Genomic DNA, 57671 nt, shown 5'->3' on the forward strand with positions numbered 1-57671 from the left:
ATATATCTCTACCTCTGCACCTACCATCAATACAAGGGCGGGGCTCAGTGTAAGGGTAAGTTTGGCACCTTAACTTTTGACTGTAATGCTTAGGCTCGAAGCATCTAAAACAAATAATTATATCAACCAATATTATTCGAAAGCTTTTAGATTAAATGACGTGGTATAAAATAAGGTTAGTTGACTATACTTCATTGAACAAATCTTACTTAGAGATTTCTTCGGTATTCTATATCGTTTCAAGAACGTGTTTTGTTAATTCATTTTCAGTATTGCCTGTATTTAAGGTTGATGAAGGTTCAAATAGCATAACAGAAACTTCCTTTTCTGCAACAGGCCGATGTTCAGTTCCTTTTGGAACAATTAGGAATTCATTTTTATTGATAAGAATTGTCTTGTCTCTAAGTTCCATTTTTAAAACGCCTTCAATTACTAAAAACATTTCATCTTCGTTATCATGCTTGTGCCAAACAAATTCGCCATGAAACTTTGCAAGTTTTATATGCTGGCCGTTGAGTTCACCAACAATTTTTGGACTCCAATATTCAGAAAATAAATGTAGTTTTTCGGCAATACTTACTTTTTCCATTTTTCAAAATTATAATTGATCACTAACCGCAATATACATACTTGCTTTCATGGCAATAGCCTTCTACAACTTTGTTTCTCATTTGGAACTAAGTCTGCAAGCTTGTTAATGTCTGAAATTAGTTGCGAACTAACTGTCTATTCTATTACATATCACGTAACAATTTTTTCATTTTGGGTATAAGTTTTACATATAAATAGGTATTGTTTAAAAATATCGGGCTTAATTTGCAAAAATTTTGTGCAACCTAAAGTTTGTTGGCTTTAGCGATAATCAAACAATCATCAAAATCAGAAATCATCAATTAAAAATCATAAATAATTAATGGCTACTACACAACAACCTGCAATTTTAGTTCTGGCCGACGGGCACGTTTTTCATGGTAAAGCTTTTGGCTTCATAGATACTACCACAGGCGAAATTTGTTTTAACACTGGCATGACGGGCTATCAAGAAGTATTTACAGACCCAAGTTATGCTGGTCAGGTATTGATTATGAACAATGTACACGTGGGGAATTATGGTGTAAAGCCTATTGATGTAGAAAGTGATTCTGTGAAAATAAGCGGCTTAATAGCTAGAAATTTAGAAGAATTATTTAGCCGTTTTCAAGCGAGTGGCTCATTAGAAAAATACTTGGTTGAGAATAAAATAGTGGCCATTGAAGATATTGATACTAGGGCTTTAGTAGCGCATGTGCGTGAAAAAGGTGCGATGAACTGCATTATTTCATCAGATATTTTAGATGTAGAGCAGTTGAAAGCACAATTAGCAAGTTGCCCAGATATGGATGGTTTAGAACTTGCTAGTACTGTAAGCACAAAAGAAGAATATGAACTTGGCGATGTAAATGCTGCCATCAAAGTATCAGTACTAGATTTTGGTATAAAAAAGCACATTTTAAATTGCTTAGTTGATCGCGGCGCTCATGTACGTGTGCATCCTGCTAAAACGCCTTTTGCTCGTTTAAAGGAATTTAATCCTAACGGTTATTTCTTCTCAAACGGCCCAGGCGATCCTGCAGCTATGCCTTATGCCGTAGCTACTATTAAGGATATTTTGCAAGAAGATAAACCTGTGTTTGGTATTTGCTTAGGTCATCAATTATTGGCTTTGGCAAATGGTATACCTACTTTTAAAATGCACCACGGTCATAGAGGCTTAAATCATCCTGTAAAAAATATTATTACGGGCAAATGTGAAATTACTACTCAAAATCATGGTTTTGGTGTAGATCCCGAAGCAGTTAAAAACCACGATAATATTGAGGTGACGCACTTAAACCTTAATGATAACAGCATAGAAGGTATTCGTTTAAAAAATAAGCCTGCATTTAGCGTACAATATCACCCAGAAGCCACACCTGGCCCACACGATAGCCGTTATTTATTTGATGATTTTGTTGCCATGATGACCCATAAGACCAATTAATTATTAATAAAATGAGATGAAAGCCGCTTCAGTACATGAGGCGGCTTTTAAGTTTATGCTGAAAATTCGCGTAAAGGTTTATCTACGAATATTGTCATGTTAATAGGCGTTTGGATAACAGGAATTAAGCAAATAATAAGTAAAAAAGCATATGTAATAAGCCCGTTTATTAATTTAGAGCCATGAAAACCCTTATTCTTTATTTTAGACTTTTGAAAATTGCATTGAATGCTCAATAAAATTATAATTTCAGTTTGCTATGGTTTAGGAATAATGGTGCTGGTATTATTAACTAGTAATTGGTTTTTTTTACGAGCAATGAGCTATGAGACATTAATTTCTATAGCACTACACGAAATTCAAAGAGAAGATTTGCGTACTACTTTAATTAGTAAATATTTCCCTGTATCTAAATTTTTAGTATTACAAAAGTTGAGTTTTTTAATAACTATTCTATCTGGTGTAGCATTAATACTTTGTATTTGGTACAAAGCGCATATTATGCGGGTACTAACAAAAATTTCTACAAAATTTCATGGTCACTTTAAATTTTGGATTGAAGAACTGACTTCGAGTTCTAAAAAAAGTAGCATTATATTGCTCTGCCTACTATGTATCATTTTTGTAAGAAGTGTTCTAATATCTGATATATTCGCTTTGCAATACGATGAGGTTTGGAATTACAATTACTTCTTAAGTAAAAATGTGTTGTATTCCTTTGTTGCATACAACAATTATCCTTTGCATAATATTATTACAAGTGTATTGCTCAAGTTTTTACCCATTAATGCATTCACAATACGTTTAAGCGTCATATTATTTGGGCAATTTACCTGTGTATTGGTTTTTATTATCGTAAAAAAGATGTTTAGAGAGGATTGGCTTGCACTTTGTGGTGTAGTCATATTTTCCTGTTTACCTGTTTCAGTCTATTATATGCTGTATGCACGGGGTGTAATGGTTAATATGTTCTTTCTAGTATGTATTTATTATAGCGTAACAAGATTGGTTGAAAAACGATTAACATTTTTTCAAGTGCTTGGTATTTCATCGCTAAATGCCTTAGCTACTTACTCAATTTTGAGTCATATTTATTTCATTGTATTTAGTAGCATTGCTATGGTGCTATACCTTGTATTGCATAAGAAATATGCTTTACTACTGCAAGTTTTTTGCTACAGTTTTTTGTCTATTTTGTTAAGTGGAATTTTAATTTCTCCTTTTTTGTTAGGTACAGGCATTGGTTTCGGCCTAGATGCAAGCATAGCAAATACATCATATTTGGCGCTACATGATTTACCTTTTCATTGTTATTCTGAATTTTATGGAGGATGGTGGTATACTTTTTATATCCTGTTTTTACTTAATATAATATTACTATTCGTTGCTAGTGCCAAAAAATATCAATTCTTGATAATCATTAATTTAGTATTTATGGCTTCCATTTTTTTAATTAAATGGTTGACGCATATTTTCCCGCCCGAACGGGCTTTAACCTATTTAGTTCTCGTGCCTTTTTCTACAATAATTTTATTATGTAATATTTTGAGGACAAAAAAAATAATTACTATCTCGCTTGCTGTATGCTTTTCGGTTGCAAGTTTTTATCAAGCTTATACGGGCTCGTTTATGAATTGGAGTAAAGTTTTAGATAAAAGGGTAAAGCAACTATCTGACGTTTTAATGAAAAATAATATTGAAAGTGTATATAATTATTCCCCTACCTTTTATTATTTTGTGCCTGGCTTGGTTTATTATTATTCATTAAATCACAAACGGTTTAACTATTATACTTCTATAAAAGAAAGTACTAGATATAAGCCAATTTCTGAAGTAGATAAGGTAGATTGTATCGTTGTTTCAGGTACTACTTTGCCTTATCCTGCTATTTTTAAAGAAGGTGAGGATATTGTTTACAGCTTAAGTAAGTAAATTTTATGTTGGTGTATCATAATTACATACCATAAATAATATAAATAAGCGTAACATTTATTTTAATCTTTGCTTTCTTTAAAATCATCGTTTACATTTACAACTTATTAAATCCGCATGAACTTGAAGTCTTTGTTGGCAAAACCATTTGCCAGCTATATCCATAAAAAGATTATTAAAGAATCGCACACGGCTTTGCAAGACCAAGAAGCGATTTTCAAAAACCTGCTAAAAGTTGGCGGTAATACCGTGTTTGGTAAAGACCACCATTTTGAAAATATTCACTCTCACAGCGATTTCACTAAAGCTGTACCCATCAGAGATTATGAGCAAATCAAAGATTACATCGCTCTCATCAAAGAAGGTAAACACAACGTACTGTGGAAGGGCAAGCCTATTTATTTGGCCAAAACAAGCGGTACAACAAGCGGCGTAAAATATATACCCATTACCAAAGATTCTATACCCAACCACATTGATACTGCCCGTAATGCTTTACTGTGCTACATGGCAGAAACTGGTAACCATGCTTTTGTAAAAGGGAAAATGATTTTTTTAAGCGGCTCTCCCGAATTAGAACGTATTGCAGATATTCCAACGGGTCGCTTGAGCGGTATTGTTAATCATCATATACCAAAATATTTACGTACCAACCAATTACCTAGTTATACTACCAATTGTATTGACGATTGGGAAACAAAACTGGACGCTATTGTAGGCGAAACCATCAATCAAGATATGACACTGATAAGTGGCATACCACCATGGATGCAAATGTATTTTGACCGATTGGTAGAACGAAGCGGTAAAAAAATTAGCGAACTGTTTCCTAATTTTAGTGTGATGGTGCAAGGTGGGGTGAATTTTGAGCCTTACAAAGCCAAGCTGTTCGAAAGCATAGGTAAGCAATTAGATGTTATAGAATTGTATCCTGCTAGCGAAGGTTTCTTGGCATTTCAAGATACACAAAAAGCGCCAGGATTATTGTTAAATACCAACAGTGGTATCTTTTTTGAATTTGTGCCTGCGGCTGAAATTTTCAACGAGCAACCTACAAGGTTAACCTTAAAAGATGTACAACTAGGCGAAAATTATGCTTTAATCATCAATAGCAATGCTGGCTTGTGGGGCTATAACATTGGCGATACGGTAAAATTTGTAAGCCTAAACCCTTACAGAATTGTAGTAAGTGGTCGTATCAAGCATTTTATCTCTGCTTTTGGTGAGCATGTCATTGGCGAAGAAGTTGAATCTGCTTTGCTAAGCGCCTCAAAACAATTTGGTGTAAGTGTAACTGAATTTACTGTGGCACCACTGATACAACAAGGTAATGGCAAAAGCTACCATGAGTGGTTGATAGAATTTGAAACGCCACCTACCGATATGCAAGCTTTTTCATTGGCAGTTGATACCAATTTAAGAGCTAAAAACGTGTATTACGATGATTTGATTGGTGGTAATATTTTACAAACCCTTCAAATAGTACCTATTCGTAAGCAAGGTTTTATTGACTATATGAAGCATATTGGGAAGCTAGGCGGACAAAACAAAGTGCCGCGTTTAAGTAACGACAGGCAATTGGCAGATGATTTGAAAACATTCTTAACAGCTTCTTTACCTTAACGTTAATTTTATTGTATTTATATTGCACTCTAATGGTAAAACGCATCGCAATATTTGGTTCTACAGGCTCTATTGGTACACAAGCTTTAGACGTGATTTCTGCACATGCAGATAAGTTTTCGGCTGAAGTACTAACGGCTCAAAGCAACCACGAACTACTCATTCAGCAGGCTTTAAAATTTAATCCCAATTGCGTAGTTATTGGTGACGATAAAAAATACCACCTTGTTAAAGAGGCGCTAGCTAGTACAGATGTAAAAGTATTTGCTGGCGAAAAAGCCTTGGAAGAAGTAGCAGCCATGGATTGCTACGATATGATGCTAGCGGCAATTGTGGGCTTTGCAGGCTTAAAACCTACATTACAAGCCATAGAAAATGGGAAAGCCATTGCCTTGGCCAACAAAGAAACTTTAGTAGTGGCTGGCGATATTGTAATGCAAAAAGCACTCGAAAAACGTGTGGCTGTTATTCCTGTTGATAGCGAACACTCTGCTATTTTTCAATGCTTGGTGGGCGAGGGGCGCAATAAAATTGAGCAAATTATTTTAACCGCTAGTGGAGGTCCATTTTTAGGTCGTAAGCCCAACTATTTGGTCAATGTAAAACGTGACCACGCCTTACAACATCCTAATTGGGCCATGGGTGCAAAAATATCCATAGACTCTGCAACCCTTATGAACAAAGGGCTTGAGATGATTGAAGCCAAATGGTTGTTTAACTTAAAGCCAGACCAAATAAAAGTAATGGTGCATCCACAAAGCATCATTCACAGCATGGTGCAGTTTGAAGATGGTAGCGTAAAAGCACAAATGGGCTTGCCAGATATGAAGCTGCCTATTCAATATGCGATTGCTTTTCCACAACGTATACCAAGCGACTTCCCACGATATGATTTTAAAAAGCCAAACACGTTAACCTTTGAAGAGCCAGATTTACGTACTTTTAGAAACTTGGTACTCGCTACAGAAGCCTTGCACAAAGGCGGTAATATGCCATGTATTTTAAATGCAGCTAACGAAGTGGCAGTATATGCTTTTTTAAGAAATCGTATTGGCTTTTTAGATATGACAGAAGTGGTAGAGCAAGCTTTAAACAAGGTAGCATTTATAGAAAAACCTAGTTTGCAGCAGTATTACGAAAGCGACGGTGAAGCAAGAACATTTGCCGCTTCGCTGATTCAAATGTAGTGGTTGAGGGTATTCAGCATTTATATTTCAATGTTGCTTTACTTGCAAGTTTATACTGAGTTTGCGAAGTATCTACTGCAACGTTTCGTTCTTTTTTCAGCTTTTATCGAAGCAAAACAAATATTTAATAACAATAATTTTTGCTTTGCAAAAATTTTAAAATTTCCCCTTTCGGGGCTTGGGGTATGACATTATTAGCGATTGATTGGAGTAGCGTAATGGTACAGACGGGACAATTTATTTTGTCGTTCTCAATTTTGGTAGTACTACACGAATTAGGCCATTTTGTACCAGCTAGATTTTTTAAATGCCGTGTAGAAAAGTTTTACTTGTTCTTTAATCCTTATTTCAGCTTGTTTAAAATAAAGCGTGGCGAAACCGAATATGGTATTGGTTGGATACCTTTTGGCGGATTTGTAAAAATCTCAGGTATGGTAGATGAAAGTATGGATAAAGAACAGATGAAACTACCACCTAAAGACTATGAATTTAGAAGCAAACCAGCTTGGCAGCGCTTAATTATAATGGTGGGCGGTGTAATAGTAAATGTGGTGCTAGCTATTGTGATTTTTATTGGAATTACTGCTTATTGGGGCGATAAAATGCTGCCCATTAAAAGTATGCAATATGGTATTGCTACCAACGATTTGGCTAAAAAAGTAGGCTTAAAAGATGGTGATAATATTATTGCCATAGATAATCGTCCAGTAACCTATTTTGGCGATGAAACATCGGATGTGGTATTTAAAAATGCCAAAACGTTTACCGTAAAAAGAGATAGCCAAACTGTTACTATTGAATTGCCAAATGACTTAACTAAGCAGCTAACCAAAGATGGGGGTAATGCCGATTTTATTGGCGTACGCTTTCCTGCGGTGGTAGATTCTGTAGGTGCTTCAGCTAAGATAGTAGCTGGAACGATGCAAAAGGGTGACCGATTTATTAGTATTAATGGACAGTCTACTGTTTATTACAACGAAGTGGTAGCAATTGCAAAAAAATTGAAAAACGAAACCATTACCATTCGCTTTTTAAGAGGCAAGGATACAGTAACCACTAAGCTGACATTGAAGGATGGTAAACTTGGCTATTATACCAAATCGCCTGATCAATTTTTTTCATACGAAACGGTAAAATACACATTTGCCCAATCAATACCAGTTGGTATAAAACGCTGTAAGGAAACTTTAACTAAATATATCATAGGTATTAAGAAAATATTCACTGGCGAAGTAAATGCCAATGACAGCTTAGGTAGTGTTATTAGTATTGGCAAAACATTCCCTAAAATATGGATTTGGGAGCGTTTTTGGGAGCTTACAGCTATTTTTTCAATCATTCTAGCTTTTATGAACATCTTGCCAATTCCAGGTTTAGATGGTGGTCATGCGCTATTTTGTATTGTAGAAATGATTACGGGTCGTAAGCCAAGTGATAAGTTTATGGAATACGCCCAAATAGGTGGCATGGCACTGTTATTAAGCCTCATGGTGTACGCACTTGGTCTAGATGTTTGGCGCAACTTTATTAAGTAAAAGCCCCGTTTTATTGGCATAGATTATATACCCCTCATTTGAGGGGTTTTTTATTGCCCTAAAACGGAACATTTTTACATCGTTAAATATTCAGAAAGCCAACGCCTAAGCAGCGAAACAAATCCAATATTCTCAAAGCCCGTTTTTAAAAAGTACCCTATGAAAACAAGCTTTTTAAATGCAGAATTATAAAAAGATTCTATCCAATATCCTATATAAAAACCATTATTCAATAACCCTTAAAATCCAACGACGTATCCAATATCCTTGAACAAAACCAAAGGACACTTTTATTAGAAAATCCAAATTGTAGAAGAACTAAATGAACCAATTGATGAATTACGAAAGTTTAATATCCTAGAAAAGCTTAAACGTATTTTCCAATACCTAAAAAGCTCAAATTAAAAAAGTCCTTTGTCCAATATCCATTGAAAAACCATTTTTTTGAAAAACCAAATTCCAAAAAAGAAACGCATAACAAAGTCTCGTTTTAAAGTCCAACATCCTATTTGAAACTACTTAATTTTAAACCATGATTACAGTAGGTATAATAGAAGACGACCGCTCGCTGAGAAGAAACTTAGAGGCGTTTATTGAGCTCGAAAAAGATTTACTGATTACTTTTTCATGCAATAGCATGGAAGATTTTTTAGAAAAAAGAGCAACGCTCGATGAGCCATTTGTAGTATTCATAGACCTAGGCTTGCCTGGGATTTCTGGATTAGAAGGTATTACGTTTATCAGAGAAAAATGGGCCGATGTACATTTGGTAGTGATTACAGGTAATGATGAGGATGCAGTGATATTCGATTGCATTCAACGTGGTGCCAATGGCTATTTACTAAAGCCATTTAAAATAGATGAATTGCGCAAAAACATAGATATTATAAGAAGTGGTGGTGCGTTAATTACACCCGATGTGGCGATGAAATTATTTAGAAAAATTCACAAGCCACAAGAAAGATATGAAGACCATTTAACCAACCTTACCCCTAGAGAAACGGGCGTAGTAAACGAGTTGCTAAAAGGGCTTACTTACAAAGAGATTGCTATAGCATTAGGCATATCTGCCACTACGGTAAACGACCATTTAAAAAATGTGTATTTTAAAATGGGCGTGCGTACCAAATCTGAGTTGATAGCTAAAGTGTTGCGGAAATAATTACAGAAACTGAATGGATGTATCCAATACATATCAATATTTATTGCATAAACAAAAGCAGCAGCTCATATTTAATAGCCTAGCTGATGCCGTGTTAATAGAAACTGCTGATAGGCATATAGAGTTTGTGAATAATAGCTTTTGCCAATTATTTAAGCTAGCAATGTCTCCAGAAGAACTAGTAGGCAAGCCAAGTTCAAACAGCAGTTTTGCGCCTAGTTTTTTGTTTAAAAATCCTTCAAAATTTATTTACCGAGTTGAAGAAATTGTTGAAGAAGCCAAGCCTGTATCGCAGGAAAAAGTGGTGTTGTATGATGGTACTACTTACTTAAGAGATTATTTCCCATTAATTATTAATGAAGCCATTGTTGGTCATTTATGGCTTTACAAGCCGCTCACCATTTCACATTTAGCCAAAGCTGGTAACGTGCATTTGCTACCTGTGTTCGAAAAGGTGTTAGAAACAATTTCGGTACCTATTGCAATTTTTGATGCCGAAAAACGTTATCTTTTTATCAATAAAATAAGTTTGCCAAACGCAGATAAACGTAAACTAATTATTGGTAAAACATCGCTCGAGTATTGTAATTTTTACAATTTACCTGCCAATATCGCTTTGCAAGAAGCCGAATGCTTTAACCAAGCAATAAACCAACAAACTGCCGTACGTTTTGAAGAAGAGCGACTGGCAAAAAATGGTGATAGCACTTGGTGGCAGCATATTTTATATCCAATATCTATCGATGAAGATACCGTTACCTATGTCGTAAAATATAGTATCGATATTACTGCTACAAAACAAAGTGCGATAGTATTGCAGCAAACCATTGCAAGTTATACGCACGTATTGAACAATTTGACGGAAGTGGTAGTACTAGCTGATGACCAATTACGCATAGATTTTTTAAACAAAGTATGGGCAGATTTTGGTAACAATCCTGAATATGACAATTTATTTGGCTTAATAGGTATTAAAAACTATGAGTTTTATAAGCAAGCATTTGCAGTACTTGGTAACACTGCTAGCAATGCAAAAGGCAGATTACAACTTGCTCAAAAAGATGGCAGTAAAAAATGGTTCCAGTATCATGTAACAGAAGGCATAAAAAGCCCTACAAACGATAAAGGCATAGTGGCAATTTTAAACGATATTACCAACGAAGTACACCTCGAGGAAAACCTGCTTGAGGTGGTAAAGCGTGAAAAAGAGTTGAACGATTTAAAGTCGGCCTTTGTAAATATGGTATCGCACGAATTGCGAACACCATTAGCGGTAATATCTTCTGGTGCAGAAATTATACAAATGATGCTTGAAGTGGGTAAGCCCGCAAGCGACATTACACCATTTACCACACAAATTATTACTGAAGTAGAACGCATGACGGCTTTTACGAACGACTTACTTATGGTAAGTAAAATAGAAGCAGGCAAAATTGACTTTCATGCTGAACTTACCAACTTATTAAGTTTTATCAGCAAAATTGCTAGCAATGCTTATCAGCCTTGGAAAGATGGCAGACATTTATCCATTGCTACCAAAGGCCAAGCGCAACCACTACCTGTAGATACTAAAATGTTGCGCCACATTTTGCAAAATTTACTAGACAATGCTTTCAAATATTCTATCAACCAACCTGCGCCTACGTTGCGTGTACGCTACAGCAATAGTTATGTTACTATTTCAGTGGTAGATACTGGTATTGGTATTCACCAAGAAGATATTGTAAAACTCTTTGCGTCTTTTTCTCGTGGTAGAAATGTAGCCAACATTGCAGGCACAGGTATGGGCTTAGTTGTGGTAAAATATTTTGTGCAGCAACATGGTGGTAGCATTACCATAAAAAGTAAGTTAGATGCAGGTACCATTTTCTCTGTAAAATTGCCTTATAACAAAATATAATTTGCTCGCAGAATTTACAGAATATACTAAAAATATCTGCGTTTTCGGCGATTTCTGCGAGAGATATTTTCTAAACAGTAAGAAACATGAGTATACCCACCACTGTTTTAGTGATTGAAGACGAGGAAAACTTATTGCAAAATATCAGCTCAATACTTGGCTTATATGGCTTTAGAGTGCTACAAGCTAGTAATGGCGAGCAAGGCATTGCATTAGCTAATGAACTACCCAATATCATCATTTGTGACGTAATGATGGAAGGTTTAAATGGTTTTGATGTGATTACACAAGTGCGTAGCAACCCTGCTACTCAGCATATCCCTTTTATATTTTTGACTGCCTGGGCCGATGTAAATGACAAAGAAAAAGGTCTAGCCCTAGGCGCACAAGCCTATCTCACTAAACCCTTTGTAGCGAAAGATTTGGTAAAAGCCATCAATGAATTTGCGAGGTAAGGGTTTCCAACAATGAAACAAAGCAGACCAAGAATGCAGAGGTTCTATGCTGAGCATGAACCATTTGATGAGACATTGTACAAGGTACAAAGTTGTTGGTATCCAACGCTGCAGCAATCTACTCGACATTTGAACAAGGGAAAAAAGAAGCTAATTCTGTCAATTTCATTTTGAGAATTATCGTTTTTACTGTCTTTATTGCTGTCAAAAAACAATTCTGAAATACACGCTGAAATTTCCTATGCAGCAAATTTATTTTTCACAGTAGGAAATTATAATTTCCACGGCAGGAAATTATTCTCCCTTGCTTATAAAAAATAGGTTCTTTGTTTTTTGAGTTTAAAATACCTACTCTATAAGAAAAAACACAGCGCACAGAACGTAGAAGTACAATTAAATGAAGCTAAATTATAATGCATATGCCCTCCAGGCAAATCTACTATTAGCATAATCTACAGTACCAGTAATCTGCGATCAACTACAACAAAGTGCCGCTTAAAAACAACAAGGCCACACTAAAATAGATGACTAAACCTGTCACGTCAACCAACGTAGCTACAAATGGGGCAGAAGATACAGCCGGGTCAGCACCGAGTTTTTTAAGTACAATGGGTAGCATCGAGCCACTAAGCGTACCCCAAAGTACCACACCTAGCAAGCTGCAGCCTACGGTATTAGCAATCATTAACCAATGCGGCCCATACATCGCTGGAGAGATGCTGTGCCAAGCTACTACACGAACAAAACCTATCAGACCAAGTACCCCACCTAGCATCACGCCACTTAGTAATTCGCGTTTAAGTACCCGCCACCAATCTGCTAGACTGATGTCGCCCACAGCCATGGCTTGTATAATTAAGGTACTAGCTTGGCTACCGCTATTACCCCCGCTACTAATAATTAGTGGTACAAAAAGAGCAAGTACCACAGCTTTTTCTATCTCACCTTGAAAATAACCCATAGCAGTAGCAGTGAGCATTTCGCCTAAAAATAACACAACCAACCAGCCTATACGTTTGCGGAATAATTTGTGCATGGCAATGTCGAGATATGGCTCGTCTAAGGCTTCAGTACCACCAATCATTTGTATGTCTTCGCTAAACTCTTCGTTAGCCACCCAAAGCATATCATCTATGGTTACAATGCCAAGTAAAATGTTATTGTCGTCGGTTACGGGCAATGCGACACGGTTGTTCATTTTAAACACTTGGCTAGCATGTTCTTGGTCATCGTTTACGTTTAAGGCTACCACTCGTTCGTCCATCACTTCGCTCACCAACTTATCTGGCAAAGCCAAAATAACATCTCTAATTCTAATATCATCTATTAATTCGCCCGCCTCGTTAATCACGTAAATAACATCGATGGTTTCGCTGCTTTTCGCATTTTTACGAATGGTAACAAATACTTCTTCAATCGTGTTGTGTTCGTACACATACACATAGTCAGGCGTCATCAAGCGACCCACACTATCTTCGGGATAACCTAGGTGCGTAAGGGTAATTTTACGTTCTTCCGGGTCTAACAGTTTTATTAAATCGCGAATCACATTTTTGGGCAATTCCTCTAAAAAGTCTGTTCTATCATCTGCCGGTAATTCGTTAAGTAGTTCTGCCGTTTTAAAAGAGGGTAGCTCTTTTACAATATCTTTCTGTTGAGAGATATCGAGAATTTTAAACACACTAGCCGCCCTATGAATAGACATATTGCCAATAATATGTGCTTCATATTCTGGGTATTCGTTTATCAATTCAGCTACATCACTAATGTTCTGATCGTTTAAAAAGTCAGCAATTTGTAGCTTATCATCGGTAGCAATTACATTTTCAAATTGCTCCATGATGTCTTCATTTTCAAATTCTAAACTCATGGGCGCAATTTAAGTTGATTCGGGCATTTTTCATGATTGTATATTGTTATCAATCTATCACTTATTTTTACAACCATGATTTTACCTGACTTAGTAATAGCACCATCAAAAAAAGGTGGTAAGGGTGGCAAGGGCGTATTTACTACCAAGGCATTTAAAGTAGGCACCATTGTAGAAATTTCGCCAGTATTAGTATTTACGGGCAAAGAATATTTACACCTAGCAGAAACCATGCTGTACAATTATGTATTTGAATGGGGGCCAACACGCAAGAAAGCCGCATTGGCATTGGGTTATATTAGTATGTACAACCACAGTTACAGTGCCAATTGCGAGTATGAAATGGATTTTGATAATAATTTGATGACCATAAAAGTGGTAAAACCTATTAAAAAAGGTGAGGAGTTATTTATTAACTACAATGCCGAAGCAGATAATAAAAATAAGGTTTGGTTTGATGCGAAATAATTATCCCTAGCACTTAAGTGGGATTAATAAAGCATTAAAGATATTGAAAGAAAGCAATTCGTGTCATTCGTAAACATTCGTTTTAATTCACTTTTCATCATGAACATGACAACAATTATAGGTTTAGTAGCTGCCTTTTGCACCACTATATCCTTTTTACCGCAAGCAATTAAAACCATTCAAACGAAAGACACGAGTGGTATTTCACTGTCTATGTACTCCTTGTTTACGTTTGGAACTATTTTATGGTTTACTTATGGCATTATGAGTAATAGCGTGCCAGTGTATTTAGCCAATGGTATTACGCTTATTTTGGCCTTAATTATTTTGATTTATAAAGTAAGGTATAAATAGTAAGTCTGTTTACTTTTTAGTTGGATTTTCTCTAGGTTGTAATAGTCTAGCCACCAAACCCGTCCAACCAGTTTGGTGCGATGCACCTACGCCACGCCCACTATCCCCATGGAAATACTCGTAAAATAAAATGTAGTTATTAAAATTCGGGTCTTTTTGCAATTGCTCGTAATTACCATATACTGGTCTATTGCCATGTTCGTCTTTTAAAAATAGTTTAGATAATCGTTTTGATAGTTCATCGGCTACCTCATTTAGCGATAATAAGTTACCGCTGCCCTTTGGGCATTCTACTTTAAAATCATCCCCATAATAAAAGTGAAAACGTTGGAGACTTTCAATAATTAAAAAGTTTACAGGCATCCATACTGGGCCACGCCAATTGCTATTACCGCCAAATAAATCACTGTCACTTTCGCCCGGTACATAATTTACAGCAAAGCGTTTACCTTCTACAAAAAATTCATAAGGATGCTTATCGTGATATTTGGATACCGCACGAATACCATAATCGCTTAAAAACTCACTTTCGTCTAGCATTTTTTCTAAAATCTTCTTCATGCGGTGTCCCCTTAGCAAGCTTAGTAGATGTTTTTCGTCGTTGTTTTGCACATTCCAACGCGATACAAGACTTGCTAATTCAGGTTTATTATTATACAACCACTGCAAGCGTTTGGTGAAATCGGGCATTGCAGCTAGCAAGTCGTGGTCTAACACTTCTACCGCAAATAGCGGAATTAAACCTACCATGCTGCGTACTTTTAGTGGGGCACTTTTGCCATTGGGTAGCTGCAACACATCGTAGAAAAAGCCATCTATATCATCCCATAACCCATGCGCATTTGTACCCATATTATCCATGGCTTGCGCAATGTATAAAAAATGCTCAAAAAATTTGGTAGCCATGTCCTGATAAACGGGATTGTATCTAGCCAATTCAAGCGAAATGCGTAACATATTTAAGCTATACATAGCCATCCAGCTAGTGCCGTCTGCTTGTTCTATATAGCCACCAGTAGGTAAAGGGGCGCTTCTATCAAATACCCCAATATTATCTAAACCTAAAAAGCCGCCTTCAAAAATATTATTGCCTTCTTTGTCTTTTCGGTTTACCCACCAAGTAAAATTGAGTAATAATTTATGAAAAACGCTTTCTAAAAAAGCCACATCTGGTTTGCCTTTTTGTGCTTCATCTATTTTAAAAACCCTAAAAGCGCTCCAGGCATGCACAGGCGGATTAACATCACTAAAATTCCATTCGTAGGCTGGTAATTGCCCATTTGGATGCATATACCATTCTCTCGTGAGTAGCTTTAATTGTTTCTTGGCAAATGTGGCGTCAATTATGGCAAATGGTATACAGTGAAATGCCAAATCCCAAGAGGCGTACCAAGGATACTCCCATTTATCGGGCATAGAAATAATATCTGCATTATTTAAATGTTGCCAACTCGCATTTCTACCCTTCAATCTTTCAGAAGGTGGTTTGGGTTCGTTACTATCGCCCTGAAGCCACTTATTTACGTTGTAGTAATAAAATTGCTTACTCCAAATCATGCCAGCAAAAGCTTGGCGTTGCACTAATTTTTCGTCCTCGCTTGTAATATGTTTTTGAATATCTGCATAAAATACATTGGCCTCGTTGAGTCGTTCAGCAAAAATAGTATCAAAATCTTGAAATGGCGTAATAGCATGATTGGTGCTCAATCTTAGCTTGATAGTTGTAGAAGCATTTGCTTTAATGTTGATGTCATAGTTGGCAGCCGCTTTTGTACCATTGGCATTAATATTTATTGCTTCGTGATTGCCATGAACGATATAATCGTTGATGCCATCTTTAAAAAATGTACCAGTATTGGCTGTATTAAATACCTTTTTGTAATTGGTTTCGTTGTTGCAAAATAAAATGGGAGGGTTGCCTTCTACAAACAAAGTGTAGTCTCCTAAATGTTGGTGACTTATGGAAATGTTGCCATTGTTGGTACTCATCATTTGTGGTTTTGCATTATCATCGCCCCAAGTCCAAGTATTTCTAAACCAAATGGTTGGCAATACCTGAAGGTCGGCATCTGCATTACTACGGTTGTGTACAGTTATTTTTATTAATATATCGGTGGCATCGACCTTCGCATATTCTACAAAAACATCATAATATTTATCATCTTTAAAAACACCTGTATCAATAAGTTCAAATTCGGGCTGCGATTTATTTCTGCGTTTGTTTTCATTAATAAGTTGCTCGTAAGGGAAAGCTGCCTGTGGATATTTGTACAACATCTTCATATAACTATGCGATGGTGTTGCATCCAAGTAATAGTATAATTCTTTTACATCTTCGCCATGATTGCCCTCTGTGCCAGTTAAACCAAAATAACGTTCTTTAATAATCGGATCTTTTTTATTCCACAAGGCAATTGCAAAACATAGTAATTGTTGATCATCGCAAATACCCGCAATCCCTTCTTCGCCCCAGCGATAAGCTTTACTACGAGCTATATCATGGTTGGTATAGTGCCAAGCATCGCCATTTGCACTATAATCTTCACGTACGGTACCCCATTGTCTATCACTAATATAAGAGCCCCATTTTTTGCAATCTGGGGTTAGTAAACGTTCTTGTTCTTTGTTCATTGCTGCGTAAAAATTATCTGAATCTTAATTCAATGATTAAATGGTTTGCTGATTTGGGATTATCGTATTAAAGAGGATGCAACGGTTTGTCTATTTTTAGTATATCTAGAGATACAAAGTAATACCCCGAACTATGAAGAATAGCTATTTGCTTTGTCATCAAAGGACGCTGTATAGCGCTTTTTAAGGAGTAATTTAGGACAATCATTGCAACTGTATTGACCTATCCCGCATTAATCCATATTTGTACCTAAAATATTAAATATATGGTTTACTATTTTTTCTTCATCATGATAGTTTAAATTTAAAATTTAAATATACGATAAAGGATAATTCATGTGAATAAAAAATATATTTGAACATGAAATAAAATTTACAAAGCCTGAATGCTACCTTGTTAAAAAACTACGCCACCAATAGCCCGAGTTTTTTATGGTTCTCAGTTGGGTTTTAAAATCTACATGTACAAGCCCAAATCTAGCTTTATAGCCCTCGCTCCATTCAAAGTTATCCATCAAGGTCCAGGCGAAATAGCCTTTTACATTCACACCTTCTTGTTTGGCTTTAAGCATCGCTTGTAAATAATCTTGAAAATATTGAATACGATGTGCATCGTTAACAACGCCGTTTTTTAGCTCATCTTTAAAAAATGCGCCACCTTCACTCACAATAATTTCTTTTACACTGCCATATAACCAATATTTTTTTAATATTCTGTAGAAGCTATCTGCATTTATTTCCCAACCCATATCCGTTACGGGCACTTTTCTAGTTTTTGCGGTTACTTCGCTCAGTTGTACATAAGGTATCAAAGGGTTGTGTTTTACCGTTAGGGCAAAATAGTTTTGCACACCAATAAAATCGAAATTAAACGTCATTTTATCAGTATACTTCCAAGCCTTATTATGAAGTATGAGCTTATCTATTAATGGAAAATCAACATCATTTGGGTAACCACGACCAAGAGAGGGTTCAATAAATAATCTATTTAGTAAAATATCTGCTCGTTTTGCAGCTTGAATATCTAACTCTTTATTAGAGAAAGGCATTGCTTCGCTACACGAAAAGCTAGTGCCAATATGCGCTTTTGGCACCAAATGTCTTAATATTCTTCCGCCTTCGGCTTGCGCCATGACTGCATTGTGTACAGCAGGTAAAAAATATTCAAGTCCTATTTTGCCGGGTGCGTGTTTACCTATCATGTAACCCAAGCTGGTAAAGCCCATAGGTTCGTTTAGTACAATCCAATCTTTTACACGGTCGCCAAATTCTTCAGAACATACGGTTACAAAACGGCTAAACCATTTTAATAATTGATGGCTAGCCCAGCCCCCTTCTTTTTCTAAAGCTTGGGGCAAATCCCAATGATATAACGTTACATACGGTATTAAACCGAGCAATAAGCACTCATCAATAACTCGGTTGTAAAATGCAACACCTTCTTTATTTACTCTACCAATACCTTCTGGCAAAATGCGGCTCCACGAAATGGAAAAGCGAAAAACTTTAAAACCTAGTGCTTTTACAAGTAATAAATCATCTTTATAACGATGGTAAAAATCGCAGGCCGTAAACGGTTTATCGCCACCTTTTATTTTGCCTTGACGTCTTGCAAAACTGTCCCAAATAGATAAGCCTCGACCATCCACATTATAAGCACCTTCATTTTGCGCAGCCGCAATAGCAACCCCCCATAAAAAATCGTTTCCAAACTGTTTGGCCTGCATAATTATCTATTGGTATAACTTTCAAAGTTGCCACAAGCTATATTACCGTAAGATTAATTTTTAGGAAAAAATAGCGTGGGTTGTGAACTTTCGAAAATAGAAATTGTTACTAAAAAATTAATTAAACGTTTGTTTAGTTTTAAACAGTTGTTTAATTTTGCTCCGTCAAATTATCAAATTAATGGCTGTAGATAAGAAGCAACATATTATGAGTCATGCCATGCAACTCTTTGCTGATAAGGGTTTTGAAGCAACAAGTATTAGAGACTTAGCAAAAGTGGCCGATGTAAATGTGGCAATGGTGAATTACTATTTTGGTAGTAAAGAGAAGTTGATGGAAGCAATTATTGAAGAGAAAGCTGGATATATGAAGGACAGAATAGAAGAATTAAACGCTAATACTTCTATTTCTGAGATTGCCAAAGTAAATTTTTTGATAGAAGATTACGTGAACAGAATTGTGTCTAATCCAAATTTCCATAAACTATTGTACAAGGAGTTAATGGGTATTAATAGAGAAAGTTTGAATCAAACCTTAACCGAAACATTATCTAGAAACACAAAAAATTTTGCCAAGATTATTGAAAATGGGGTTAAGAAAAAGGTATTTAAGAAAGTAGATCCGGTATTAACGGTGGCGTCAATTGTGGGATCTATCACACAAATTATGATGTCGAAAAATATGTGTAATCAATTGATGGAAAAACCACACGATTACGAGCCATTTACAGATGATGCATTTAAGAAGCGATTGATAAAACACATTCAACAAATGATGCAATCGCACTTATTAATCAATCAATAATATCAAAACATAACAATTTAACTGATGGAACAAACACCAAATCAAAAAAAAAGATTTCCAGTTCGCCCAATTATTTTAGGCGTTGTATTATTAGTAGGTGGGTATTTTGGTTATAAGCAAATCAGTTTTGCTTTAACTCACGAAACCACCGACAATGCGCAAATTGAAACACAAATTACACCTGTATTACCACGTGTAGCAGGTTATGTAAAAAGTATTGCCGTAAAAGATTACGATAGTGTTGCTACTGGCCAACTTTTAGTAGAATTAGATGATGCTGAATTACAAAGTCAACTACAAGAATTAACTGCAGATTACGCCCAAGCAGAAGTAGATATTATTAATGCAAAAGCTGCTTTAAACAATGCTGTAGTATCACTAAAAGTAAACAAAGGCAACATTGATTTAAGCGATGTAAGACAAGCAAAAGCATTAGAAGATTATAACAGAGATAAAGCGTTGTATGCTGCTGAAGCGATTACCAAAAAACAATTAGATGATAGTAAGTTTAACTACGAAGCATCTTTAAAAACAACAGATAATACAAAAAACGATTTAGGTTCTGCGCAAAGTCGTATTGCCGTGCTTGAGTCATCTGTTAAAAAGGCTGAAGCTGCCATGGCGGTTAAACAAGCGAAAATTGATCAGGTAAAATTGAAATTGACTTACACAAAAGTATATGCACCACAAGCTGGTAAAATTGGCAAGAAAAATGTAAGCGAGGGTCAGTTTGTACAAGCTGGTACACCATTATTTTCTATTGTAAACGATACTACTTACTGGGTAGTTGCCAATTTTAAAGAAAACCAAATCGAGGCTTTAACACCAGGTAAGACGGTAGATTTACGTGTAGATGCCTATCCTGACGAAAAAATTACGGGTACGGTAGCAAGCCTTAGCGATGCAACAGGTGCAAAATTTGCCCTTTTACCGCCAGATAATAGCAGCGGAAACTTTGTGAAAGTAACCCAACGTGTACCCGTTAAAATTTGGATTAACGATGTGGCTAAATACAAAAATATATTACGCGCTGGATTAAGCGTATATGTAGTGGCAACAAAGAAATAACAAGCAATTTTTGATTTCTAATTTGAAATTTCTGAGCGAAAAGGAATAGCAAATCATAAATCACAAATCATAAATTATAAATCTAATGGCAACCCCTAAAGGATTTGCGAGAGCAATTATAGTTATTACCACCATCACGGCTGCTATCATGGAATTAGTTGATACTTCCATCGTAAACGTGGCTTTAAATGATATGAGTGGTAGTTTGGGTGTAAGCATTGAGGATATTAGTTGGGTAATTACATCTTATGCCATTGCCAACGTTATTATCATTCCGCTCACCAGTTTTTTAGCAGATTATTTCGGACGAAAAAATTATTATATCGTCTCAATGATCATATTCACGGTGGCTTCCTATATGTGTGGTCAATCGCACTCGTTACTTGAAATTATCATTTGGCGTTTTTTACAAGGTATCGGTGGTGGTGCTTTATTATCTACTTCTCAGGCTATTTTGTTCGATGCTTTTGAGCCAAAAGATAGACCAATGGCATCAGGCTTGTTTGGTATGGGTATCGTGCTTGGTCCTACCTTGGGTCCTACGCTTGGTGGCTATATTATAGACCACGCTTCTTGGCCTTTAATCTTCATGATTAATATTCCTATTGGTATTATCGCTACTGTTTTATCATTTTTATTTATTGGTAAAAAAGAGGGCGAAGGCAAGAAAAAAGATAGTATTAAAATTGATTATACAGGTATACTTTTATTAATGGCTGGTATCGGCTGCCTACAATTTGTATTAGAGCGTGGTGAAAGTGAAGATTGGTTTAGTAGCGAAATCATCCGAGTGTGTTCAGTTATAGCAGCTATTGGTTTAATAGCATTTATCTTTTACGAACTTAGTATCAAACAGCCAGCCGTCAACCTGCGAGTCATGGGCAACCGTAACTTGGCTTTTACCACGGTATTCACGTTTGTAGCAGGCTTTGGTTTATACACATCGGTATTCATTTATCCTGTATTAGCACAGCGTGTACTTGGGTTTACGGCCTACGAAACAGGTTCTTCTTTACTGTTACCTACATTAGCTGCCGTTGTTTTAATGCCTATTATTGGTAGGTTAATGAGTAAAGGTGTTTCGCCCATACCTTTTGTAATACTGGGTTATATCTTGTTTTCTGTGTACAGCTTTATGAGTGCAGGTGTTAGCCCAGATGTTGGTAAAAATGATTTCTTTTTGCCGCTCTTAGTGCGTGCTACAGGTATTGCATTTTGTCAGCTACCGCTTATTAACCAAGCAGTGGTGGGCTTGCAGCCAAAAGATTATGCCACAGGTATTAGTTTAAACAATATGATTCGTCAGTTGGGTGGTGCTTTTGGTATTGCAATGGCCAATAACTATGTGTCTAATCGTTATGCCAACCACCGTAGCGACCTAGTTAGTGCTATGCCCAATGGTTCGCCTGCTTTAACCGAACGATTAAATACTATTGCGCAAGGCATTATTGCTCGTACAGGCGATGCTGCAACTGCCGCTGGCAAAGCATTAGGTATTTTAAACGGTACAGTTGAGCGTCAAGCATATTATTTGGCTTATCTCGATACATTTCGTTTAATTGGTATTTTCTTCTTAATTGTATTGCCTTTGGTAGCCTTTTTAAAGGTGAAAAAGAAAACCAAAGAAGAAGCTGCTGCAGCTATGAAAGCGGCATCAGAAGCGCATTAAATATTGATGTAACAAGCTTTTGTGCTGCTATGAAGCATCGTTGCGTCGCACACTTGTACGGTTCGATACATTATTGAACGTTACTGTAGCGTAGCTATTAACAAAGAACACAGAACAACAACAATACAACAGAACTAAAAATCATACACAATGAAAAAAATAGTCCTTATCGCACTCTTTACAAGCCTTGCTGCTAGTGGCCTACAAGCACAAGTGCAGGCAAATAGCGAGTTAAAGAGTTTGATTAATAAGTCCTTTACTTATTATCCCAAAGTGAAGGAAATAGAAAATACCGTTGCCACAGCCAAGCAAAAACTAGATGTGGTAAGCATTAATACACCTGTTGTAGACGGTAACTTATCTTACCGTTTCATAGAGCCTAAAATTCAAATTCCTATCGGTGCTGAAAGCTTTCAATTTGCGCCGATACACAATGTCGATGCAAATGTGGCTGCCAATTATTTGCTATATGATTTCGGTCGCTTAAAAGCCAATATCGAAAAAGCCAAAGCAGATATTTTATTAGCTGAACACAATGTAGACGCCGTTAAATACCAATTGGCAACACAAGTATCTACTATTTATTATAATATCATTTATTTGCAGCATGCAATTGCGATTCAAGATAGTGTATTACATTTTTTAGCCGAAAACAAAACGGTTATCGATAACAAATATCAAAATGGTGACGCTTTAAAGTTTGACCAACTAAACATCAAAGCACAAATAGATGCCGAAGAAAACCGCAAAGTAGATTTACAAAATAGCTTACAAAAACAACAAAACTTACTAGCTTATACCACAGGTTCAAAGCAATCTAGTGGTAATATATTCGACTTTGAAGTGGCTTTAAAAGATGTTGATGCTGCTTTAGCCGAAACTAAGGCAAATAATATTGATTATGTTCTAGCAAAAGATAAAATTAAACAAGCCCTTAGCGATGTGGCTATTAGCAAACTTGGCGATAAACCAACCGTAAGTGTTGGCGCGGACGCTGGTTTTAAAAATGGCTATGTACCCAATGTAGGTGAAATTCGTTTTAACTACAATGCAGGCGTCGCTTTGCGTATTCCTATTTACGAAGGTGGCAAAACCAAAAAGCAAGTGAAATTATCTGAAACCTTAGTAAAGCAAAATGAATTAAACATTGAAACGCTTAACAATAATTATAAAAAAGACCTTGAACAAGCGTTAACCGATGTACAATCTAACCTAGAGCGTATTAAAAATACAGAAGGTCAAATTGAACAAGCTAAATACGCACAAACCATTGCGGCGACGCGTTTTAAAAATGGTGTAGGTACCAATTTAGAGTTAACCAACGCTAGTACCAATGTACAACGCGCTGAATTAACCAAGTTGCAATACCAATACCAACTGTGTTTAGCAAAAGTTGAATTAGCAAAATTGATAGGATATAAATATTGGTAAGGCATAAAGAATATTAAAGATTGGTTGTGTTTGATTGGTAATTAGGGTTGCAGTGATGCAACCCTTTTTTATTTTATACAGCTTTGTTTTATTTTGTAATGATTGTTTTGGAGCAATGATTTGTGGGACAATAGTATGTTTTTCAGTAATTTCGTAGTAGCAAAGTTTTTTATAGTTACGTTTTGTAGCCATATCTATCTTGAAACATCTGTTGCTTGCCATTAAAGATTTAAAAAAAAATTGGGATTATCGTTTTAATGTGTTTTTTTTACACATTCTATATAAGATATGACAACTTTAATTGTTGTATCTTGTATTTTCTAACGATTGTCTGACACAGAAAACCTTTAGCAATGGCGTTACAACTAACCTTTAAACTTCGATATCGTACTCAGTTTGGTCAAACTTTATATATAACAGGTAATCACGAATTATTAGGCAATCTTTCCCTCGACAGAGCCGTGCCAATGCAGTACCAAGATGATAATTTTTGGTCGGTAAATTTTACAGAAACGCAATTAGCCAATATTGATGCATTAATTACTTATAATTATGTTCTTAAAAACAGTGACGGTAGTACTGTAACCGATTGGGGCAACGATAAAACATTTAACCCTGCCACATTTACTACTAGTGATGTTGTAATGATGGATACTTGGAACCATGCAGGCTATTTTGAAAACGCATTTTATACAGTGCCCTTTCAAAACGTATTGTTAAAAGCCAATTACACGGATATTGCTATTAAAGCACCCAAAAAAATAACCCATATTTTTAAAGCAAAAGCACCTTTACTAGCTAAAGGTCAAACACTTTGCCTCATTGGAAACGACAAGCTTTTGGGTAAATGGGATACTTCTAAACCCATTTTGATGCGCAGGGCAGAAGGTGATGCCTATTACGAAGTAGCGATTGATTTATCTACCGCTACTTTTCCATTAAGTTACAAATATGGTGTTTATAATACCGAGCAAAAACAATTTGCTTATTACGAAGGCGGTAGCAACAGATTGCTATTTAATGAGGCTTCTAAAAGCAGACAAACCATTGTAAACGATGGCTTTGCTGTATTGACTAATAATCAATGGAAAGGTGCAGGTGTAGCTATTCCTGTATTTAGTTTAAAATCTAACAAAAGCTTTGGTGTAGGTGAATTTACCGATATGCATTTGCTGGTAGATTGGGCCAAGAAAATTGGCTTAAAGCTCATCCAAATTTTACCAATTAACGATACAACAGCTACTTACAAGTGGATGGACTCTTATCCCTATGCGGCTATTTCTGCATTTGCATTGCATCCTATTTATTTGAATGTATCACAAGTAGCCGACGCAGCCAATCAGGCTATTGTTGCGGCTTATGAAGAACAACGCAAGCAAATCAATTATTTAGCTGAGTTAGATTACGAAGCGGTAATGGCTGCTAAAACTTCTATCATCAAACAATTGTATCCGCTACAAAAAGCAGCCACTTTTAAAAGTGCAGCATACCAAGCTTTTTTTGAGCAAAACAAACATTGGCTAGTGCCCTATGCTAGTTTTTGTTACTATCGTGACCAATATGGTTCACCCGTATTTACACAATGGCCCGCCAATAACCAATTTGTACAAGCAGAAATAGATGCTTTGGTAGCTGAAGACGCGCCTACTTACGATGCATTAGCCATCCATTATTTTATACAGTTTCATTTGCACCAGCAATTAAAAGCTGCTACACAATACGCCCACCAAAATGGGGTGGTAGTTAAGGGCGATATTGCCATTGGTATTTACCGCGATAGTGTAGATGCTTGGCAACAGCCCGATCTATTTCATATGGAATTACAAGCAGGTGCGCCACCAGACGATTTTGCCATTAAGGGGCAAAATTGGGGCTTTCCTACCTACAATTGGCAGCGCATGAAGCAAGATGGCTTTGCTTGGTGGAAGCAGCGCTTTGAGCAAATGAGCCATTATTTTGATGCGTTTCGTATAGACCATATTCTTGGCTTCTTCCGCATTTGGAGCATTCCATTACATGCTGTTGAAGGCATTATGGGCTATTTTGTACCCGCTTTTCCAATACATAAAAATGAGTTTCACGAGCGTGGTATTTGGTTCGATTTGCAACGCTATACCAAACCACTCATCAACGAAGGCACATTATGGGATATTTGCGGCCATAACAACGACTACATTAAAGAGAACTTTTTGGATTTTGATGGCTTTGGCAACTATTCTTTAAAACCTGAGTTTGATACCCAACGTAAAGTAGAACAATATTTTGCTACGCAAGAAGCATCGCATTATAACCTAGTGATTAAGCAACATTTGTACGACTTAATCAGCAACGTGATTTTATTTGAGGTGGAAGGCAGCAATGGCGAGCAATTTCATTTCCGTTTTTCAATGGGGCAAACCACATCTTTTAAACAATTGGCTAGCGATACACAGGCAAAACTCAATGACTTGTATATCAACTATTTCTTCCGCCGCCAAGATGCATTTTGGAAAGAAGAAGCCCTGCAAAAATTACCAGCTTTAAAACGAACCACTAATATGCTTATTTGTGGCGAAGATTTAGGTTTGGTGCCAGATTGTGTATCGGATGTGATGAAACAATTAGGCTTGCTAAGTTTAGAAATTCAGCGCATGCCTAAAGACCCTAAAACCGAATTTTTTCACCCCAACGATGCGCCATATCTCAGCGTCGTTACCCCATCTACACACGATATGAGCACCATTCGTGGTTGGTGGGAAGAAGACAAACCGCGCATTCAAAAATTCTTCAACCACGAGCTAGGGCAGTGGGGTATTGCCCCTACATTTTGTAGCGGTTGGCTCAACAAAGCCATCATCAACCAGCACTTGTATTCGCCAGCGATGTGGAGCATTTTTCAATTGCAAGATTTGCTAGGCATCAACGAAGGCATTCGCAGACAAAACCCCAATGACGAGCGCATTAATGTGCCAGCCATCACACCGTTTTATTGGCGTTACAGAATGCATTTATCACTAGAAGATTTGTTGAACAGTCACCATTTCAACGAAGAACTTTCCAATAGCTTACAGCAAAGTGGTAGGGCATAAGAGCGAAGTTTTTGTGTAAGCAGCAATTGAAAATTCGGTTATAAGTAAATTCTACAACACTTGAATCTACGACTGAAATACTATCTATTATGAGTAAAACTTTAAAATCGCTACTGTTTGTGGGTACTGTTTTCTTTTTATTTATATCGGTTGTCACTATTTCAAGAATTTACAGTAATAAGCAGTTAGAACAAAAGCAGAAGATTCTTTATAAAGCATTAGGTAATCTACATTTTAAAGGAAAAGTCATTAATATTTCGTTGATAGATAGATATTCCAAGAAGTATTCTATGCTTTGCATTAAACTAGATTATAGCAATCGAGAGAGTATCTACTATTTTGAAAATGATTATTTCTTAAAAATAAAAAATGGTATAGCGACCTTGCCAGACGGATTATTTCTTTCTGATAGTAAAATTATTGATTACGTAGAAGTAGATATGAATAGTGAAAAAAAAGAAATACTGCATTACAAAGATGGTAGTGTAGAAGAATATGGCTATTTTGTTAATGCAGGTTGGCTTTATGAGTCCGATGTCAATATTTGTAATTGAGATAATTAATTAAAGTGTTTTTTTAAATTGCGAACGTTTGCTATAAGTTTATAAAATTCTACTCTCAAAATATCAAAGTCTATCGTCAAACTATTAAAGTGTACTAACAATTAACTAAAGTGCGGTGACAAACTATTAAAGTGTACTGACAATTAATTAAAGTGCAGTGACAAACTATAAAAGTGTACTTGTAAACTATTAAAGTCTGCTTTTAAATCACTTACACACTTATTAGGATACTCCCACTTATTTGGATACTCCAAATTATCTGCTTATAATTCATTTAATTCGGTCAAATTCGTGCCTTCAAGAACATAAAATTCGTGCAATTGGTGTAATGTATTTAATTCGTGCTATGAAACTCTATTATAGCAAACACGAACTTCCTTTTCAATATCCATTTACCATTTCTAATGGTCGTACCAAAACGCACCAACCCACTTTGGTGGTAGCATTACAATTAGGCAATTTTATGGGCTTTGGCGAAGCGCCTGCCATTACTTATTACAATATTACAGTGGATGAGATGATCGCCGATATGGAAGCTAAAAAGCCATTTATCGAAAAATTTGCGTTGACCGAACCGCAACGTTATTGGCATTATTTACACCATTTATTTCCAAAAAATCCCTTTTTGGTATGTGCTTTAGACATGGCATGTTGGGATTTATTTGGTAAAATGAAAGGCAAATTGTTGTACGAATTATGGGAAACAACCTGGGAAAACACGCCACTAACCGACTATACCATTGGCATAGATACCATTGAGAAAATGGTAGAAAAAATGCAAGCAAAACCTTGGCCTATTTACAAAATAAAGCTTGGAACAGACGAAGATATTGCCATTATGCAAGCCCTACGACAACATACCAACGCAAGGTTTAGAATAGATGCCAATGCAGGCTGGACGCTTCAAGAAGCCTTGCATAAAATTCCATTATTGAAAGATTTAGGTGTTGAATACATAGAACAACCACTAGAAAAGGACAATTGGGATGGCATGAAGATTTTGTATGAGCAATCGCCTTTGCCACTATTTGCCGATGAAAGTTGTGTGTTTGAACAAGATGTAGAAAAATGTGCAGGTCATTTTCATGGCATCAATATCAAACTTACCAAATGCAGTGGCATCACACCCGCTTTACGCATGATAGAACAAGCTAGAAAATTAGGCTTAGAAATAATGATGGGTAGCATGAATGAGTGTACTATCGGTTCGGCAGCCATTGCCAATTTTTTACCGCAACTAGACCATGTAGATATGGATGGCCCATTGCTGCAAACTGAAGATTTAGCTACTGGCATTGAATTTAATTTTGGTGAAGTAAGATTATTAGGTAAGGCAGGTTTGGGTATTCAAGTAACTATTTAGTGTGTTTTAGAAGCTGTTTACCGATTCTGCTATTTGTGGCACGGTTTAGGAACCATGATTATCAAAATTAGATTATCATGAAAAAAATCATCGTTGTTATGACAGTTGCACTAGCATTGTTCGCAACATCATCAAGTAAAGCACAAGTAAGATTTAATTTAGGCGTTAATATTGGTTCTCAGCCTTTGTGGGGGCCTGTTGGCTACGACCATGTAGAGTATTACTATCTGCCCGATATTGAGGCGTATTACAACGTTCCCAGACAGCAATATGTGTATCGGAATAGCAGTCGTTGGATATTTTCTAATAGGTTACCAGCTCGCTATTCAAATTACGATGTAGAAAGAGGGTACAAAGTGGTCATGAACGAGCAGCGCCCTTTTGAACATTTCGATAATGATAGAGCTAAATATCAACAATTTAAAGGCTACAGAGAACACCAAGATGTGATTAGAAATAGCAATGATTCTAAATATTTTGTGGTAAAAGGTCATCCGAGGTATAATGAAAACAACAGAAATGGCGATAAACACGATGGCAAAGAAGGGCATCAAAATAATGACAATCGTAGAGACCGCGATCATAATTAATTTTTTAGCATAAAATGCATCAAAAGCAAAAAAGATACAGTCAATCGTATCTTTTTTGTTTTTTGGCTATGATAGCAGCAATTTCGTAGTCGAGTTTAAGCGTTATGACACCAGAAAGAAGTGAAAAATTATTGAAAGTTTTAAGCCAAAGGCAAACGAATTTAACGGTGGTACTTGAAAATGTACAAGATCCTCGGAACATTACAGCCGTCATGCGTACCTGCGAGGCAGTAGGTATTCAAGATATTTTCATCATTAATACCAAGCAACCACGCTTTGAAAAGTTTGGATTCAAAAGTGGCAGTAGTAGTAGTAAATGGCTTACCATACACCAGTTTGATAGTATTGCAGACTGTTTTAAAGAACTGCGCACCAAATTTGAAGTTATTTTAACCACACATTTATCTGCAAAAGCAATCGATCTTTATAGTATCGATTTTACCCAAAGTATTGCACTTGTTTTTGGCAATGAACACAGCGGTGTGAGTGATGAAGCAAACGATTTGGCAGATGGTAATTTTATCATTCCACAAATGGGTATTATACAAAGCTTAAACATTTCAGTAGCTTGCGCTGTAAGTATTTATGAAGCTTATCGGCAAAAAACTAATGCTGGGCATTATCAACAATCAAGTATGCCAGAACCTCAAATGCGCGCATTACGTAAGCAATGGGGTTTTGATAAGAATACATAATTTAACCAGAAAACAATGAAAAAGATAAACTTATTCTTAAGCATCGCTTTGCTAATAAGCGTAATGAGTTTTGGGCAAACCATTAAAAAGGTAAAAATCAATGATGTGCTTAAAATGGCTGATACTGCTATAAGCCCTTTGGTCATTAATTTCTGGGCTACTTGGTGTGCACCCTGTGTTAATGAATTAAAATGGTTTGAGAAAACAGTGGACGAATACAAGGACAAAAATGTAAAGGTGTTATTAGTGAGTCTAGATTATGGAGAGGATTATCCGAATGGTATAGCCAAATTTGCCAAAAACAAAGGTTACAAAGCGCCAATTGTGTGGCTAAATGAAGCAGATGCGTCGATGTTTTGCCCTAAAATTGATAAAAAATGGCAAGGAACCATACCTGTAACGTTGATGGTAAACAATGGCAAAGGTTACCGTGAATTTTATGACCATCAATTACCTGAAGGGCAACTGCGAATAGCATTGAATAAATTAGTTGAATAAAGGTTAAAGTGATTAGTGATACTTTTTATCAATATGATACTTTTTTATTGAATAGATTTTGGGACTTTTAAGCTTTTTGTATTTTTTCCTTTCCTGCAAATGCAATACAGATAAGGGTTTTGTGAAAAATGAAAAAAAATGTTGAAAAATCTTTTAAAAAAAAGTGCAAAGGATTTTGAAAAATAAACTTTTCTCCTACCTTTGCAATCCCGAAAAAAACGGAAGTATCTTTAAATAATTCAAAAGCCGAAATAGCTCAGCTGGTAGAGCAACTGATTTGTAATCAGTAGGTCGCTGGTTCGATTCCAGTTTTCGGCTCTTTGTTTGGGTAGATGGCCGAGTGGTTAAAGGCGACAGACTGTAAATCTGTTCTCTCACGAGTACGTAGGTTCGAACCCTACTCTGCCCACAGTTCTTTGAGTTTCAGATTTGAAATTTCAGATTTGAAATATTAATTAGCGGAAGTAGCTCATTTGGTAGAGCGGTAGCCTTCCAAGCTTCAGGTGGCCAGTTCGAGCCTGGTCTTCCGCTCAATTTTAAGTCATAGTCATCGGGTTGCCGGTCATTTTGTTGGTGATTTTGACATCCTGAACTAAGACTTTGAAAAAAGCCTTTGTAGCTCAGGGGTAGAGCACTTCCTTGGTAGGGAAGAGGTCGTGAGTTCGATTCTCATCAACGGCTCGATAGTCTTATGGGTAACGGTTTGTTGAGTTGGTATTTGGGGTGTGCAATAAGATAGCAAGTGCGAAAGCACAAAATAATACAGTTTGTGGTTTCTGACCATGAACTTTTACTTTTAAAAACACAAAATAAAAAACAAATAAAATGGCAAAAGAGAGCTTCTTGAGGGACAAACCTCACGTTAACATTGGTACCATTGGCCACGTGGATCACGGTAAAACTACTTTAACAGCGGCCATTACAAATATCTTGTCAAAAAAAGGTATGGGTAACGTTGCTAAAAAATATGATGAAATTGATGGGGCTCCTGAGGAAAGAGAACGTGGTATTACCATTAATACCGCACACGTTGAATATCAAACTGATAACCGTCACTATGCGCACGTTGACTGTCCAGGTCACGCTGACTATGTAAAAAATATGATTACTGGTGCTGCTCAAATGGATGGTGCGATCTTAGTAGTTGCTGCTACTGATGGCCCTATGCCTCAAACTAGAGAGCACATTCTTCTTGCTCGTCAGGTAGGTGTACCAAGTATGGTTGTTTTCATGAATAAAGTTGACTTAGTTGACGACCCTGAGTTGTTAGAACTAGTTGAAATGGAAATTCGTGAATTATTAACTAAGAATGGTTTTGATGGTGATAACACTCCAATCATTCAAGGTTCAGCAACAGGTGCTTTAGCTGAAGAACCAACTTGGGTTGCTAAAGTTGAAGAATTAATGGCTGCTGTTGATAGCTATATTCCACTTCCTCCACGTCCAATTGATATGCCTTTCTTGATGAGTGTTGAGGACGTATTCTCAATTACTGGTCGTGGTACTGTTGCAACTGGTCGTATCGAGCGTGGTATCATCAAAGTTGGTGAACCAGTTGAGATTGTAGGTTTAATGGAAACTGCACTTACTTCTACTTGTACAGGTGTTGAGATGTTTAAAAAATTACTTGACGAAGGTCAAGCTGGTGATAATGCAGGTTTATTATTACGTGGTATTGAGAAAAAAGATATCCGTCGTGGTATGGTAATCTGTAAACCAAAATCAATCACTCCGCATACTGAATTTAAAGGTGAGGTTTACGTATTATCAAAAGATGAAGGTGGTCGTCACACACCATTCTTTAACAAATATCGTCCTCAATTTTACTTCCGTACTACTGACGTAACTGGTGAAGTAGTATTACCAGAAGGAACTGAAATGGTAATGCCAGGTGATAACGTTAGCATTACTGTAAAACTTATCCAACCAATTGCGATGGAGAAAGGTTTGAAATTCGCTATCCGTGAAGGTGGTAGAACAGTAGGTGCTGGTCAAGTTACTGAAATTATAAAATAAGCTAGCTAAATAGGCAATGGCTTTAGTAAATAGTCTATATTTACAACATTAAACTAAAAGCTGTTAGCAAGTTGCTAATAGCTTTTAGCTTTCTACGGGCATGGTGCAACGGTAGCATGCAGGTCTCCAAAACCTTTGATCTGGGTTCGAATCCTAGTGCCCGTGCTGATTAAATTAAGCTTCAAAAGCTAAACCCATTAATCAAGACACAATGAATAAAGTATCAGCATATTTCAGAGATAGTTACCACGAATTAGTAGAAAAGGTAACCTGGCCTACTTGGTTACAACTTCAACAAAGTACATTAATTGTTCTTGCAGGAACAGTATTAATTACCGCGATGGTTGGAATTATGGATTTCAGTAGCAACCAGTTATTGAAGCTGATTTACTCATTATTTAAGTAAAAAACAATGGAAGAAGAAGTAGTTCAAAAGCCAGTGGAAGTTCCAGTAGAGTTAGATAATACTAAGTACTACGCACTTCGTGTTGTAAGCGGCAAAGAACGTAGTGTTAAAGAATATTTAGATAAAGATATTAGTCGTAATAGTTGGACGCATATTGTTAAGCAAGTTTTTTTACCGACTGAAAAAATATATAAAGTTCAGGCAGGAAAGAAATTAATGCGTGAAAAGAATTTGTACCCAGGTTATATTTTCCTTGAAGTATTTAATGGTAAATTAACAGATGATATTGTTCAGCACATCAGCAATATTAGCAATGTTATGCATTTCTTAACCGATGGTAAAGGTAGTAAAGGCAATATCATTTCATTAAGAAAGAGCGAAGTAAACAAGATGCTTGGTAAAGTTGATGAAATGAACGACCAAGGTGGTACAATGAGTGAACCTTTTATCATAGGCGAGACTATCAAAATCATTGAAGGGCCGTTTAATGATTTCAACGGTGTTATTGAAGAGGTTAACGATGATAAAAAGAAACTGAAAGTAACAGTAAAAATCTTTGGTAGAAGCACACCTGTAGAACTTAACTACATGCAAGTAGAAAAATTATCTTAAGAAAATCTGTCTTGCAAATACTTAAAGCTATTGTGAAAACAATAGCTTTTTTATTGCTGTCATGTTCAAATCAACAGTACCTTTAGGGCATTATGGGTGAGTATCATATCGGCGATGCAATTAAAGGCATGGTAAATAAAAGTAATTTACGCAACGGTGTTAGAGCCGTGCAAATAGAAGAAGTATGGGAACAATTGATGGGAAAAACCATATCTAAATATACAGATAAAATTAAAATAGTTAACCAAACACTATTTATTACAACGCACATTGGTCCTTTAAAAAATGAGTTATCTTTTCAAAAAGTTCAAATTATACAACGCATCAATGAAGCTTTTGGCGAGAAAGTGATACGAGAAGTAGTCATTAATTAAGGTTTTTTCTTCGAGGATTTAGCAGGTAGTTGTTCCTTTTCCTTATTTTTCTGGGATTGTTCGTCTAGTATTTTCTGATTAATATTGCCATTGTCATCGTACAAAGGCTTTTCAAGAGGTGCATTGCCATTTCCAAGAATTTGGTTATCTAGCTTAGAAATATGTTGCCACTTACCATTTGACCATCTAAAAGCTTCGTAGGTGCCGTCGGGTATTAATGTGTATTTATTTTGAATTTCGTTCGACTCGCTTGTTAAATGATCAAAGATAATCATTTGTGTATCCTCGTCATAGTTTAAACGAGCTTTTGCTTCTTTTTTGTATTCTAAGTTAAATCGATAAGCAGGTTGGGCCGGTTTTATACTATCAACTTGATATTGAAAGTACTTGCCGCCAAATTGTGGTTTACCTTCAGTATTAAATGTTAGTATTTCAATCCATTTTTTGTTGCTCCTAGCATTATTATCGTCGTAGCCAAGCAGTGTGTATATTTTTTTATTATTAAATGTGTTGAGAAGAATCTTATAATAAATTGCGCCAATCCAATGTTGATTGTCTCTCAATGAATCGTTGGGTGCTTTTGTGAAATCTGAATAATCGAACAATGGAATTAACTTTAAACTACCGTCGTCTGTGCGCATTTGAATGGCGCCACGTTGACGGTTATATTCAAAATCTCTTACTACTTGCCAAGTGAATATTCTAAATGTGCTATCTGGTGCGTAAAGCTTAGATATGGTTTGTAACGAATCGAATGGATAATAAAATGAATTGGTAATTTTTAACGCTTGCACAAAACCTCTGGTGAAAAAACTATCAGCCCTAAATCTATCAATCCATTCATTTTCAGTAATCATCGCTTTGCCGTATTCTTTAATATTGGCTTCTGCTTTCTGTAATTGCTTCACATTATCTTTACTGATAGTTTGGGCACATAACTGGATAGTAACTGCTAGAAGCAAGCATGACAATGCGTATTTCATTGGTATAATAATATGAAACTGAAAGTTACAATTCTGTTGACCAACTTGACAGTCAACCCCAACTTTTAAGAATAAATTATAAAGCTTTTGCGAAGCCAATTAAATCATCAAAGCGTAAATCGATTAAAGGATGAGGATTTGACACTTCTGGATCTGTTGTGGCGACAAATACGGTTTTCATGCCCGCATTTTTACCAAAAGCCATATCTGATACGCGGTTACCAACCATAATACTTTTCGAAAAATCTATTTGTGGAAAATCGGCTTTTGCTTGCAACGCCATGCCAATTTGTGGCTTACGATTTATAGATTCTCTATCTTGATCTGGTGCGTAATAAAAACCATCTATTTTTCCACCCTCGTTGGCTATTTCTTTAGCCATATTGTTCAAAATCACTTTTAAGCCTTCATCCGTTAATAAGCCTAATCCAATACAACGCTGATTAGTGGCAATCACAATCAAACCAAATTTTTCAGTAAAAATTTTAATCGCTTCTTTAGCGCCTTTCATAAACCTAAATTCTTCCCAACTTAAAATATATTCATATTTCGTTACAGATTCTTCATTTATTACACCGTCTCTATCTAAAAATAAAGTCCAAGTTTTATCTATCGCAGTTAAATCAATCATAAGCTTTGAAACACAAAATAATAATTTATTATACTAATTCGTGGATACAGTTTTGTTTAGTTAATATTTTTTAGCCAAATACTTTTTCTTCTACCAATTCACAAATGATATGTCCTATTAGAATATGGCTCTCTTGAATACGAGGGGTTGTTGTTGATGGTACATTAAACAAATAATCACTTACTACTTTCATATTTCCTCCTGTTGCGCCGGTAAGTCCTATTGTTACAATACCACGCTCTCTCGCTACTTCAAATGCCTTAATAATGTTTGCTGAATTACCAGAAGTACTAAAACCCAAAATCACATCCCCTTTTACACCAATACCATCTAGTAATCTTGCATAAATTACATCATAACTATAGTCGTTAGCAACAGCTGTTAAATAAGAGGTGTTGCAATGCAACGCTTCAGCGGGCAGCGCTTTTCTATTTTTATAGAACCTACCGCTAAATTCTGCAGCTAAATGTTGTGCATCGGCTGCACTGCCGCCATTACCACAAAACAAGACCTTATTGCCAGCATTAAAGGCATCGGTAATCACGTCTACCACTTTTTCAAGCGTAGCTAAGATAGTAGCATCTTGTAGCAACTGTTGCTTTACATCAATGGATACTTGTATTAAACTTTTTATTTTGTCTTGCATATCTTCTTTAAATTTCAAATGGCATATCTCCAATTAATTGGTTGTCCATGTAGTTAAGCCATGTTGTGTAAGCTGGTATTGTTTTACTTCGCCACCAAATTTTTGTAATGCGTCAATAACCTTATAGCGATGATTACCAGGGCAGTAAAACGTCATGAAGCCACCACCACCAGCACCACTAATCTTACCGCCAGTGGCGCCTGCTTTTTTAGCAGCGCTGTAAATATCTTCAATTAAGTGGTTGCTAATACTTTTGGCCATCAAACGTTTTTGCTCAAAACCATAATCTAAAATTTCTCCGATTTCGTGTAGGCGACCTTTTAATAAAGCCTCTTTCATCATGGTAGATTGCTCTTTTAAATGGTGCATGGCTTCTACCGATTTATTATCTTTTGCTACCACATTACGCTGCTGTTCCTTAATAATAGTAGCACTTTCACGACTAGTGGCAGTATAATATAATACTAAATTATGTTCTAATTCATTTAAGTATTCTTGGCGAATTCTTAATGGATTAACAATAACATTGTCACCATAGAATTCCATGAAATTAACCCCACCAAATGTTGCTGCATATTGGTCTTGTTTGCCACCACTCAATTGTAAATCGTTGCGCTCTATTTCGTAAGCATAATGAGCAATATCGTAATCGCCCAAGGGTAATTTCAACATCTCCACAAAAGCACCAATAATAGCTACCACAAGGGTAGAGGATGTGCCCAAACCACTGCCCGCAGGCGCATCAACAAAAGTACTGAGCTTAAAGCTAGTTAAAGGCAAGCCATAGTCTTTTTGTATGCGGTTGTATACCCCCTTTAATAAATCGAGCTTACCGTTTATTGGCAACGCATTGGTCCACTCAAAACGCGCTTCCTCTTTTCTATCTAGTGCTTGAAGAATGATATGATCGCCTTCTATAGGCTCTATTGAAGCGTGTGCATAGAGCGATAATGTAGCGTTTAAAATAGCACCGCCAAACTCATCGCTATAGGGGCTTACATCTGTTCCGCCGCCAGCTAACCCAATCCTTAAAGGCGCTTTACTTCGATAAATCATTGTATATTATTTGTCTGAACCTAGATTTTTGTGATTAAAAGAATCTGTTTTAATCCGTCTAAATCTGTGTTATCAGCGTTCCTATTTTCCAGCAAGACCAATAATAGCATTTGCCAAAATTTGCCAGCTATATTTTTTCTTTTCGTTGCGAAGATGCGGTAAAAAATGCGCTTCGCCTAACGTATATAATTCTTGTATTTTCTCAGCTATTGCTGCTGCATTAGGCTCAGCAATAATACCCACTTTGCCATTTGGCACAAGGCTAGGCAAGCCACCTACATTGGTTACAAGCATTGGTTTTTCAAAATGATAGGCAAGGGGCGTTACACCACTTTGGGTGGCATTTCTATACGGCTGAATAACAAAATCGGCGGCACTCAGGTAAAACCTTACTTCACTGTCATTAATAAAATCTGTTCGTAACAATAACTGTTCTTTAATACCTAGTTCAGCTATTAAATCGTCATATGGCTTTCTATCTTCATAAAACTCGCCTGCAACTAATAATTTTATCTGTTGACTGTTGACAGTTGACCGTTGACTTAAAATAGCCATTGCATGTAACAAAATATCCAAACCTTTATAATGTCTTATAAACCCGAAGAATAAAATAATCGGTGCGTCAATTGGTAAACCTAGATGTTGTCTTGCTACTTTTTTATCAATGGCTTCGCCAAAATTATCGTACAACGGATGCACAATTTGCTGAGCAGGCTTGCTCGTAAACGTACTTAAGTCTTTCAATACTTTTTCGCTCATGGTTATAAATGCATCAATGGGCTTGAAAAAGTATCTTGTAAAAATGGTATCCCCAGGTCGCTTTTCATGTGGAATCACATTGTCTGCAATACAAATCACTTTGGTAAAACGGTTGCCTTTTACCAAACGCAAAATAGTACCTAAACATGGCCCCATTACGGGTAGCCAATAGCGAACTACTATAATATTTGGCTGTAGTTGTTTAAGTTCCCTACCAATTTTTAGCCAGTTAAAAGGGTTCATCGAATGGATGCACACTTTTATGTTAATATCTGTTGGCGCTGGCTCACTTGAATATTGCGTGGTTCCAGGAAATAAAAAATCTGGATATTGTAAAGAGAATGTATAAATAGTGGTATCGTAGCCTTGGTACTGAAACTGCCTAGCCAAGCGTTCGTTGAAAGAGGCCAAACCGCCACGCAAAGGGTGTGCTGGGCCGATGATAATTACTTTACTCATTATTTGTTGTAGTTGTAATTAACTGAAGACCTGTGATATATTTAAAATGTTTCTCATTAAGGGTGGCTAGTGGATAATTATAATAAATAGCAGTAGCACCGATTAATAAGTCCTGAAAAGCAAGTCTTTTATTTATTTTAATAAGCTGTTTTTGCGTATCTACTGCTTGCTGATTTAATTGGTAGTTGTAGTCAAGTATCGTAATATTTTCTAAAATTAATTCCCAAAAACTATTTTGTTGTGCTGTATTACCAATCAAAATTTCAAAATGTGTAACTACTGAAATAGCTATTCTTTCATTGGTAGACAACACTTGGCTCAAAAGAGAATTATTTTTGTTAGTCTTTCTGAAATAATCAATAAAAACTGAAGTGTCTAGTAGTATCATTATTTCGAAACCGTTGATAAGATTTTTCTATTCTTTTTCCAAATTTTTAGTTGCGCTTCAGTCCAAGTAATATTTTTCAAAGCATCTAAAATAGCAGCATTTGATTTTTTTACAGGATTATTATCTTGTTTAGTTGAAATAGTATTTGTTTTCATATCCTAATCTTTTTTCAAATTTAACTAATTCCTAGCTTCTCTTCTATTAAATACACATTTCTTTCCGCTGCATTACGTGTTATTAATTCTGCGATAAAACCTGTTACAAACAATTGCACACCAATAATCATGAACGTAAGTGCGATATAAAAGAATGGCTTATTGGTTAATGAAAATTCTCTATCTATGAGTTTAGATATAATTAAATAGCCACTTGTAGCGAAGCCAAGTATAAAAGCGAGTGTACCGTACAATCCAAAAAAATGCATGGGTCTTTTACCAAATTTGTTTAAGAAAGTAATGGTCATTAAGTCTAAAAAACCATTAATAAATCTTTCCCAACCAAACTTTGTGACGCCATATTTTCTGGCACGGTGTTCCACCACTTTTTCACCTATTTTCTTAAAGCCAGCCCACTTTGCCAATACTGGTATATAACGGTGCATTTCACCAAATACTTCAATGCTTTTTACTACTTTTTTACGGTAGGCTTTTAAGCCACAGTTAAAGTCGTGCAGGTAAATACCCGAGCTCTGCCTTGCAGCCGCATTAAATAGTTTTGAAGGGATGTTTTTGGTGAATGTATTGTCAAATCGCTTTTGTTTCCAACCGCTTACGATATCGTATTTTTCTTCAATAATCATGCGTCGTAGTGCTGGTATTTCATCAGGACTATCCTGCATATCCGCATCCATGGTAATAACCACCTCACCTTGAGCGGCTTTAAAACCCTCATTTAGTGCAGCACTTTTACCATAGTTTCGTTGAAACTTAATACCCTTAAGCGCAGGATTTTTTGCTGCTAGTTGTAAAATCACTTCCCAGCTATCGTCGGTGCTACCATCGTCAACTAAAATGACTTCATAACTTAGTTGATGTGCCGTAACCACACGTTCTATCCACGCACACAATTCTGGAAGCGATTCGTCTTCGTTTAGTAAGGGGATAACAATAGAAACATCCATAAAAAACAAATTCTATTAAGCGAAAGGTGAAGCTTCAGGATTCTTTTTAGCAATGGCTGCACCAATTAAAGAGGCAATAAGACCTACAATTAAGTATATAAACAAAGCCCCGCCAACAGCAAAAGGAATGAAGAGCCTTTGGGTCATAGCTATTCCTGCATCAACTTGCTCTGGCGACATTTTCTTTTCAACCATATTTTTTCTAGCTTCTTCAATCGATAAATCTACAATGTCTGGCATTATAAATTTTATTGCTATAAAAGTATATACCACAAATAAGGCAGTTGCTGCAGCAGAAGTTTTAAAACCATCTGCAAAAGCATTACCAAATGTTACATTGCCATTTTTTTGTTTGGCATAATAAATAGCTGAATAGGCAATAGCAACCGCGTATAACACTAAACCTATTGAACTAAGTGCTTTATTTTGGCTTTGGCCAGTAAAATAAATTGCTAAACCGAAAACAATTAATACCAATGCTATTAAAGTGCCTTTTAAAGCAGGTGATGTTACTTTCGTTTCCATGTGTTGTGTGTTTTGATTGGGGAAATGAGTTATTTGTTCAAATGTAACTGCGATTTATGAATAATTCCAATCACTTCACCTTTTAAAGCACTATTTAATAATGGCGAATTGGCCGATTTGCTTTTATTAGTAGCTTTTGTAAGTGTTGTTTCGCCAGTTCTACTAAAAATAGTAAGCTCGGCACAAGCACCTTCTTCAATGGTCATAGCTGGCAAACTGAATATTTGCCTTGCACGATGGCTAAATAAATGGCTTAGTTGTGCATTAGATAAACTTGGCAACAGTTGATTCACTACTGCGAAAGCCGTTTGCAAGCCAATCATACCGTGTTTGGCATATTCAAATTCACAGGTTTTGCTATCCCAGTTTTGTGGTAGATGGTGCGTTGCGATGCAATCAATATGGCCATCGATAACGGCTTGTCTCAATGCCATCATATCGGCTCTAGCACGTAACGGTGGATTGGTTTTTAAATTGGTATCGTAATCTACCAAATCGTCATCGCAGTACAATAAATGGTAAGGCGTTACACTACAAGTTACTTGCAAGCCTCTAGCTTTAGCAGCAGCAATTAAAGCCACACTATTCGCAGTAGTAATACCAGTAATGTGTAATTTACTATCGGTGTATTCCAATAAATCAATATCTCTTTTAATCATCAATTCCTCTGCAATCGCAGGGATACCTGGCAAGCCTAGTTGTGTAGAAACAATGCCTTCATTAACCAAGCCAAAAGAACCAATGCTTTTATCGTGTGGCAATTGAATAATAACACCGTCAAAAGCTTTAATGTATTGCAATGCTTTTAACAATAAACCAGAAGATTGAATCGCTTGCAAACCATCGCTAAAAGCCACAGCGCCACTCAAGCGCATATCATACATTTCGCCAAGCTCTTTACCTTCAATTTGCTTGGTTACAGCGCCCAAAGGCTGTACGGTGATTGGCAATGTTTTAGACTTCTCTACCACAAAAGCAACTTCTGTTTTAGAGGTAACCACAGGTTGGGTGTTGGGTAAGGTAAACACACGTGTAAAACCACCCGCCGCTGCCGCTGCAGCACCTGTTACCAACGTTTCGCGGTATTCGAAACCAGGTTCACAAAAATGCGAAAATACGTCTACCCAGCCGCTACTTACAATAGCCTCTTCCGCTTTAAGGATGGTGGTAGCGCTATCAGTAACGTCAATAGTATCAGCTATTTGTGTAATAATACCATCTACTATTAATATATCTTTCACTTGGCCATCGTATGGCGAGTTGGTATTGGCAATAAATACTTGTTGAAGAAGAACCCTCATGTAGAATCTAAAAATTTGGTGCAATATAGTTTGAAATTGACAACGTTTTTATATTTGCCACGCTCATTACTAAACGGGACGTAGCGCAGCCCGGTAGCGCACACGTCTGGGGGGCGTGGAGTCGCAGGTTCAAATCCTGTCGTCCCGACATCTAAACTCACTATAGACATAGCACCTGCTAGGGATAGCAGGTGCTATTATATGGTAAGATAGGGAAGACGAAATTTTTTAATGGATAACTTTTTTCAAATATTATTTACAGGTACCTTAATGATAAAAGAACCATCCGTAAACTTTAGATAAACGTTCTTTGATATCAACATTGAGTGGAAATACATGTCGCCATTCATAGTTGTGATTTGCCTTCAAATATTATTCACAGATACCTAAAAGAATAAAAGAACCATCTGTAAACTTTAGATTAACGTTCTTTGATACCTACCAAGCTCATGGAAGCTTGCTCGGTACACATGTTGTGATTTGCCTTCAAATATTATTCACAGATACCTAAAAGAATAGAAGAACCATCTGTAAACTTTAGATTAACGTTCTTTGATACCAACTGGAAAGCTTTGCGGGCTATAGCTTTAGCAGTTGTGATTTGCTTTCAAACTTTAGATTAACGTTCTTTGATACCAACATTGTCTGGATTCTTCTTGTCTGCTCTTTTGTTGTGATTTGCTTTCAAACTTTAGATTAACGTTCTTTGATACCAACTACCATCTAAAAATCTTACAGGCGTTGAATGTTGTGATTTGCTTTCAAACTTTAGATTAACGTTCTTTGATACCAACCGTAGAATTTATATAGCACATTTTCGTTGCGTTGTGATTTGCTTTCAAACTTTAGATTAACGTTCTTTGATACCAACTATTTCAACAATCACAGGTGTTTTAGCTAAGTTGTGATTTGCTTTCAAACTTTAGATTAACGTTCTTTGATACCAACCAATACTTCTTTTCTTATTAGCAAGCTCAAGTTGTGATTTGCTTTCAAACTTTAGATTAACGTTCTTTGATACCAACCTTCCATTTCTGAAAGTTTAGCCTTAGCTTGTTGTGATTTGCTTTCAAACTTTAGATTAACGTTCTTTGATACCAACATTGTATGTATAGATTAAATAATTCAGTATGTTGTGATTTGCTTTCAAACTTTAGATTAACGTTCTTTGATACCAACTGACCGAAAATACACTAGAATTTTGACCCTGTTGTGATTTGCTTTCAAACTTTAGATTAACGTTCTTTGATACCAACTACCAAGGTGCTGTACCTGCGTTTAAATAAGTTGTGATTTGCTTTCAAACTTTAGATTAACGTTCTTTGATACCAACGCTTTTGCCTTAAACCGTTTGGCCGCTGCAGTTGTGATTTGCTTTCAAACTTTAGATTAACGTTCTTTGATACCAACTTGGGATATTCTTGCAAGCCCAACTAATTTGTTGTGATTTGCTTTCAAACTTTAGATTAACGTTCTTTGATACCAACGTTCTTCACTTAACCCACCGTCTATATATAGTTGTGATTTGCTTTCAAACTTTAGATTAACGTTCTTTGATACCAACATTTTACAGAAAGCGGATGAACTAAGCAAGGTTGTGATTTGCTTTCAAACTTTAGATTAACGTTCTTTGATACCAACTTAACGCCTGCTTGACTTGTAAAGAAATCAAGTTGTGATTTGCTTTCAAACTTTAGATTAACGTTCTTTGATACCAACATTTGCTTTTACCGCTACTTGGCTCGCCAAGTTGTGATTTGCTTTCAAACTTTAGATTAACGTTCTTTGATACCAACTACCACATAGTGACGATCGGTATCCCACTCGTTGTGATTTGCTTTCAAACTTTAGATTAACGTTCTTTGATACCAACGTTAAAAATTGCGGTTTTTACCATGTAGAAGTTGTGATTTGCTTTCAAACTTTAGATTAACGTTCTTTGATACCAACTTATCAATGCTGCCAATACTATCAACAAAGGTTGTGATTTGCTTTCAAACTTTAGATTAACGTTCTTTGATACCAACCCAGGTTATAGAGCGAGTGCGAAAAGATTAGTTGTGATTTGCTTTCAAACTTTAGATTAACGTTCTTTGATACCAACTATTCAATACCATTTCAAAGTAGATCCTGAGTTGTGATTTGCTTTCAAACTTTAGATTAACGTTCTTTGATACCAACCCAGGTTATAGAGCGAGTGCGAAAAGATTAGTTGTGATTTGCTTTCAAACTTTAGATTAACGTTCTTTGATACCAACTAGCCATTCCCTTGGTGCTACTTGTATTTGGTTGTGATTTGCTTTCAAACTTTAGATTAACGTTCTTTGATACCAACGTCACTTCTGTCACTATAGCTTGATTACTTGTTGTGATTTGCTTTCAAACTTTAGATTAACGTTCTTTGATACCAACAGAAATAAACGAATGCCAGGAAGTTACTTTGTTGTGATTTGCTTTCAAACTTTAGATTAACGTTCTTTGATACCAACATTTTGTAAAGCTATATTGACACTTGGACGGTTGTGATTTGCTTTCAAACTTTAGATTAACGTTCTTTGATACCAACAGATGCCATCACGGCGGCGTTTACGGGCTTGTTGTGATTTGCTTTCAAACTTTAGATTAACGTTCTTTGATACCAACAATATTGCATACAGCTCTCTGTCTGTATCGGTTGTGATTTGCTTTCAAACTTTAGATTAACGTTCTTTGATACCAACTTGTAACGCAGTTGCAAGCTGCAGGTATTAGTTGTGATTTGCTTTCAAACTTTAGATTAACGTTCTTTGATACCAACTGCCTATATGATGGGCGTGGTCGTTTGCATGTTGTGATTTGCTTTCAAACTTTAGATTAACGTTCTTTGATACCAACTGTAATGATGTAGCCGCAGGTGCAGAAGTGTTGTGATTTGCTTTCAAACTTTAGATTAACGTTCTTTGATACCAACGACCACTAGATAATAAAGTATGTGTACCTAGTTGTGATTTGCTTTCAAACTTTAGATTAACGTTCTTTGATACCAACTGGAGATTGTGGAGGAGGACAACTATTATAGTTGTGATTTGCTTTCAAACTTTAGATTAACGTTCTTTGATACCAACGCAATGCACCAGCAGTATTAGCGCAAAACGGTTGTGATTTGCTTTCAAACTTTAGATTAACGTTCTTTGATACCAACGTAAATGTGGCTTTGCGTGATGGCCTATTAGTTGTGATTTGCTTTCAAACTTTAGATTAACGTTCTTTGATACCAACGCTATCAATAGAAATACAGATAGTATTGCAGTTGTGATTTGCTTTCAAACTTTAGATTAACGTTCTTTGATACCAACCTTCAATATCTTTTGCTACCCAGTGATAAGGTTGTGATTTGCTTTCAAACTTTAGATTAACGTTCTTTGATACCAACAGACTTAGCTGAAACGTAGTGGTATCAATGCTTTTGCTGGTTTCTTAGAAATGAAAATTTACTAAAAAGCCGTTCTGAAAACACTTCAGAACGGCTTTTTGTCATTCTGACGAAGGAAGAATCTGCTAGGCGTAGTACCGATGTTCAGCAATTTACTCACAATCTCAGCTTTGCAACATTGCTAGGCAGTTCCTTCGTGCCTCAGGATGACAACTTCGTTGAGCGTTTCTTCGTAGGCTCAGCATCACAGTTTAGAATGACAAACCAATATCACCATTTAAAAAGCGCCATTCTGGGTTAGTAGTATTTATGAGGGCTTCTTTTTTACTTCTTAGCCATCCTTTTATTTCTTTTTCTCTAGCTATGGCATGTTGTATATACTCAAAACGTTCATAGTAAAGTAAGTGGTAGGCGTTGTATTTACCAGCAAAAGATTTGTGGGTAAAGGGCTGTGAATTGGTATAGTGTTGCTGTAACCTTGCTTGTAGATTATTAGTTACGCCTGTATACAATACTGTTTTGTTTTTATTGGTTACGATGTATACGTAATAGTTATGTGTACCTATGGGTTTCATATTATTGTCATTTTTGTCATTCTGACGCAGGAAGAATCTGTTTGGCTTTGTACTGATTTCAGCAATTTTCTCACATGCTCGGTATTGTTCCATTGTTCGGCAGATCCTTCGTGCCTCAGGATGACAGCTTCGCTGTTTAAAACAATTCTAACTGTTGCGGTACATCCATTGCTAAGGCGGGCTTCTTCCCTTGGTATATTTTCATCATGCCAAATTGTTTGTCAGTAATAGTCATAATGCCTACATGACCTTTTTCGGGTAGTAGCTTCTGTACTCTCTTTATGTGTGCGGTAGCGTTTTCCATACTAGGGCAGTGCCTTACATAAATAGAAAACTGAAACATAGCGAAGCCATCTTCTAGAATTTTCTTTCTAAAATCGCTAGCCGCTTTGCGGTCTTTTTTTGTATCGGTCGGTAAGTCGAAAAATACGAGTACCCACATAATGCGATAGGCGTTTAGGCGTTCTTGTTTCATAACGATATCATTCTGAGGAACGAAGAATCTATATGGCTATGTACTGCTGATTGGCAGTTCCTTCCCAAGCTCAGGAAGACAATGGCAGTTCTGGATACAGTATCTTCCTTTGCTCACCTGCAAAACATTTGGCTAGCGAGGCTGCGGTGCGCTGTGTAGCTACAAGTAGGGGGCTTTTATTGCCGTCTAGTAAAACATCGGTATTTAATACTTGCAATAGTCTTGTTTTAAAGTCTTGCGTTAGAATGTCTACAATACTTGTTTCATCTACAATCGTTCTTACCACTACATCTACAAATGGGCGATAAGGTTCCATAATATCATCTGCAAGGCAATAGGCATTGTAACGGTTGCGGTGAAAAATACCAAACGTGGGTAGCAAGCCTGCACCCACAATAGCCCTAGCCATGGCAGCTCTTAATATGGCATAGCCATAATTAAGTAGGTTATTAGGTGGTACACCATCTCGCCGCCTAAAAAATAGCCATGCTGGGGGAAACAAATTTTGCCAATAGTAGGCTGCCGCAGTAGCTTCATTATTATTACTATCGCCGCTTAATACACTACCTGCTAGCCCTAGCAACACTTTATCATTATAGCCCCATTGCTTAAATACCGCTGCTTGATTGTTAATTTTTGCCTTTACTGTTTGTTGCCACAGTTGTTTTTTTAGTGGCTCGCTCGCATCTATTTGGCATCTAAAGCGTTCGCTTTGTACCGTATTGCCCTCTAGTGGTAGTAACATACCTGTAGGATGGTGGGTATCATTACAGGTTATTACGGCTACATTGTTACTTACCAATTGGTCTAGCAAATAATGCGTAATACTTATTTGCTGATGTTCTAGCACTAGTATGCCTATGTCTTCTATCGGTACAGAACGGTCAGGCTTATTTTCTTGGCCTTTTACATGGCTACAGCTTACCACTAGCTGACTATTAGCACATTTTAAGTGGCAAGGGCTGCCTATGTGTAGGGTGCGTTTTATCATATTATATCACTATTAAAAAACCTCCTTTGGTTTGTTAAAAAAGCAAAGGAGGTTTTGGTGAAATCCTAAGGAGGTTTCTAGTAAAAGCAAAGGAAGTTTTTAAACATGGGTAAAAGCCTCTTATTTTACTATGCTTTTTGATAGTCTAAAGTGGCTAACATTTTTCAGGTCGCTACCTGGTCTAAACAAAATTTTCGCTGCTTTTATCACAGCAGCCGTTACTTCATCATCAGTGTCTTTACCTTCTGATGATAGTGACAAAGCAAATGAGCCAAAATCGCCCAACCTTAGAGTTTTGCCATTGCTTAATTCTTCTACTAAAATTTGTAATTGTAAGTCTAGCACAGCCAAAATATCGCCGCTATTAACTGTACTCATCGCAGCAATGCGTTTGCTTTTTTGCTTCAATGTAATTTCTCCCTCGCTAGCAATGGTAGCATACGATTTTTTTGGGTCATCTTTCTTTGGCGGATTGATCTTCTTCATCACTTTGTACTTAACTGCCATAACATTTGTGTTTTAATGTTTAAAAATTGGTGTTATTTATAAAATAGGCGGATTGTGCCATCTGGTTTTGTTTCAAAATCTTTGCCTTCAAGCAAAAAATTAAAACTAATTGGACTAAGTAAAAGACGAGGATATTGCTTTTCTAATTCAAATTTGGAAAAACCATTTTTCCCTCTAACTCCATATGTTTCTTTGGGAAAAGCGTTAGATAACTGCTCGTCACTTCTTGCTTCGAGATGATGCTGAAATTGGATTTGCCCTGAGGTTTTACTGAATAATCGTTTAATAACATATAATCGTTTGCCCAATTCTTTTTGGTCACCTTTTAAATCAAAAATTTCATTCTTATTGTATGAATAAAATAATACTTTTTGTTTCGCTTTAATAACTGTCAGATTTAGTTTTGTAGCACCTTTTAGAATAAAATCTTCAAATAGTTTCCCAGAATCAGTAGCAGAATTCATTGAGTGGATTTTAGAAGCATCTAAAAGATTAAGCATTTTAAAGGCTCTATTTTTACCGCCATCAGTGTAATAACCGTAAGCATAATTTTCTTCATTTTTTGCCCAATAATCTTTTTTATAATCTTTGCTTGAAAGATGGCTTTGCTTTTTAATAGCTAGTGGGTCGGTTACATCATTTGCAAAACATCTTACATGCCTGATGGCGTGGGCTTTCTCGCCATTCTTTTTCAACATCCAAATAGATTGGTCTTCTTTTAGCGTTTTATCTAAATTCCTACCATTCATTTGTTTGATGAAAATCGCTTTTACATGTGGGTCAACTATATTTTCAATTTTTAAATCTTTATCAACAAGTTCCCTTTTCACAAATTTAAACCCGTCATTTTTTTCAATGTATTTCCAATTACCCTCTTCATCTTTTTGGGGATAATTGTTTTTATCTCTTTCTACAACTTTTATCTTACCATAAAAACTATCTAAATGCAATTGTCCTCTAACGCTATCTCCTTTACTCCACTTTTCTTTTGGGTTTCCTTGTTCATCTTTTAAATAAACTTTTCTACCCCTTACCCTAACTCTTTTACTACTTGGCGTAAGGGCTTGGTCTTTTGAAATAGTGTTAATTAAAATATTGCTTTCTATTTCTTCAATATGGCTTGGTTTAAAACCATAGTAAGGCGATTCAGTGTATTGATGCCTATACTTTTCAAATTGCTCGTAACTCTTTTTTAGTATATCTTCTCTTTTTGCATCAATAGGAATTAAGGTAAGTATAGCAGCATCTTTTGCATGGTGGCTATGTTTACTGCGGTCTTTCTTTTCATCTTTCTGTTGTATGCCATAAACCCTTCTAAATTCTGCTGTTATGCTTCCTTTCTGTACTTTAACTTTATTGAACACCGTTTTTAAATAGTGATAGGCGTATTTCGAAATGATTTGCGTATCAGTTAATTGGCTGTTTTTGAAGCCGCTTTTTACTTCAGTCATGGTAAAGCGGTTTACTTTGTTTTGCCAGTATTCTAATTCAAAACGCCACAAATGCCTCTGTTTAATTGCTTTATCTTTTGCATCTTTATCAGCAGCTTGCTTTGATTTCTTTACCCAATAATCAATGTTGATTTTAATTGACTCAACTTTTTCAATCCATTTTTGAAGTCGTGGTTTAATAGCTGAATATGTTTTGCCATTGATGGTTACAGCATCAGTATAGTTTGGTAATTCGGCAGGGAATTTATTTTTCTTAATATTTCTATTGTAATCAAAATCGCAGATAGTGAGATTAGCCAACGAATTATCAAATGAAATACTTCTAGGAATAGTATGCTCAAAGTCGGTGTTGTTCTCAGAAAATAAGTCTGTTATGCTAATCATTCTTCCTGTATAAATACATTGGCATTGCTGCTCTTTCCAAAGCCTGTATTTTTCAATCATTTCTTTTGCTGCTGCGACTTGTTTATACACTTTTGATTTGGTGTTAGTCCACTCATGTTTAGAGTACTCGCCTTTACCATCATTGATGATTTCGTCATCCATTTGTTCAAACCATAAACGAAATTTGTCAATGTCCTCATTGCTATTTGGGTCAGCTTTACCAGATGGGAACTCCTTTAACAGCTCTACGATTGCATTGGCAAACTCTTTATTTTCTTCTTGCCTTTGCCTTTGGTAAGTTTCAATTGCCCAACGCATATTTGCATCATTAAGGTCACGAGCTATTTCGACAGTTACTTTGGTTTCTTCATCAATTTGTTCAGTTATAATTAGATAGTTAATCAGCTTGCGTAATTCATATAGTGTACGCATTGCCATTGGATTTTTAAAAGCACTTGTTTTAGGGCTTTCTAATAAAGTAAGATTGGCTTTATATTGTTCGTAATATTTTTGTTTAGCGTGTGGGTATATTTGTATTTGAGATGGGTGATATAGTTTATTCAACTGCTTTTCATCCAAATCAAAATTGTCCTTAAGTATATTTTTAAGTGTTTCTAATAAGTGTGGTAGTTTCTTAAAACTTCGTGTAGAATCTAAGAAGAACGATTGATATTCAGATCCAACTTTATTAACGACAGCAAGCTTTTCGTCATCATTTAGTTCATCCCATGTCTTTATTCCATAAGTATTAATACAAGCTTTTAGAACATCTTGCTTATCATCTTCTTTTAAAGAGTAAGCATAATCTCTCTCTGCAAATTTTAGTGTATTGTCCAGCGATTTATACGCTGCAATTAAGCCATTTGCGATCGTTAATATTTTCTTCTCATCCCTGTTTTGTTGTATAAAAACCCCAATTGATTCGGTTAAGTTTTGCTTGTTTTCATCCCAAATCTCTTTACCTAAAACATCTGGCATTTTTGCTAACAAAACAGCTTCTGTGTAAATAAACCCTTGTTGTAAAAAAGGCACAATCTTATTGATGGCATTTAAACTAAGCATTGAATATGCAACAGGCATTTTGTACCATAGTGCTACAAACTTTTCCGCTTTGTTGTCAAGCTTAAGTTTTTCAATTGCAAAATTTCTTACCTCGTCTTCGTCATCAAAAGAGAATAATACATGCCATATATCTTCAATGGTGTAAACTGTTTTTTTTTCCTTACTATTTTGATTAGGTGTGCGATTTATTTTTAATTCTAGCCATCCCTCACCAAAAATATCTTTAAGTCTAGCACTTATGGGACTTGCTGAAACATTGGTTTTGTCTTTATAGTTCAATTCCCATTTAACGTTGCCATTGATTTTTTCAATGAGTTTTCTTATTTCAGTAAAGTCAAAATCGGCTACTGATATTCTGAAGTATTTTTCCTGATAAATTTTTTCTCGTACTTCAAACGGAATTTTCTGCCACCTACTTTCTTTTTCATCTTTTAAGCGATATTCTATTGTATTTAAAAAAGACCAAGCTCTAAAAGCTTCAAAAGATGGGTGGCTAGTAGGACATCTGAATTTAGTTGGTTCTAGTGTACATTTTCCAACACTTCCTTTTTGTGAGCGTAGAGGACGTTGCCAAAAGATGGCGGACTTATTAATATCCTTTTTGAACAACTCAGAAAAAGACAAGCCTTGAAAATCAAAAATGCTTTTTACTTCTAGTTGTAATTGTTTACGAATGACATGTTGGTGTAAGTTTTTACGTATACGAATACCTAACTTTTCTTCCATTGCAAAAGCAGAGCCTACAGTTGTAACATTATGTTTTGCTTGTAAATCTTCAATAAATTTTGCTCTTTTCTTTTCAGCACCTACATAATCTTCTTCGTTTGTGTTTTCATCTTTGTCTTGTACTTTTTTGCTGCTTTTAAATGCACGGTGCTGTGCAATGTGATACAATGCTCTGCCAATTTTGTACCGGCCTTCTTTATTTGTTGTATCAACTTTTTCAGTTGCTAGTTCTAATCTTAATTGGTAAGGGCTTGTATAGTCAGGTTTGCCGTCTCCATCAAAATCTAATTTTATCCAGTTGTTAAAATGCACCTCTGTTAATGGGTAAACTCTGCCTTTACCTTTTTCATACTTTCTCCATAGGTTCAATCCATCTAAAGAAAGTGGGCAATAGTCGTTCTCTATCAATATTTCTAAAGTAGCCCAAAGTTTATATTTATGTGCTTGGTATCTTCTTCTCAATGAACGGTTTTTGGTTCGTTCTGCAGCCCTCGAAAACTCAATTCCTTTTACTTCTCCAACTCCTTTGTCAAAAGTTAATACTCCATACTTTTCAAATTGGTTATCAACAAGCATTGTATTTCTTAAAGCCCATCCAAGTGAGTTCGTCCCTAAATCAAGTCCTAATATTTTTTCCATAATTGTTGTTTATAAATTTAAGTTTCATATTTTTGAATCTGAAAGACTTATCACAATAAGGCTATAAGCCGAAGAGTTCTCAGTCCTGCGTACCCCGTGGGGCTTTTTTATACCTTTACCTTTTCCACTTCTCACAACCACACAGCACATAACTACGCCATTTAGTATCAAGGCTTGTCTATCATCTTCAGAAATATTTTAAGGGGGGGAGTACTAAAATAATAGTTTTATTGATATGTTCAAATTTTTTGAATATCTTTTTCTATGTATCAATAAAAAAGCGTTAATCATAACATGTACAATTAACGCTGATATAAGAGTTGGCTTTCTTCGTTTTTCTTACCATTCCGCCCTTGCACTTGGGCTCACATTTAAATCAGTAAAATCTCCTGCTAAGTATTTGTAGTAGCCCGTGATAGCAATCATACCCGCATTATCGGTGCAATATTCAAAAGCGGGTATATGGGTTTTCCAGCCCTTCTTTTTTCCCATGTCTTGCAAAGCTTGGCGCAAGCCGCTATTGGCACTTACACCACCGGCAATAGCAATGTTTTTGACACCTATTTGCTGTACGGCTTTGTTCAGTTTCTTTAACAAGATGGTGATAATGCTATGTTGTATAGACGCACACAAATCATGCAAGTTGGCTGCAATAAAACCTGTTTCTTGCTTTTGTAAAAAATATAAAATAGACGTTTTTAAACCGCTAAAACTGAAATTTAATTCAGGTATCTGTGGCTCGGCAAATTTAAATGCGAGCGGATTGCCCAGTTTGGCATATTGGTCTATCAATGGACCGCCAGGGTAGGGTAAGCCTAATAACTTGGCGCTTTTGTCAAAGGCTTCTCCCGCCGCATCATCAATGGTTTGCCCAATAACGGTCTGCGCTAATGGTGATGTGGCTAAGACAATTTGTGTGTGCCCCCCACTTACTGTTAAACACAAAAAAGGGAACGCGATGGGCGCACTGACAGTACCATCGGGTAGGGGCTGGGGGATCATATTGGCCAACACATGCGCTTGCATATGATGCACAGCAATCAAGGGTTTGTTTAGGGCTAAAGACAAGCTTTTGGCAAACTGTGTACCTACTAGCAAGCAGCCAATTAAGCCCGGTGCTTGTGTAAAAGCAATCGCATCTATAGCCGATAATGGGCAATGGGCAGCCGCCAAAGCGCTATCTACTACTGGCACAATGTTCTGCATATGCGCTCTGCTAGCCAATTCTGGCACTACGCCCCCATATGCCTCATGCACAGATTGGTTGGCAATAATATTAGACAAAATCTTACCATCTACACACACAGAGGCAGAGGTTTCATCGCAGGAAGATTCGATAGCTAATATGGTTACAGGTTTCAAGTTTCCAGTTACTAGTGAGTTGCAAAAGTAAGCGTTCCATTACTAGAAACTAGTAACCAGTAACTGGCTCTTTATTTCGTTCTTATTGCCACTACAGGATCCATCTTGGCGGCTATTCTTGCAGGAATAATACCAGACAAAATGCCTAAGAAAATGCATAGCGACAGCGCCAATATCACAATATTTGGGGCGATATATATTGGAAAAGGTAAAAAACTACTTAATATTTGAGTTAAAATCCACACAAAAGCCAAGCCAATTAACCCACCTAAAATACATAAAAAGGCGCTCTCTAATAAAAACTCAGTGAGGATGGTTCTGCTTTTGGCGCCAATGGCTTTTTTCAAACCTATTTGGCTTGTTCTTTCTCTCACAGTTACAAACATGATATTGGCCACACCAAATGCGCCCACTACCAAGCTTAAGCCAGCAATAGCCCAGCCACCAAGGTTGATAGACCCAAATAGTGCCTCGGTATTTTCAGCAAAAGAGCTAATATCATTTAAACTAAAATTATCTTCTACCGACGGACTCAAGCGTCTGATTTGTCTTACCACACCTGTTAATTCTTCTTGTAATGCCTTAGTAGTAATCCCATCCTTGCCTTGTATTAATATCGATGGCTGCGATTTATCAGCCTCGTAAATACTGGTAAAATATTTATAGGAGGTAATGGCGGCATTATCAAAATCGAAAATATTTACCAAGGATTGCCCTTGTTTTTTCAGAACTCCTACAATCTCTAGTTTTCTACCATTGTAAGTGAGTTCTTTGCCTACAGCTATCTCTGGTTTGCCATACAATTGTGTAGCTATTTCACTGCCAACCACCACTGTTGGGGTGCCTCTGTCAAATTCGCCACTTGAAAGATATCTGCCATGATCGGTTTCCAACGATTGTATTTTGCTAAAATCTTCCGAAGTGCCAAAAAATGAAATCCCGCTTAGTTGATTGTCTTTATAACTCGCATTGCCATTGCCTCTACATAAAAAAGCAATATTACCTGTAAGATAAGATTTGGCTTTAATAAACTGCATTTCTTCATATTTAGGTACGGGCCTGTTAGCATATTTCCACCAAGGGTAGTCGTTACCGCCGCCATATTGCCATTTGTCTAAATATAAACTATTAGAGCCAATCGATTTTAAATCGCCCTGCACTTTGCGCTTTAAGCTGTCTACGGTAGCTAATACACCGATGATACAAAATATACCAAACGTAATGCCTAGTAGCGATAAACTGGTGCGTAATTTATTGGCTTTCAACTCCTGAAAAGCCATCTTAAAACTGTTCCAAAGTATGGTGAGTAATTTCAGCATGTTGTAAAAGTAATTAATGAGCCGCATTTATACTTGCTAAGTTTTTTAAAACGGTAGGAAGGCTTTTGTAACCAGCCTTTGTTTAATAATGTAGCTTCGTTGCGTCGCACACTGCATCGCTTAGTACGCTGCTCAACATTTACCCATTACATTTACCCCATGAATTGTACCTTAACCATTGTTCGTTACCCGAAGTATGTTGGCTGGGCTGGTTTTTTATCGATGGCAGTGTTTCATGTTCCATTATTTCTCAGTAAACAAATCAGCTTTTACAAGTTAATGGGCTGTGGTAAAAACGGCACCTTCGATAAATCACCCGATTGGCGCCAATGGGCAGTTTTGGTAGTTAATAGTCAATGGTCAATAGCCAGTGGTGAAGAGGTAAAAGGCAAGGAGGTAAAAGGCAAGGAGACAGAAAGCCAAGACGCAAGTAACAAGTGCCAAGAACCAAGAGCAAAAAACGGAGAACTAAGAACAGAAAACCATGAACATAACACCCAAAACGCCAAACCCCAAATTCCAAACTTTCTCAGCGCTTGGTTTAAGTTCTTTCGTGCAGAAGTATTAACCATTGTATTACAGCCAATAGAAGGCCATGGTACTTGGGATGGCAAAGCCGTATTTGGCAAACTACCCAAACAAACAGATTATGATGGTGTAATTGCAGTTTTAACAAGAGCTACCATTCGCTTAAGCAAGCTGCAAAACTTTTGGACAAATGTAGATGCAGTAGCTAGCCAAATGTTGACTGCTAAAGGTTTTATCACTTCTTTTGGCATAGGTGAAGTACCATTTATAAAGCAAGCAACCTTTAGCGTTTGGGATAGCAAAGCCGATATGAAAAACTTTGCTTACAACTTGCACCAACACAAAGATGTAATTCGTAAAACCCACAAAGAAGATTGGTATAGCGAAGATATGTTTACACGTTTTATTCCCATTGCCTGTTATGGAACTATTAACGGTAGCAATCCTTTAGCAGGAAAACTGTAAATTGCCTCCACTTTATGCAGCACTGCACTACCATATCGTTTTCAACAGCTCACTTTGCATGGATGTATCGTGGCCTTAATTCAATGCCCGATTACTGACGAAGATGTTAGTTGGTAGTTTAGGGTTCTTTATTTTGTGTTATTGTCAATCTACCACTGACAATTCACAACTCACAATTCACAATTCACCTTATGTCAAACATATCTGTTACCTCAGAAGTAGGTACGCTTAAACGTTTATTAGTACATAGCCCAGATAGCGGCTTGGGTAAAGTAGTGCCTTCAAAAGCGCAAGATTGGTTATTTGAAGATATTGTACATCTTGAAACCATTCGTAAAAATGAGTACGATTATTATACTAAAATTTTACTCTATTTTCTTGACCCAGAAAAGATAAAAGGCAAGTTGGCTGAAATAGATAGTGAAGCCAATGACAGGGCTTTTTATAAACCCGAAAACGACCAGTTTTTTAAAAGCGATAAAGTAATAGAGTTACAATGGCTACTCGCTGAAATTTTAGAAGATGCCAATATTAAAACCGAGTTGGTATCCTCTGTTTGTGCCATAGAAGGCTGCACCTATTTAACCCAAAAAATACTCTTACAGTATACTGCTAAAGAACTCGCTAAAACCTTTGTGTCTGGCACTTCTAGCGAAAAGCAGTTGTTATTTGCGCCTATTCCAAATTTTATTTTTACAAGAGATATAGGCATTACGATTAATAATTATGTACTACTGAACAAGCCTGCCAAAAAAGCTCGTACAAGAGAAGCGTTGTTGGCAAAATATATCTTCTTCAATCACCCATTATTTGCAGATTATAAAGACAATATTATTGAGCTAAGCGATAGTCAGTACAGCTTTTTATTGCCAAAAGAAGATGACGATAAAAAAGTAACGCTTGAAGGCGGTGATATTATGGTGGTAAGTGATAAACATTTATTGGTAGGCGTTAGCGAACGTACCTCTTCTGAAGCGGCGGTAAAAATTACCAATACCATGTTTGAGAAAGGTATTGTAGACAAAGTAACCATTGTAAAAATTCCTAAAAAACGCGATTACATGCACATTGACACTGTGTTTACGCAGGTAAAACGCAATGTATGGGTGATGCTAGGCAATTTTTCTCGTAAGGCGGTAAAGCACGAAGATGAAAATGCTATTGAGCGTATTTTGGAAATAAAGAAAGAAGAGAAAATTAAGATACTACAGTTTCATAAAAAATGCCCTGATAATCCTATCAGTTTTGATAGCTTGGAAGATTTATTGATAGACATCAGCAAGACTGATTTGCATTGTGAGGAAGAAGTAAAAATCATCTTTAGTGGTAACAACGAGTTTCCTTACAGCGCCAGAGAACAATGGACAGATAGTTGCAATTTATTAGCGCTAAAAGAAGGTGTGGTATTGGGTTATGATAGAAACGATAAAACCACACAAGCCTTTAAAGACAATGGTTTTAGCGTTATTTATGCCAAAGATTTAATAGCCCAACTAGAAGCAAGAACTATGGATGTAAATACCATTACAGACACGGTTATTCTTATGCCTTCAGCAGAACTGTCAAGAGCAAGAGGTGGTTTTCATTGTATGAGTATGCCGTTGTTGAGGGAGGGGTTGTGAGTTAATAGTCGATAGTCCACTGTCCATGGTCTATGGTCTGTCGTCCATCAACTTTTTTCAAGGTCTATTTTAAATCATTCCTCTCATTCCTCTCATTCAAATCATTTTAATCATAATTATATGACTTCTAATATACTCATGATACGCCCTGTACAATTTGCTTATAACGCTGAAACGGCTGTGAACAACAGTTTTCAGGTAGCAAGCAACGATGCATCGGTGCAAGAAAAAGCCTTACAAGAGTTTGATGCTTTTGTAGCCAA

48 protein-coding genes, 6 tRNA genes and 1 CRISPR repeat array (1 of these 55 cut by a window edge) are annotated in these 57671 nt (G+C 36.5%); of the genes, 33 read left to right on the top strand and 21 right to left on the bottom strand.

The features are described from left to right. Window positions 1-229: 229 nt before the first annotated feature. Window positions 230-589 carry a cupin domain-containing protein gene (locus ACFOW1_RS11935; RefSeq protein ID WP_379014524.1) on the bottom strand — a complete coding sequence of 120 codons (360 nt, stop codon included), beginning with the start codon at window positions 587-589 and terminating at the stop codon, window positions 230-232. A 324-nt stretch (window positions 590-913) separates the two neighbouring features. Between ACFOW1_RS11935 and carA the strand changes: the two genes are divergently transcribed. The 8 genes from carA to ACFOW1_RS11975 all read left to right on the top strand — a co-directional run bounded on the left by carA (window position 914) and on the right by ACFOW1_RS11975 (window position 11814). Further along, entirely contained in the window at window positions 914-2020 is a 1107-nt protein-coding gene (gene carA / locus ACFOW1_RS11940) for a glutamine-hydrolyzing carbamoyl-phosphate synthase small subunit (RefSeq protein WP_379014526.1), read from the top strand. Between the two features lie 228 nt (window positions 2021-2248). Continuing rightward, a complete protein-coding gene (locus ACFOW1_RS11945) occupies window positions 2249-3952 on the top strand; it encodes a hypothetical protein (protein ID WP_379014527.1) in 1704 nt (567 codons plus the stop codon). Window positions 3953-4069: 117 nt separating this feature from the next. Continuing rightward, window positions 4070-5575 (top strand): GH3 family domain-containing protein, encoded by a 1506-nt coding sequence (locus ACFOW1_RS11950; RefSeq protein WP_379014529.1) that lies wholly within the window; start codon window positions 4070-4072, stop codon window positions 5573-5575. Between the two features lie 32 nt (window positions 5576-5607). Continuing rightward, window positions 5608-6762, top strand: coding sequence for a 1-deoxy-D-xylulose-5-phosphate reductoisomerase (locus tag ACFOW1_RS11955; protein ID WP_379014530.1), 1155 nt, complete (start codon window positions 5608-5610; stop codon window positions 6760-6762). Between the two features lie 185 nt (window positions 6763-6947). Beyond that, window positions 6948-8297 (top strand): RIP metalloprotease RseP, encoded by a 1350-nt coding sequence (gene rseP / locus ACFOW1_RS11960; protein WP_379014532.1) that lies wholly within the window; start codon window positions 6948-6950, stop codon window positions 8295-8297. 532 nt (window positions 8298-8829) lie between these two features. Beyond that, a complete protein-coding gene (locus tag ACFOW1_RS11965) occupies window positions 8830-9459 on the top strand; it encodes a response regulator (protein ID WP_379014534.1) in 630 nt (209 codons plus the stop codon). A gap of 13 nt (window positions 9460-9472) precedes the next feature. Next, entirely contained in the window at window positions 9473-11359 is a 1887-nt protein-coding gene (locus tag ACFOW1_RS11970; protein ID WP_379014536.1) for a sensor histidine kinase, read from the top strand. An 86-nt stretch (window positions 11360-11445) separates the two neighbouring features. Further along, the gene (locus ACFOW1_RS11975; RefSeq protein WP_379014538.1) at window positions 11446-11814 is read left to right on the top strand and encodes a response regulator; all 369 of its coding nucleotides are present in this window, start codon (window positions 11446-11448) and stop codon (window positions 11812-11814) included. A gap of 478 nt (window positions 11815-12292) precedes the next feature. Here the strand turns inward: ACFOW1_RS11975 and mgtE are convergent, their stop codons facing one another. Beyond that, window positions 12293-13684: a magnesium transporter gene (gene mgtE / locus ACFOW1_RS11980; protein WP_379014539.1), complete on the bottom strand. Its 1392-nt coding sequence runs from the start codon at window positions 13682-13684 to the stop codon at window positions 12293-12295. Between the two features lie 75 nt (window positions 13685-13759). Here mgtE and ACFOW1_RS11985 point away from each other — a divergent pair, with 75 nt between their 5' ends. Together ACFOW1_RS11985 and ACFOW1_RS11990 are read left to right on the top strand one after the other, a co-directional pair. Next, on the top strand, window positions 13760-14152 hold the full coding sequence (locus tag ACFOW1_RS11985) for an SET domain-containing protein (protein ID WP_379014541.1): 393 nt from the start codon (window positions 13760-13762) through the stop codon (window positions 14150-14152). A 105-nt stretch (window positions 14153-14257) separates the two neighbouring features. Next, the gene (locus ACFOW1_RS11990) at window positions 14258-14506 is read left to right on the top strand and encodes a SemiSWEET transporter (protein WP_379014543.1); all 249 of its coding nucleotides are present in this window, start codon (window positions 14258-14260) and stop codon (window positions 14504-14506) included. Window positions 14507-14515: 9 nt separating this feature from the next. On the opposite strand, the gene ACFOW1_RS11995 is transcribed toward ACFOW1_RS11990, so the two are convergent. Together ACFOW1_RS11995 and ACFOW1_RS12000 are read right to left on the bottom strand one after the other, a co-directional pair. Next, window positions 14516-17137, bottom strand: coding sequence for an MGH1-like glycoside hydrolase domain-containing protein (locus ACFOW1_RS11995; protein WP_379014545.1), 2622 nt, complete (start codon window positions 17135-17137; stop codon window positions 14516-14518). Window positions 17138-17526: 389 nt separating this feature from the next. Then, complete coding sequence (locus ACFOW1_RS12000) at window positions 17527-18864, bottom strand: GH1 family beta-glucosidase (RefSeq protein ID WP_379014546.1); 1338 nt, start codon at window positions 18862-18864, stop codon at window positions 17527-17529. Between the two features lie 181 nt (window positions 18865-19045). Here ACFOW1_RS12000 and ACFOW1_RS12005 point away from each other — a divergent pair, with 181 nt between their 5' ends. The 19 genes from ACFOW1_RS12005 to ACFOW1_RS12095 all read left to right on the top strand — a co-directional run bounded on the left by ACFOW1_RS12005 (window position 19046) and on the right by ACFOW1_RS12095 (window position 34022). Further along, the gene (locus ACFOW1_RS12005) at window positions 19046-19669 is read left to right on the top strand and encodes a TetR/AcrR family transcriptional regulator (protein WP_379014548.1); all 624 of its coding nucleotides are present in this window, start codon (window positions 19046-19048) and stop codon (window positions 19667-19669) included. Window positions 19670-19693: 24 nt separating this feature from the next. After that, the gene (locus ACFOW1_RS12010) at window positions 19694-20737 is read left to right on the top strand and encodes an HlyD family secretion protein (RefSeq protein ID WP_379014550.1); all 1044 of its coding nucleotides are present in this window, start codon (window positions 19694-19696) and stop codon (window positions 20735-20737) included. A gap of 85 nt (window positions 20738-20822) precedes the next feature. Further along, window positions 20823-22406: a DHA2 family efflux MFS transporter permease subunit gene (locus ACFOW1_RS12015; protein ID WP_379014552.1), complete on the top strand. Its 1584-nt coding sequence runs from the start codon at window positions 20823-20825 to the stop codon at window positions 22404-22406. A 150-nt stretch (window positions 22407-22556) separates the two neighbouring features. Next, window positions 22557-23837, top strand: coding sequence for a TolC family protein (locus ACFOW1_RS12020; RefSeq protein WP_379014553.1), 1281 nt, complete (start codon window positions 22557-22559; stop codon window positions 23835-23837). A gap of 353 nt (window positions 23838-24190) precedes the next feature. Next, window positions 24191-26905: a 4-alpha-glucanotransferase gene (locus ACFOW1_RS12025; RefSeq protein WP_379014555.1), complete on the top strand. Its 2715-nt coding sequence runs from the start codon at window positions 24191-24193 to the stop codon at window positions 26903-26905. An 89-nt stretch (window positions 26906-26994) separates the two neighbouring features. Next, entirely contained in the window at window positions 26995-27459 is a 465-nt protein-coding gene (locus tag ACFOW1_RS12030) for a hypothetical protein (protein WP_379014557.1), read from the top strand. Window positions 27460-27814: 355 nt separating this feature from the next. Next, a complete protein-coding gene (locus ACFOW1_RS12035; RefSeq protein ID WP_379014558.1) occupies window positions 27815-28831 on the top strand; it encodes a dipeptide epimerase in 1017 nt (338 codons plus the stop codon). A gap of 77 nt (window positions 28832-28908) precedes the next feature. Then, window positions 28909-29421 carry a hypothetical protein gene (locus ACFOW1_RS12040; protein ID WP_379014559.1) on the top strand — a complete coding sequence of 171 codons (513 nt, stop codon included), beginning with the start codon at window positions 28909-28911 and terminating at the stop codon, window positions 29419-29421. A 104-nt stretch (window positions 29422-29525) separates the two neighbouring features. Beyond that, the gene (locus ACFOW1_RS12045) at window positions 29526-30116 is read left to right on the top strand and encodes a TrmH family RNA methyltransferase (protein WP_379014561.1); all 591 of its coding nucleotides are present in this window, start codon (window positions 29526-29528) and stop codon (window positions 30114-30116) included. 15 nt (window positions 30117-30131) lie between these two features. Continuing rightward, window positions 30132-30614 carry a redoxin domain-containing protein gene (locus ACFOW1_RS12050; RefSeq protein WP_379014562.1) on the top strand — a complete coding sequence of 161 codons (483 nt, stop codon included), beginning with the start codon at window positions 30132-30134 and terminating at the stop codon, window positions 30612-30614. 245 nt (window positions 30615-30859) lie between these two features. Continuing rightward, window positions 30860-30932: transfer RNA gene (locus ACFOW1_RS12055), tRNA-Thr, on the top strand. 8 nt (window positions 30933-30940) lie between these two features. Next, window positions 30941-31023 (top strand) — tRNA-Tyr (locus ACFOW1_RS12060). A gap of 49 nt (window positions 31024-31072) precedes the next feature. Continuing rightward, window positions 31073-31145 (top strand) — tRNA-Gly (locus ACFOW1_RS12065). Between the two features lie 78 nt (window positions 31146-31223). Beyond that, window positions 31224-31295 (top strand) — tRNA-Thr (locus ACFOW1_RS12070). Window positions 31296-31439: 144 nt separating this feature from the next. Then, complete coding sequence (gene tuf, locus ACFOW1_RS12075; protein WP_379014563.1) at window positions 31440-32630, top strand: elongation factor Tu; 1191 nt, start codon at window positions 31440-31442, stop codon at window positions 32628-32630. Between the two features lie 94 nt (window positions 32631-32724). Next, a tRNA-Trp gene (locus tag ACFOW1_RS12080) sits at window positions 32725-32795 on the top strand. Window positions 32796-32841: 46 nt separating this feature from the next. Next, entirely contained in the window at window positions 32842-33036 is a 195-nt protein-coding gene (gene secE, locus ACFOW1_RS12085) for a preprotein translocase subunit SecE (RefSeq protein ID WP_379014564.1), read from the top strand. 6 nt (window positions 33037-33042) lie between these two features. Next, window positions 33043-33648, top strand: coding sequence for a transcription termination/antitermination protein NusG (gene nusG, locus ACFOW1_RS12090; RefSeq protein ID WP_379014566.1), 606 nt, complete (start codon window positions 33043-33045; stop codon window positions 33646-33648). 92 nt (window positions 33649-33740) lie between these two features. Beyond that, window positions 33741-34022, top strand: coding sequence for a DUF721 domain-containing protein (locus tag ACFOW1_RS12095; RefSeq protein WP_379014567.1), 282 nt, complete (start codon window positions 33741-33743; stop codon window positions 34020-34022). On the opposite strand, the gene ACFOW1_RS12100 is transcribed toward ACFOW1_RS12095, so the two are convergent. The 10 genes from ACFOW1_RS12100 to ACFOW1_RS12145 all read right to left on the bottom strand — a co-directional run bounded on the left by ACFOW1_RS12100 (window position 34019) and on the right by ACFOW1_RS12145 (window position 41890). After that, window positions 34019-35005, bottom strand: a complete 987-nt coding sequence (locus tag ACFOW1_RS12100) for a hypothetical protein (protein ID WP_379014569.1) — start codon at window positions 35003-35005, stop codon at window positions 34019-34021. The two genes, ACFOW1_RS12095 and ACFOW1_RS12100, sit on opposite strands and share 4 nt — an antisense overlap. 76 nt (window positions 35006-35081) lie before the next feature. Further along, window positions 35082-35636: a D-glycero-alpha-D-manno-heptose-1,7-bisphosphate 7-phosphatase gene (locus tag ACFOW1_RS12105; protein WP_379014571.1), complete on the bottom strand. Its 555-nt coding sequence runs from the start codon at window positions 35634-35636 to the stop codon at window positions 35082-35084. A 70-nt stretch (window positions 35637-35706) separates the two neighbouring features. Beyond that, window positions 35707-36282 (bottom strand): D-sedoheptulose-7-phosphate isomerase, encoded by a 576-nt coding sequence (locus ACFOW1_RS12110; protein WP_379014573.1) that lies wholly within the window; start codon window positions 36280-36282, stop codon window positions 35707-35709. Window positions 36283-36315: 33 nt separating this feature from the next. Next, a complete protein-coding gene (locus ACFOW1_RS12115; protein ID WP_379014574.1) occupies window positions 36316-37338 on the bottom strand; it encodes a GHMP family kinase ATP-binding protein in 1023 nt (340 codons plus the stop codon). Window positions 37339-37419: 81 nt separating this feature from the next. Then, complete coding sequence (locus ACFOW1_RS12120; RefSeq protein ID WP_379014575.1) at window positions 37420-38556, bottom strand: glycosyltransferase; 1137 nt, start codon at window positions 38554-38556, stop codon at window positions 37420-37422. After that, a complete protein-coding gene (locus ACFOW1_RS12125; RefSeq protein WP_379014577.1) occupies window positions 38549-38944 on the bottom strand; it encodes a PIN domain-containing protein in 396 nt (131 codons plus the stop codon). The genes ACFOW1_RS12120 and ACFOW1_RS12125 overlap by 8 nt, the downstream gene beginning before the upstream one ends. Next, complete coding sequence (locus tag ACFOW1_RS12130; protein WP_379014579.1) at window positions 38944-39099, bottom strand: hypothetical protein; 156 nt, start codon at window positions 39097-39099, stop codon at window positions 38944-38946. Before ACFOW1_RS12130 ends, ACFOW1_RS12125 begins: the two co-directional genes overlap by 1 nt. Window positions 39100-39119: 20 nt before the next feature. Beyond that, window positions 39120-40064, bottom strand: coding sequence for a glycosyltransferase family 2 protein (locus ACFOW1_RS12135; RefSeq protein WP_379014580.1), 945 nt, complete (start codon window positions 40062-40064; stop codon window positions 39120-39122). A gap of 15 nt (window positions 40065-40079) precedes the next feature. Continuing rightward, entirely contained in the window at window positions 40080-40589 is a 510-nt protein-coding gene (locus ACFOW1_RS12140) for a DUF4199 domain-containing protein (RefSeq protein ID WP_379014582.1), read from the bottom strand. A gap of 29 nt (window positions 40590-40618) precedes the next feature. Then, on the bottom strand, window positions 40619-41890 hold the full coding sequence (locus ACFOW1_RS12145; RefSeq protein WP_379014583.1) for a dihydroorotase: 1272 nt from the start codon (window positions 41888-41890) through the stop codon (window positions 40619-40621). Window positions 41891-41964: 74 nt separating this feature from the next. Between ACFOW1_RS12145 and ACFOW1_RS12150 the strand changes: the two genes are divergently transcribed. Continuing rightward, window positions 41965-42038 (top strand) — tRNA-Pro (locus tag ACFOW1_RS12150). 445 nt (window positions 42039-42483) lie between these two features. Continuing rightward, a CRISPR array of direct repeats spans window positions 42484-45302; the repeat unit is 47 nt; unit sequence GTTGTGATTTGCTTTCAAACTTTAGATTAACGTTCTTTGATACCAAC. A gap of 251 nt (window positions 45303-45553) precedes the next feature. Here ACFOW1_RS12150 and ACFOW1_RS12155 read toward each other — a convergent pair. From ACFOW1_RS12155 to ACFOW1_RS12185, 7 genes are all read right to left on the bottom strand, one after another. Then, window positions 45554-45877: a GIY-YIG nuclease family protein gene (locus ACFOW1_RS12155; protein ID WP_379014584.1), complete on the bottom strand. Its 324-nt coding sequence runs from the start codon at window positions 45875-45877 to the stop codon at window positions 45554-45556. A gap of 136 nt (window positions 45878-46013) precedes the next feature. Beyond that, complete coding sequence (gene cas2 / locus ACFOW1_RS12160) at window positions 46014-46352, bottom strand: CRISPR-associated endonuclease Cas2 (protein ID WP_379014586.1); 339 nt, start codon at window positions 46350-46352, stop codon at window positions 46014-46016. 70 nt (window positions 46353-46422) lie between these two features. Continuing rightward, entirely contained in the window at window positions 46423-47343 is a 921-nt protein-coding gene (gene cas1 / locus ACFOW1_RS12165; protein WP_379014588.1) for a type II CRISPR-associated endonuclease Cas1, read from the bottom strand. 120 nt (window positions 47344-47463) lie between these two features. Then, complete coding sequence (locus ACFOW1_RS12170) at window positions 47464-47850, bottom strand: HU family DNA-binding protein (RefSeq protein WP_379014589.1); 387 nt, start codon at window positions 47848-47850, stop codon at window positions 47464-47466. Between the two features lie 32 nt (window positions 47851-47882). Then, window positions 47883-52112: a type II CRISPR RNA-guided endonuclease Cas9 gene (gene cas9, locus ACFOW1_RS12175; RefSeq protein WP_379014591.1), complete on the bottom strand. Its 4230-nt coding sequence runs from the start codon at window positions 52110-52112 to the stop codon at window positions 47883-47885. Between the two features lie 339 nt (window positions 52113-52451). Beyond that, entirely contained in the window at window positions 52452-53474 is a 1023-nt protein-coding gene (gene tsaD / locus ACFOW1_RS12180) for a tRNA (adenosine(37)-N6)-threonylcarbamoyltransferase complex transferase subunit TsaD (protein ID WP_379014592.1), read from the bottom strand. A 71-nt stretch (window positions 53475-53545) separates the two neighbouring features. Beyond that, window positions 53546-54793 carry an ABC transporter permease gene (locus ACFOW1_RS12185; protein ID WP_379014594.1) on the bottom strand — a complete coding sequence of 416 codons (1248 nt, stop codon included), beginning with the start codon at window positions 54791-54793 and terminating at the stop codon, window positions 53546-53548. A 159-nt stretch (window positions 54794-54952) separates the two neighbouring features. Between ACFOW1_RS12185 and ACFOW1_RS12190 the strand changes: the two genes are divergently transcribed. The 3 genes from ACFOW1_RS12190 to ctlX form a co-directional block, all read left to right on the top strand. Beyond that, window positions 54953-55786 (top strand): spheroidene monooxygenase, encoded by an 834-nt coding sequence (locus tag ACFOW1_RS12190; RefSeq protein ID WP_379014596.1) that lies wholly within the window; start codon window positions 54953-54955, stop codon window positions 55784-55786. A 191-nt stretch (window positions 55787-55977) separates the two neighbouring features. Continuing rightward, entirely contained in the window at window positions 55978-57408 is a 1431-nt protein-coding gene (locus tag ACFOW1_RS12195; protein WP_379014597.1) for an arginine deiminase family protein, read from the top strand. 120 nt (window positions 57409-57528) lie between these two features. Next, on the top strand, window positions 57529-57671 hold the beginning of the coding sequence (gene ctlX / locus ACFOW1_RS12200) for a citrulline utilization hydrolase CtlX (protein ID WP_379014599.1). 766 nt of this gene lie beyond the right edge of the window; 143 of the gene's 909 nt are visible here — the first part of the coding sequence; it begins with the start codon at window positions 57529-57531; its stop codon lies off the right edge, out of view.

Origin of the sequence: Parasediminibacterium paludis (assembly GCF_042651445.1) — a bacterium.
Taxonomy (GTDB): Bacteria; Bacteroidota; Bacteroidia; order Chitinophagales; family Chitinophagaceae; genus Parasediminibacterium; species Parasediminibacterium paludis.

Excerpts from the sequence above, each read along its gene's own strand:
- ACFOW1_RS11935 (WP_379014524.1), bottom strand. The coding sequence starts at position 589 with ATGGAAAAAGTAAGTATTGCCGAAAAACTACATTTATTTTCTGAATAT.
- carA (WP_379014526.1), top strand. The coding sequence starts at position 914 with ATGGCTACTACACAACAACCTGCAATTTTAGTTCTGGCCGACGGGCAC.
- ACFOW1_RS11945 (WP_379014527.1), top strand. The coding sequence starts at position 2,249 with ATGCTCAATAAAATTATAATTTCAGTTTGCTATGGTTTAGGAATAATG.
- ACFOW1_RS11950 (WP_379014529.1), top strand. The coding sequence starts at position 4,070 with ATGAACTTGAAGTCTTTGTTGGCAAAACCATTTGCCAGCTATATCCAT.
- ACFOW1_RS11955 (WP_379014530.1), top strand. The coding sequence starts at position 5,608 with ATGGTAAAACGCATCGCAATATTTGGTTCTACAGGCTCTATTGGTACA.
- rseP (WP_379014532.1), top strand. The coding sequence starts at position 6,948 with ATGACATTATTAGCGATTGATTGGAGTAGCGTAATGGTACAGACGGGA.
- ACFOW1_RS11965 (WP_379014534.1), top strand. The coding sequence starts at position 8,830 with ATGATTACAGTAGGTATAATAGAAGACGACCGCTCGCTGAGAAGAAAC.
- ACFOW1_RS11970 (WP_379014536.1), top strand. The coding sequence starts at position 9,473 with ATGGATGTATCCAATACATATCAATATTTATTGCATAAACAAAAGCAG.
- ACFOW1_RS11975 (WP_379014538.1), top strand. The coding sequence starts at position 11,446 with ATGAGTATACCCACCACTGTTTTAGTGATTGAAGACGAGGAAAACTTA.
- mgtE (WP_379014539.1), bottom strand. The coding sequence starts at position 13,684 with ATGAGTTTAGAATTTGAAAATGAAGACATCATGGAGCAATTTGAAAAT.
- ACFOW1_RS11985 (WP_379014541.1), top strand. The coding sequence starts at position 13,760 with ATGATTTTACCTGACTTAGTAATAGCACCATCAAAAAAAGGTGGTAAG.
- ACFOW1_RS11990 (WP_379014543.1), top strand. The coding sequence starts at position 14,258 with ATGACAACAATTATAGGTTTAGTAGCTGCCTTTTGCACCACTATATCC.
- ACFOW1_RS11995 (WP_379014545.1), bottom strand. The coding sequence starts at position 17,137 with ATGAACAAAGAACAAGAACGTTTACTAACCCCAGATTGCAAAAAATGG.
- ACFOW1_RS12000 (WP_379014546.1), bottom strand. The coding sequence starts at position 18,864 with ATGCAGGCCAAACAGTTTGGAAACGATTTTTTATGGGGGGTTGCTATT.
- ACFOW1_RS12005 (WP_379014548.1), top strand. The coding sequence starts at position 19,046 with ATGGCTGTAGATAAGAAGCAACATATTATGAGTCATGCCATGCAACTC.
- ACFOW1_RS12010 (WP_379014550.1), top strand. The coding sequence starts at position 19,694 with ATGGAACAAACACCAAATCAAAAAAAAAGATTTCCAGTTCGCCCAATT.
- ACFOW1_RS12015 (WP_379014552.1), top strand. The coding sequence starts at position 20,823 with ATGGCAACCCCTAAAGGATTTGCGAGAGCAATTATAGTTATTACCACC.
- ACFOW1_RS12020 (WP_379014553.1), top strand. The coding sequence starts at position 22,557 with ATGAAAAAAATAGTCCTTATCGCACTCTTTACAAGCCTTGCTGCTAGT.
- ACFOW1_RS12025 (WP_379014555.1), top strand. The coding sequence starts at position 24,191 with ATGGCGTTACAACTAACCTTTAAACTTCGATATCGTACTCAGTTTGGT.
- ACFOW1_RS12030 (WP_379014557.1), top strand. The coding sequence starts at position 26,995 with ATGAGTAAAACTTTAAAATCGCTACTGTTTGTGGGTACTGTTTTCTTT.
- ACFOW1_RS12035 (WP_379014558.1), top strand. The coding sequence starts at position 27,815 with ATGAAACTCTATTATAGCAAACACGAACTTCCTTTTCAATATCCATTT.
- ACFOW1_RS12040 (WP_379014559.1), top strand. The coding sequence starts at position 28,909 with ATGAAAAAAATCATCGTTGTTATGACAGTTGCACTAGCATTGTTCGCA.
- ACFOW1_RS12045 (WP_379014561.1), top strand. The coding sequence starts at position 29,526 with ATGACACCAGAAAGAAGTGAAAAATTATTGAAAGTTTTAAGCCAAAGG.
- ACFOW1_RS12050 (WP_379014562.1), top strand. The coding sequence starts at position 30,132 with ATGAAAAAGATAAACTTATTCTTAAGCATCGCTTTGCTAATAAGCGTA.
- tuf (WP_379014563.1), top strand. The coding sequence starts at position 31,440 with ATGGCAAAAGAGAGCTTCTTGAGGGACAAACCTCACGTTAACATTGGT.
- secE (WP_379014564.1), top strand. The coding sequence starts at position 32,842 with ATGAATAAAGTATCAGCATATTTCAGAGATAGTTACCACGAATTAGTA.
- nusG (WP_379014566.1), top strand. The coding sequence starts at position 33,043 with ATGGAAGAAGAAGTAGTTCAAAAGCCAGTGGAAGTTCCAGTAGAGTTA.
- ACFOW1_RS12095 (WP_379014567.1), top strand. The coding sequence starts at position 33,741 with ATGGGTGAGTATCATATCGGCGATGCAATTAAAGGCATGGTAAATAAA.
- ACFOW1_RS12100 (WP_379014569.1), bottom strand. The coding sequence starts at position 35,005 with ATGAAATACGCATTGTCATGCTTGCTTCTAGCAGTTACTATCCAGTTA.
- ACFOW1_RS12105 (WP_379014571.1), bottom strand. The coding sequence starts at position 35,636 with ATGATTGATTTAACTGCGATAGATAAAACTTGGACTTTATTTTTAGAT.
- ACFOW1_RS12110 (WP_379014573.1), bottom strand. The coding sequence starts at position 36,282 with ATGCAAGACAAAATAAAAAGTTTAATACAAGTATCCATTGATGTAAAG.
- ACFOW1_RS12115 (WP_379014574.1), bottom strand. The coding sequence starts at position 37,338 with ATGATTTATCGAAGTAAAGCGCCTTTAAGGATTGGGTTAGCTGGCGGC.
- ACFOW1_RS12120 (WP_379014575.1), bottom strand. The coding sequence starts at position 38,556 with ATGAGTAAAGTAATTATCATCGGCCCAGCACACCCTTTGCGTGGCGGT.
- ACFOW1_RS12125 (WP_379014577.1), bottom strand. The coding sequence starts at position 38,944 with ATGATACTACTAGACACTTCAGTTTTTATTGATTATTTCAGAAAGACT.
- ACFOW1_RS12130 (WP_379014579.1), bottom strand. The coding sequence starts at position 39,099 with ATGAAAACAAATACTATTTCAACTAAACAAGATAATAATCCTGTAAAA.
- ACFOW1_RS12135 (WP_379014580.1), bottom strand. The coding sequence starts at position 40,064 with ATGGATGTTTCTATTGTTATCCCCTTACTAAACGAAGACGAATCGCTT.
- ACFOW1_RS12140 (WP_379014582.1), bottom strand. The coding sequence starts at position 40,589 with ATGGAAACGAAAGTAACATCACCTGCTTTAAAAGGCACTTTAATAGCA.
- ACFOW1_RS12145 (WP_379014583.1), bottom strand. The coding sequence starts at position 41,890 with ATGAGGGTTCTTCTTCAACAAGTATTTATTGCCAATACCAACTCGCCA.
- ACFOW1_RS12155 (WP_379014584.1), bottom strand. The coding sequence starts at position 45,877 with ATGAAACCCATAGGTACACATAACTATTACGTATACATCGTAACCAAT.
- cas2 (WP_379014586.1), bottom strand. The coding sequence starts at position 46,352 with ATGAAACAAGAACGCCTAAACGCCTATCGCATTATGTGGGTACTCGTA.
- cas1 (WP_379014588.1), bottom strand. The coding sequence starts at position 47,343 with ATGATAAAACGCACCCTACACATAGGCAGCCCTTGCCACTTAAAATGT.
- ACFOW1_RS12170 (WP_379014589.1), bottom strand. The coding sequence starts at position 47,850 with ATGGCAGTTAAGTACAAAGTGATGAAGAAGATCAATCCGCCAAAGAAA.
- cas9 (WP_379014591.1), bottom strand. The coding sequence starts at position 52,112 with ATGGAAAAAATATTAGGACTTGATTTAGGGACGAACTCACTTGGATGG.
- ACFOW1_RS12185 (WP_379014594.1), bottom strand. The coding sequence starts at position 54,793 with ATGCTGAAATTACTCACCATACTTTGGAACAGTTTTAAGATGGCTTTT.
- ACFOW1_RS12190 (WP_379014596.1), top strand. The coding sequence starts at position 54,953 with ATGAATTGTACCTTAACCATTGTTCGTTACCCGAAGTATGTTGGCTGG.
- ACFOW1_RS12195 (WP_379014597.1), top strand. The coding sequence starts at position 55,978 with ATGTCAAACATATCTGTTACCTCAGAAGTAGGTACGCTTAAACGTTTA.